General features: G+C 67.9%; 40 protein-coding genes. 24 read left to right on the forward strand and 16 right to left on the reverse strand.

The window, feature by feature from the left end:
• Positions 1-31: 31 nt before the first annotated feature.
• The 3 genes from iolE to VK92_RS07645 all read right to left on the reverse strand — a co-directional run bounded on the left by iolE (position 32) and on the right by VK92_RS07645 (position 4,910).
• Positions 32-961 carry a myo-inosose-2 dehydratase gene (gene iolE / locus VK92_RS07635; RefSeq protein ID WP_021162379.1) on the reverse strand — a complete coding sequence of 310 codons (930 nt, stop codon included), beginning with the start codon at positions 959-961 and terminating at the stop codon, positions 32-34.
• A 61-nt stretch (positions 962-1,022) separates the two neighbouring features.
• A complete protein-coding gene (gene iolD / locus VK92_RS07640; protein ID WP_048025554.1) occupies positions 1,023-2,906 on the reverse strand; it encodes a 3D-(3,5/4)-trihydroxycyclohexane-1,2-dione acylhydrolase (decyclizing) in 1,884 nt (627 codons plus the stop codon).
• A 45-nt stretch (positions 2,907-2,951) separates the two neighbouring features.
• Positions 2,952-4,910: a bifunctional 5-dehydro-2-deoxygluconokinase/5-dehydro-2-deoxyphosphogluconate aldolase gene (locus tag VK92_RS07645; RefSeq protein WP_048025555.1), complete on the reverse strand. Its 1,959-nt coding sequence runs from the start codon at positions 4,908-4,910 to the stop codon at positions 2,952-2,954.
• Between the two features lie 316 nt (positions 4,911-5,226).
• Between VK92_RS07645 and VK92_RS07650 the strand changes: the two genes are divergently transcribed.
• The 8 genes from VK92_RS07650 (at position 5,227) to VK92_RS07685 (ending at position 14,306) form a co-directional block, all read left to right on the forward strand.
• The gene (locus VK92_RS07650; RefSeq protein WP_048025556.1) at positions 5,227-6,153 is read left to right on the forward strand and encodes a sugar ABC transporter substrate-binding protein; all 927 of its coding nucleotides are present in this window, start codon (positions 5,227-5,229) and stop codon (positions 6,151-6,153) included.
• A gap of 68 nt (positions 6,154-6,221) precedes the next feature.
• Positions 6,222-7,805 carry a sugar ABC transporter ATP-binding protein gene (locus tag VK92_RS07655; protein WP_048025557.1) on the forward strand — a complete coding sequence of 528 codons (1,584 nt, stop codon included), beginning with the start codon at positions 6,222-6,224 and terminating at the stop codon, positions 7,803-7,805.
• Positions 7,806-7,831: 26 nt separating this feature from the next.
• The gene (locus VK92_RS07660; RefSeq protein ID WP_048025558.1) at positions 7,832-8,857 is read left to right on the forward strand and encodes an ABC transporter permease; all 1,026 of its coding nucleotides are present in this window, start codon (positions 7,832-7,834) and stop codon (positions 8,855-8,857) included.
• Positions 8,858-8,932: 75 nt separating this feature from the next.
• Complete coding sequence (locus tag VK92_RS07665) at positions 8,933-9,844, forward strand: sugar phosphate isomerase/epimerase family protein (protein WP_048025559.1); 912 nt, start codon at positions 8,933-8,935, stop codon at positions 9,842-9,844.
• Between the two features lie 59 nt (positions 9,845-9,903).
• Entirely contained in the window at positions 9,904-10,917 is a 1,014-nt protein-coding gene (locus VK92_RS07670; RefSeq protein ID WP_021162372.1) for a Gfo/Idh/MocA family oxidoreductase, read from the forward strand.
• A gap of 18 nt (positions 10,918-10,935) precedes the next feature.
• Positions 10,936-11,862, forward strand: coding sequence for a TIM barrel protein (locus tag VK92_RS07675; protein WP_048025560.1), 927 nt, complete (start codon positions 10,936-10,938; stop codon positions 11,860-11,862).
• A 56-nt stretch (positions 11,863-11,918) separates the two neighbouring features.
• Positions 11,919-13,091 (forward strand): Gfo/Idh/MocA family protein, encoded by a 1,173-nt coding sequence (locus tag VK92_RS07680; RefSeq protein WP_021162370.1) that lies wholly within the window; start codon positions 11,919-11,921, stop codon positions 13,089-13,091.
• A gap of 330 nt (positions 13,092-13,421) precedes the next feature.
• Entirely contained in the window at positions 13,422-14,306 is an 885-nt protein-coding gene (locus VK92_RS07685) for a MurR/RpiR family transcriptional regulator (RefSeq protein WP_021162369.1), read from the forward strand.
• Between the two features lie 73 nt (positions 14,307-14,379).
• On the opposite strand, the gene VK92_RS07690 is transcribed toward VK92_RS07685, so the two are convergent.
• On the reverse strand, positions 14,380-15,900 hold the full coding sequence (locus VK92_RS07690; RefSeq protein WP_027787736.1) for a CoA-acylating methylmalonate-semialdehyde dehydrogenase: 1,521 nt from the start codon (positions 15,898-15,900) through the stop codon (positions 14,380-14,382).
• Positions 15,901-16,013: 113 nt separating this feature from the next.
• Between VK92_RS07690 and VK92_RS07695 the strand changes: the two genes are divergently transcribed.
• The 7 genes from VK92_RS07695 (at position 16,014) to VK92_RS07725 (ending at position 23,299) form a co-directional block, all read left to right on the forward strand.
• Positions 16,014-16,949 carry a LysR family transcriptional regulator gene (locus VK92_RS07695; protein WP_048025561.1) on the forward strand — a complete coding sequence of 312 codons (936 nt, stop codon included), beginning with the start codon at positions 16,014-16,016 and terminating at the stop codon, positions 16,947-16,949.
• Between the two features lie 117 nt (positions 16,950-17,066).
• A complete protein-coding gene (locus VK92_RS07700) occupies positions 17,067-17,294 on the forward strand; it encodes a sulfurtransferase TusA family protein (RefSeq protein WP_006402122.1) in 228 nt (75 codons plus the stop codon).
• A gap of 200 nt (positions 17,295-17,494) precedes the next feature.
• Positions 17,495-17,917, forward strand: a complete 423-nt coding sequence (locus VK92_RS07705) for a hypothetical protein (RefSeq protein WP_021162366.1) — start codon at positions 17,495-17,497, stop codon at positions 17,915-17,917.
• A 269-nt stretch (positions 17,918-18,186) separates the two neighbouring features.
• Positions 18,187-18,891: a response regulator transcription factor gene (locus tag VK92_RS07710; RefSeq protein ID WP_006490421.1), complete on the forward strand. Its 705-nt coding sequence runs from the start codon at positions 18,187-18,189 to the stop codon at positions 18,889-18,891.
• On the forward strand, positions 18,888-20,249 hold the full coding sequence (locus VK92_RS07715) for a FecR family protein (protein WP_048025562.1): 1,362 nt from the start codon (positions 18,888-18,890) through the stop codon (positions 20,247-20,249). Before VK92_RS07710 ends, VK92_RS07715 begins: the two co-directional genes overlap by 4 nt.
• Positions 20,250-20,259: 10 nt before the next feature.
• Entirely contained in the window at positions 20,260-22,647 is a 2,388-nt protein-coding gene (locus tag VK92_RS07720) for a CHASE2 domain-containing protein (RefSeq protein ID WP_048025563.1), read from the forward strand.
• A gap of 37 nt (positions 22,648-22,684) precedes the next feature.
• Entirely contained in the window at positions 22,685-23,299 is a 615-nt protein-coding gene (locus VK92_RS07725) for a DUF4136 domain-containing protein (protein WP_048025564.1), read from the forward strand.
• 60 nt (positions 23,300-23,359) lie between these two features.
• Here VK92_RS07725 and galU read toward each other — a convergent pair whose 3' ends face one another.
• Together galU and VK92_RS07735 are read right to left on the reverse strand one after the other, a co-directional pair.
• A complete protein-coding gene (galU, locus tag VK92_RS07730; RefSeq protein WP_021162362.1) occupies positions 23,360-24,244 on the reverse strand; it encodes a UTP--glucose-1-phosphate uridylyltransferase GalU in 885 nt (294 codons plus the stop codon).
• Between the two features lie 87 nt (positions 24,245-24,331).
• Positions 24,332-27,199, reverse strand: a complete 2,868-nt coding sequence (locus tag VK92_RS07735; RefSeq protein ID WP_048025565.1) for a valine--tRNA ligase — start codon at positions 27,197-27,199, stop codon at positions 24,332-24,334.
• Between the two features lie 224 nt (positions 27,200-27,423).
• Here VK92_RS07735 and VK92_RS07740 point away from each other — a divergent pair, with 224 nt between their 5' ends.
• On the forward strand, positions 27,424-29,787 hold the full coding sequence (locus tag VK92_RS07740; RefSeq protein WP_048025566.1) for a UvrD-helicase domain-containing protein: 2,364 nt from the start codon (positions 27,424-27,426) through the stop codon (positions 29,785-29,787).
• Positions 29,784-30,581, forward strand: a complete 798-nt coding sequence (locus tag VK92_RS07745; protein ID WP_048025567.1) for a 5'-methylthioadenosine/adenosylhomocysteine nucleosidase — start codon at positions 29,784-29,786, stop codon at positions 30,579-30,581. Before VK92_RS07740 ends, VK92_RS07745 begins: the two co-directional genes overlap by 4 nt.
• 69 nt (positions 30,582-30,650) lie before the next feature.
• On the opposite strand, the gene VK92_RS07750 is transcribed toward VK92_RS07745, so the two are convergent.
• Positions 30,651-31,889: an MFS transporter gene (locus VK92_RS07750; RefSeq protein WP_048025568.1), complete on the reverse strand. Its 1,239-nt coding sequence runs from the start codon at positions 31,887-31,889 to the stop codon at positions 30,651-30,653.
• A 407-nt stretch (positions 31,890-32,296) separates the two neighbouring features.
• Between VK92_RS07750 and VK92_RS07755 the strand changes: the two genes are divergently transcribed.
• Entirely contained in the window at positions 32,297-33,970 is a 1,674-nt protein-coding gene (locus VK92_RS07755) for a methyl-accepting chemotaxis protein (protein ID WP_048025569.1), read from the forward strand.
• 21 nt (positions 33,971-33,991) lie between these two features.
• Here VK92_RS07755 and VK92_RS07760 read toward each other — a convergent pair whose 3' ends face one another.
• From VK92_RS07760 to VK92_RS07775, 4 genes are read right to left on the reverse strand one after another with little or no spacing between them, the layout of a single operon-like run.
• On the reverse strand, positions 33,992-34,867 hold the full coding sequence (locus VK92_RS07760; RefSeq protein ID WP_014897260.1) for an efflux RND transporter periplasmic adaptor subunit: 876 nt from the start codon (positions 34,865-34,867) through the stop codon (positions 33,992-33,994).
• A gap of 12 nt (positions 34,868-34,879) precedes the next feature.
• Positions 34,880-35,083, reverse strand: a complete 204-nt coding sequence (locus VK92_RS07765; protein ID WP_011351756.1) for a DUF1656 domain-containing protein — start codon at positions 35,081-35,083, stop codon at positions 34,880-34,882.
• Positions 35,080-37,281, reverse strand: a complete 2,202-nt coding sequence (locus VK92_RS07770) for an FUSC family protein (protein ID WP_048025570.1) — start codon at positions 37,279-37,281, stop codon at positions 35,080-35,082. Before VK92_RS07770 ends, VK92_RS07765 begins: the two co-directional genes overlap by 4 nt.
• Before the next feature lie 14 nt (positions 37,282-37,295).
• Positions 37,296-38,894 (reverse strand): efflux transporter outer membrane subunit, encoded by a 1,599-nt coding sequence (locus tag VK92_RS07775; protein WP_082160901.1) that lies wholly within the window; start codon positions 38,892-38,894, stop codon positions 37,296-37,298.
• Positions 38,895-39,051: 157 nt separating this feature from the next.
• Between VK92_RS07775 and VK92_RS07780 the strand changes: the two genes are divergently transcribed.
• Both VK92_RS07780 and VK92_RS42395 read left to right on the forward strand, forming a co-directional pair.
• Positions 39,052-39,993: a LysR family transcriptional regulator gene (locus VK92_RS07780; RefSeq protein WP_048025572.1), complete on the forward strand. Its 942-nt coding sequence runs from the start codon at positions 39,052-39,054 to the stop codon at positions 39,991-39,993.
• Positions 39,994-40,110: 117 nt separating this feature from the next.
• Positions 40,111-40,263, forward strand: a complete 153-nt coding sequence (locus VK92_RS42395) for a hypothetical protein (RefSeq protein ID WP_006476208.1) — start codon at positions 40,111-40,113, stop codon at positions 40,261-40,263.
• Positions 40,264-40,333: 70 nt separating this feature from the next.
• Here the strand turns inward: VK92_RS42395 and VK92_RS07785 are convergent, their stop codons facing one another.
• The 4 genes from VK92_RS07785 to wrbA are packed head-to-tail and all read right to left on the reverse strand — an operon-like array spanning position 40,334 to position 43,639.
• A complete protein-coding gene (locus VK92_RS07785; RefSeq protein WP_048025573.1) occupies positions 40,334-41,164 on the reverse strand; it encodes a metallophosphoesterase in 831 nt (276 codons plus the stop codon).
• Positions 41,165-41,189: 25 nt separating this feature from the next.
• Positions 41,190-42,611, reverse strand: coding sequence for an FAD-binding oxidoreductase (locus VK92_RS07790; RefSeq protein WP_027787719.1), 1,422 nt, complete (start codon positions 42,609-42,611; stop codon positions 41,190-41,192).
• A gap of 18 nt (positions 42,612-42,629) precedes the next feature.
• Positions 42,630-43,022 (reverse strand): DUF2069 domain-containing protein, encoded by a 393-nt coding sequence (locus VK92_RS07795; RefSeq protein ID WP_021160810.1) that lies wholly within the window; start codon positions 43,020-43,022, stop codon positions 42,630-42,632.
• A complete protein-coding gene (wrbA, locus tag VK92_RS07800) occupies positions 43,019-43,639 on the reverse strand; it encodes an NAD(P)H:quinone oxidoreductase (RefSeq protein ID WP_048025574.1) in 621 nt (206 codons plus the stop codon). Before wrbA ends, VK92_RS07795 begins: the two co-directional genes overlap by 4 nt.
• 145 nt (positions 43,640-43,784) lie before the next feature.
• Here wrbA and VK92_RS07805 point away from each other — a divergent pair, with 145 nt between their 5' ends.
• Entirely contained in the window at positions 43,785-45,116 is a 1,332-nt protein-coding gene (locus tag VK92_RS07805) for a YihY family inner membrane protein (RefSeq protein WP_021160808.1), read from the forward strand.
• A 16-nt stretch (positions 45,117-45,132) separates the two neighbouring features.
• Here the strand turns inward: VK92_RS07805 and VK92_RS07810 are convergent, their stop codons facing one another.
• Positions 45,133-45,450 carry an Mpo1-like protein gene (locus VK92_RS07810; RefSeq protein WP_021160807.1) on the reverse strand — a complete coding sequence of 106 codons (318 nt, stop codon included), beginning with the start codon at positions 45,448-45,450 and terminating at the stop codon, positions 45,133-45,135.
• A 159-nt stretch (positions 45,451-45,609) separates the two neighbouring features.
• Here VK92_RS07810 and VK92_RS07815 point away from each other — a divergent pair, with 159 nt between their 5' ends.
• The 3 genes from VK92_RS07815 (at position 45,610) to aroC (ending at position 49,476) form a co-directional block, all read left to right on the forward strand.
• Positions 45,610-46,065 carry a CBS domain-containing protein gene (locus tag VK92_RS07815; RefSeq protein ID WP_006755543.1) on the forward strand — a complete coding sequence of 152 codons (456 nt, stop codon included), beginning with the start codon at positions 45,610-45,612 and terminating at the stop codon, positions 46,063-46,065.
• Between the two features lie 139 nt (positions 46,066-46,204).
• A complete protein-coding gene (locus tag VK92_RS07820) occupies positions 46,205-48,139 on the forward strand; it encodes an MFS transporter (RefSeq protein ID WP_021160806.1) in 1,935 nt (644 codons plus the stop codon).
• Between the two features lie 236 nt (positions 48,140-48,375).
• Positions 48,376-49,476 carry a chorismate synthase gene (gene aroC / locus VK92_RS07825; protein ID WP_021160805.1) on the forward strand — a complete coding sequence of 367 codons (1,101 nt, stop codon included), beginning with the start codon at positions 48,376-48,378 and terminating at the stop codon, positions 49,474-49,476.
• The last annotated feature ends 152 nt before the right edge of the window (positions 49,477-49,628 follow it).

Below are 49,628 nucleotides of genomic sequence, written 5' to 3' on the forward strand. Positions count from 1 at the left end.
CGCAATGGGGGGACAGCGGGGGTGACGGGGCTCACGCGCTCAAGCGGTCGACGATCGCGCGCAGCGATTCGTAGCCCTTCTTCGCATACGCATAACTCGGCGCGACGGCCGGATCCTGCTCGGCCTCGACGACGAGCCAGCCTTCGTAGCCGGCATCCTTCAGCGTGCGCAGCGTCGCCTCGTAGTCGAGCGCGCCGTCGCCGGGCACCGTGAAGGTGCCGTTGATCACGCCGTTCAGGAAGCTCCAGCCGCTGTTGCGCGCCTGCGTGACGACCTGCGGCCGCACGTCCTTGCAATGCACGTGGACCACGCGCGATACGTGTTTCTTCAACAGCGTCACCGGGTCGGCCGCGCCGCCGAAATACGCGTGGCCGGTATCGAACAGCAGGAACACCTTCGCCGGATCGGTCAGCGCCATCAGCCGGTCGACGTCGTCGGGCGATTCGACATATGCGCCCATGTGGTGATGGTAGGCGAGCTTGATGCCGTACGTGTCGAGCAGATGCGCGCCGAATGCGTCGAGGCGGGCCGCGTAGCGCCGCCATGCGTCTTCGTCGACGAAGCGCGGCCGCTTCGCGACCGGCGTGTCGATGTTGCCCTGGATCGTGCCCGCGCATTCGCCGTACACGACCACGTTCACGTCGTTGTATTGCAGCTTCGTCATGTGCGCGCGGCAGCGCTCGATCTCCGCGGCGACCGCATCGGCGTCGCTCATGCCCGGCGCGACCTCCGCAAGGAAACCCGAATACCAGCCCGACACGCACACGAGCCCGAACCCGGCGAGTTTCGCCTTCAGCTCGGGGCCCGTCTTCGGAAACTTGTTGCCGAGCTCGAAGCCCGCATAGCCGATTTCGGCGCCTTCCTTCAGCGCCGTTTCGAGCGGCGTCTCGCCGCCGAGCGACGGCAGGTCGTCGTTCATCCACGACAGGGGATTGATACCGATGCGGACGTTCCAGCTCATGACGGGCTTCCTTGGTTCGAATGTGTTTTTAGCGGGGCGGGTTCGTGGGCAGCGCGCGCCATCAGCGCCGCTGCCGGCTCTTCGCGTCGAGATACGCGCGGTGCGCGTCTTCGACGCCGGTGCGTTCGGACACTTGCGGCACGGCGACTTCCCACCACGCGCCGCCGTCGTCGGTCGTGCGCCGGTGCGTGGTGTCGATCACGAGCACCTGGCTCGTCTTTGCCGCGCGGGCGCGTTTCATTTCGCTGCGCAACTCGGCGATGTCGCGCACGTGCACGGCGTCGGCGCCCATCGCGCGCGCATGCATCGCGAAATCGATCGTCGAGCGCTCGCCGCCCTCCGGCACGCAGTCGTCGAGCATGTTGTTGAAGCTCGCGCCGCCGCAATTCAGTTGCAGCCGCTCGATGCAGCCGTAACCCCGGTTGTCGAGGATCACGACGATGATCTTGCGGCCGAGCATCACGGACGTCGCGAGTTCTGCGTTGAGCATCATGTACGAGCCGTCGCCGACGATCACGATGACTTCGCGCTCGGGCCGCGCGAGCTTCGCGCCGAGGCCGCCCGCGACCTCGTAGCCCATGCACGAGTACGCGTAGTCCATGTGGTAGTTGCCGGGCACGCCGCTGCGCCACAGCTTGTGCAGTTCGGCCGGCAGCGTGCCGGCCGCGCACACGACGAGGTCGTCGCGCGCGCTGTCGCGCCCCGCGTCAGCCGCGGAGTCGCGCACCGCGCCGATCACTTCCGCGTCGTAGGGCAGCGTATCGTCAGGCACGTGCGTCGTGAGTTCGGTCACGCGCGCGTTCCAGGCGGCGGCCTGGTCGCGGTTGCCTGCCGTCCATGCCGGATCGGCGTGCCAGCCGGCCAGCGCGGCCGACAGCTGGCCGAGGCCCGTGCGCGCGTCGGCAACGAGTTGCCGGCCGCGTTTCTTGCCGGCGTCGAACGGCTGCACGTTCAGGCTCAGCAGCGTCGCGTTGCCGTAGAGGGCATGCGAGCCGGTCGTGAAGTCCTGCAGCCGCGTGCCGACCGCGAACACCACGTCGGCCTGCGCGGCCGCGCGGTTCGCGGCGGGCGAGCCCGTCACGCCGATCGACCCGAGGTTCAGCGGGTGATCCCACGCGAGGCTGCCCTTGCCGGCCTGCGATTCCGCGACCGGCACGCCATGCGTATCGGCGAACGCGCGCAGCGCGTCCCACGCCTGGCTGTACAGCACGCCGCCGCCCGCGACGATCAGCGGCTTCTTCGCGGCCTTCAGCACGTCGAGCGCATCGGCGAGCTCGAGCGCGTCGGCCGGCGGCCGGCGCATCCGGATCAGCGGCGGCGCGAAGAAATCCTCGGGCCAGTCGTACGCGAAGGTCTGTACGTCCTGCGGCAGCGCGAGACAGACGGGGCCGCACTGCGCGGGATCGGTCATCACCTGGATCGCGCGCGGCAGCGCGACGAGCAGTTGCTCGGGCGACGTGATCCGGTCGAAGTAGCGCGTCACCGGCCGGAAGCAGTCGTTCGCGCTGACGTCGCCCTGCTCGAAATCCTCGACCTGCTGCAGCACGGGGTCGGGCAGCCGCGACACGAACACGTCGCCGGGCAGCAGCAGCAGCGGCAGCCGGCCGACGTGCGCGAGCGCGGCGGAGGTCAGCATGTTGGTCGCGCCGGGGCCGATGCTCGACGTCGCCGCCATCATTCGCTGGCGGAAATTCGCTTTCGCGAACGCGACGGCCGCATTCGCCATCCCTTGCTCGTTGTGCGCGCGGAATGTCGGCAGCCGGTCTTTTTCGGCGTGCAGCGCCTCGCCGAGCCCGGCCACGTTGCCGTGGCCGAAGATCGCGAACACGCCGCCGCAGTACGGCAGGATCGCGGTGCGGCCGTCGGGCTGGACGACTTCGGCGCGCAGGGCGGCCAGGTAGCGCACGAGCGCCTGGCTGACGGTCAGTCTTACGGTAGAGGTCATGTCGGTCGGTGAAGAGGATTCGGGTGGATCGTCGCGGGCGTCGCGTCAGGCCGCGGCGGCGCGGGCGGCCGCGGCACGGCGGCCGAGCCACGCATCCACGAGCTGCGCGAAGTTGCCGGCGACTTCGTCGATCAGCACCTGGTCGTCGATCCGGCCGGCGAACCAGTTCAGCGACGCATCGGCCCACAGCGTGCGCCCGACCATGAAGCCCTTGACGATCGGGTTGGTCGCCGAGCGGAAGCTGTCGACCAGGTATTGCAGCGGCTGGTTCAGCCCGAGGATCACAGCGCCACGGCAGTGCGGGTCGCGCTCGGCGATCAGCGCGGCGAGCCGCGCCCAGCCGTCGGCGCTCAGCGGCGTGAGCTTCCACCATTCGGGTTTCACGCCGAGGTTGTAGAAGCGCGCGATCGTGCGCAGCACCGCATCGTCCTCGGTGCCGGCCGGCGTGACCGCGCGCGGCGGAATCATTTCCAGCAGCAGTTCGTTGCCGCTGGCGCGCGTGGCTTCCCACAGTTCCAGCACGCGCTGCTCCTGTTCGACGCGCAAGTCGACCGGGTCGTCGGGGTGATAGTGAACGAGGCACTTCACGACCTGTTCGGTCGGCCAGTGCGTGAGCGACGAGCCGACCGAGCGCGTTTCGTCGAAACGCAGCGGCCGCGAGCCCGGCAGCTCGACCGGGCGGCCGACCCACCAGCCGCGTCCGGTGGCCGACGCCAGCGCGTCGGTGCCGTAGCCGCCGCCGTCGATCAGCACGCCCACGTGGCCCGCGATATGACGATCGCGCTCGACCTGTTCGACCGCGCGCACGAGCAGGCGCTTCAGCGTCTTGATGCGCGCTTCGTCCGCGCCGGCCTGCACCGCGAGTTCGTAGAACTGGCTGCGATGGTCGAACGCCATCACGCACAGGTCGTCCCATTCGCGGCGCGGCACCGTCACGCGATGCAGGTGCGCGAGCGTGTGATCGGCATCGACCACCGGATTGCGGCTGCCGTCGAACCAGTGTGCAAGCTCGGCCGGCGTCGGCATCGCGGCGGAGCACGCGTGGCGCGAGACGACGATCGCGCCGCACGCGTTCGCGATGCGCGTCGACTCGGCCCAGTCGCGGCCGCGCAGCAGGCCCGACAGCAGGCCCGACAGGAACGCGTCGCCCGCGCCGAGCACGTTGAGCACCTCGACGCGTTCGCCGAGGAAGGTCGGGGCGTCGTCGATGCGGGCGGGAACGTCGCCCTCGATCACGCAGCAGCCGAGCGCGCCGCGCTTGACGACCAGCGTCGCATTCGTGATGGCGCGCACCGCCTGCAACGACCCGATCAGGTCGTGCGGCACGCCGCCCGCGATCAGGAATTCCTCCTCGGTGCCGACCAGCAGGTCGAATTCGCCGAGCACCTGCTGCAACTGTCGCGTCACCTGCGCGTCCGGCACGTAGCGGTTCTCGCCCGCGCCGCGCGCGGTCAGGCCCCACAGCACGGGCCGGTAGTCGATGTCGAGAATCCGCACGACGCCATGGCGGCGCGCATAACCGAGCGCGGTCAGCGACGCCTCGCGCGTGCCCGGCGTCGACAGATGCGTGCCGGTGATCGCGAGCGCGCGGCAGCCGGCGATGAAGTCCTCGCTGATCTCGTCGGCGCGCACGGCCATGTCCGCGCAGTTCTCGCGCACGAACAGCAGCGGGAACGTGTCGCGATCCTTCAGCCCGAGCAGCACCAGCGCGGTGAGGCGTTCGCGGTCGGTCTGCAGCTGGCTCGTGTCGCAGCCTTCGCGCTCGAGCGTCTCGCGCAGGAAGCGGCCCATCTGCTCGTCGCCGACGCGCGAGATCATCGCGGTCTTCAGCCCGAGCCGCGCCACGCCGAACGCGACGTTGCCGGACGAGCCGCCGAGATACATCTGGAAGCTGCGCGCGTCCTCCAGGCGGCTGCCGTACTGCTGCGCATAGAGATCCACGGCCACGCGGCCGAGGCAGGCGAGATCGATGGGGCGGTCACTCGGGAAGTTCAGCAGGCTCATATCACGTGTCACGCTCGCGGCCGGCGTTCGGCGATGCCGGCGGATTAGGGGACCGATCCGATCGCGACCGTCCGCAACGTGTCTTGCACGACGCGGGACTGCCTGCCGCAAGGAATCGGGCTACGGACGCAGTCTAGACTTTTTGGAAATCCAGTTCCCTAGGTGAAATCACGTAGAAATAAATTTCCAAATCGTAGAGGAACTGATCTACAGTTTCATCCGGATGCTTCAGTCCGTATCGGATTCGATCGGACTCGGCCCGGCGGCGCGCAACGCGCCGTCTTCCGCCCCCCGGAGATGAGGAGACAGATTGATCATGAAGACCAAGCTGATGGCCGTCGCGGCCGCCGCGATCCTGGCTGCGCCGCTCGCGCATGCCGAGAAGATCGGCGTGACGATGGCGTCGTTCGACGACACGTTCCTGACCATCCTGCGCAACAGCATCACCGACGCAGCGAAGAAGGACGGTGCGACGGTGCAGATCGAGGACGGCGGCAACGACGTCGGCAAGCAGTTGAGCCAGGTCCAGAACATGATTGCGCAGAAGGTCGACGCGATCATCGTGAACGCGGTCGATACCGACGCGACGCCGAAGATCACCAAGATGGTGACGGCCGCCAAGATCCCGCTCGTCTACGTGAACCGCAAGCCGGTCGATTTCGACAAGCTGCCGGCCGGCGTCGCGGTCGTCGCGTCCGACGAGAAGCAGTCGGGCACGCTGCAGGCGCGCCAGGTGTGCAAGCTGCTCGGCGGCAAGGGGGACCTCCTCGTGCTGATGGGCGAGTTGTCCAACGAATCGGCGCGCGCCCGCACGAAGGACATCGAGGACGTGATCGCGACGAAGGATTGCGCGGGGATGAAGATCGTCGACAAGCGCGAAGGCAAGTGGAGCCGTACGCAGGGCCAGGACATCACGATGAACTGGCTGAGCTCCGGCACGAAGTACGACGCGATCATCTCCAACAACGACGAGATGGCGATCGGCGCGATCAACGCGCTGAAGGCCGCGCGCAAGTGGACGCCGAAGACGATCGTCGCGGGCATCGACGCGACGCCGGACGGGCTCGCATCGATGAAGAGCGGCGAGCTGAAGGTGTCGGTGTACCAGAACGCGGCCGGGCAAGGGCAGCAGGCCGTCGCGGCCGCGCTCAAGCTCGCGAAGAAACAGCCCGTCGACCGTTACGTGAACGTGCCGTTCGAGCTCGTGACCCCCGAAAACATGAACCAGTACGCGAAGCACTGAGCGGTGATCCGTTGAACTGCGCGGGCCCGGCATGGCCGGGTTCGCGCACGACTTGTCGAGGAACGTCCATGTTTACAGCCAGGATCGCGCGCCCGATGGCCGGCGGCGACGCGCCGGCCGCTTCGTCCGGCTCGGCCGGCTCGTCGGCCCCGCCGGCTTCTTCCGCGGCCGACTGCGTGCTCGAGGTGCGCGGTGTCGGCAAGTCCTTTCCCGGCGTCGTCGCGCTCGACGGCGTGCAGTTCCGCGTGCGCCGCGGCACCGTTCATGCGCTGATGGGCGAGAACGGCGCGGGCAAGTCGACGCTGATGAAGATCATCGCGGGCGTCTACACGCCCGACCAGGGCGAAATCCTGATCAACGGCGAACCGGTCGTGCTGAACGGTCCGCTCGATGCGCTCGACCGCGGGATCGCGATGATCCACCAGGAACTCAACCTGATGCCGTACATGACGGTCGCGGAGAACATCTGGATCCGCCGCGAACCGAAGAACCGCTTCGGCCTGATCGATCACGCGGCGCTGCGCCGCCGGACGGCCGAGCTGTTCGAGCGGCTGTCGATCGACATCGATCCGGAAACCGACGTGCGCACGCTGACGGTGGCGAGCCGCCAGATGGTCGAGATCGCCAAGGCCGTGTCGTTCGACTCCGACGTGCTGATCATGGACGAGCCGACCTCCGCGCTGACCGACAAGGAAGTCACGCACCTGTTCCGGATCATTCGCCAGCTGCGCGAGCAGGGCAAGGGCATCGTCTACATCACGCACAAGATGAACGAGCTGTTCGAGATCGCCGACGAGTTCTCGGTGTTCCGCGACGGCAAGTACATCGGCACGCATGCGTCGAGCGACGTCACGCGCGACGACATCATCCGCATGATGGTCGGGCGCGAGATCACGCAGATGTTTCCGAAGGAGGAGGTGCCGATCGGCGACGTCGTGCTGTCGGTGAAGAACCTCGGCGTCGAAGGCGTGTTCCGCGACGTGAGCTTCGAGCTGCGCGCGGGCGAGATCCTCGGCGTGGCCGGCCTCGTCGGCTCGGGGCGCTCGAACGTCGCGGAGGCGCTGTTCGGCGTCGTGCCGGCCACGTCGGGCGAGATCCGGATCGACGGCAAGCCGGTGCGGATCGCGACGCCCGCGCACGCGATGAAACTCGGGATGGCCTTCCTCACCGAGGATCGCAAGGACACCGGCTGCTTCCTGAATCTCGACCTGCTCGCGAACATGGAAGCGGCGGTGCTCAGCAACCGCTACGTGAAGTTCAATTTCGTGCAGCAGGCGCAGCTGAAGCGCGACTGCGAGGAAATGAGCCGGATGCTGCGCGTGAAGTCGCCCGGGCTGCACGAGGAGATCCAGAACCTGTCGGGCGGCAACCAGCAGAAGGTGCTGATCGGCCGGTGGCTGCTCACGCAGCCGCGCATCCTGATCCTCGACGAACCGACGCGCGGCATCGACGTCGGCGCGAAGGCCGAGATTCACCGGCTCGTCAGCGCGCTCGCCGGCAAGGGCGTCGCGGTGCTGATGATCTCGTCGGAGATGCCGGAAGTGCTGGGAATGAGCGATCGCGTGATGGTGATGCACGAAGGGCGCATGACCGGCATCGTCGATCGCAAGGACGCCGACCAGGTCCGCATCATGGATCTCGCGTCGCGCTGAGCCGAAACAAGATTGGAGACAAAGAAATGGGCAACCTGAACCCGGTCGCGGATGCGCAGACCATGACGATCAAGGCGCGGCACACGAAGTGGCCGCCCGAACTGAGCATCTTCCTCGTGCTCGTCGGCATCAGCCTGTTCTTCGAGATCGTCGGCTGGATCGTCGTCGGCCAGAGCTTCCTGTTCAACGCCGAGCGGCTCGAGATCATCGTGCTGCAGATGGCCGTGATCGGCATCATCGCGGTCGGCGTGAACCTCGTGATCATCACCAGCGGGATCGACCTGTCGTCAGGCTCGGTCGTGGCCGCCGCGGCGGTCGTATCGGCCAGTCTCGCGCAGGTGTCCGACTTCCCGCGCGCGGTGTTTCCGCACCTGACCGACCTGCCGATCATCTGGCCCGTGCTGGCCGGCGTGTGCGTCGGGCTGCTGGTCGGCCTGCTGAACGGCTCGCTGATCGCGATGACGGGCATCCCGCCGTTCATCGCGACGCTCGGCACGATGGTGGCCGCGCGCGGGTTCGCGAAGTGGTTCACCAACGGGATGCCCGTGTCGATGCTGACCGACCCGTTCGCGGCCATCGGAGCAGGCGCCAATCCGGTGATCATCTTTCTCGTGATCGCCGCGATCTTCCACGTCGTGCTGCGCTACACGCGCTTCGGCAAGTACACCTACGCGATCGGCGCGAACCGTCACGCGGCCGTCGTGTCGGGCATCAACGTCACGCGCCACCTGATCTTCGTCTACGCGATCGCGGGCCTGCTGAGCGGGATCGCCGGCACCGTGACCGCGGCGCGCGCGATCTCGGGCCAGTCGGGCATGGGCGTGATGTACGAGCTCGACGCGATCGCGGCCGTCGTGATCGGCGGCACGTCGCTGTCGGGCGGGCTCGGCCGCGTGACGGGCACCGTGATCGGCGTGCTGATCCTCGGCGTGATGACGTCGGGCTTCACGTTCATCCGCATCGACGCGTATTACCAGGAGATGGTCAAGGGCGCGATCATCGTCGCGGCCGTGATCGCCGACCAGTACCGCAACAAGAAGAAGCGCCGCTGACCGTCATGCATCGCCGGACGCGGGCCGCACGTGCCGCCGTCTGCGTCCGGAACCCGCCACCGCCGAGGACATTCGATGAAGATCGCGCTGGACCCCTACATGATTCGCCACCTGCCGCTCGACCGCCTGCCGCACGCAGTGGCCGAGCTCGGCTACGACCAGATCGAGCTGTCGCCGCGCAGCGACTTTCTCGACTGGTGGGTGATGCCGCGCGCGACGCGCGAGCGGATGGCCGCTTTCCGGCAGGCGATGCGCGCGAGCGGCGTCGGCCTCGCGTCGCTGCAGCCGATGTACCGCTGGGCGAGCCCGTTCGAGGACGAGCGGTTATGGGCCGTGCGCTGCTGGAAGAAGGCGATCGAGGTGGCGGTCGAGATGGAGTGCGCGCTGATGGTGTCGGAGTTCGGGCGCGGCGCGTCGCCCGAGCGCTCGGTCGGCGAACGGCCGGGCGCGAACCCGAAGGAGCTGTGCGAAGCCGCGTGGTTCCGTTCGATGGACGAGCTGCTGCCGATCCTCGAGCGCGAACGCATCGTGCTGTCGGTCGAGCCGCATCCGGAGGACTGGATCGAGCAGCTGCAGCCGGCGATCGACATCGTCACGAACATCGGCTCGCCGTCGCTGAAGCTGTCGTACATCGCGCCGCACACGTTCTACTACGGCGACGACATGGCCGCGATGATCGCGCAGGCCGCGCCGATCCTCGCGCACGTGCGCGTGGCCGACACCTTCGACCACCGCAAGAGCAGCCAGCTGCGCTACATCGTGAACCCGCCCGGTTCGAACCAGATCCGCGTGCACCAGCATCTCGACATCGGGCAGGGCGAGATCGACTGGGACGTGTTCTTTCGCGCCCTCGGCACGGCAGGCTTCGACGGCGTGATGTCGTCGTGCGTGTTCGCGTGGGAGGACCGCGCGGAAGCGTCGTCGCGCTACATGCGCGAGACGATCCAGCGCTACGTCGATCGTTTTTTCGATCGCACCGCGCGCTGACCTATTGCCGACCGGTGCGGCGGGTGTCGCACCGCAGATGAACGACTGGAGACTGTTAGATGACCTTGCAAATCGGCGTGATCGGCTGCGGCGCGATCGGCCAGGACCACATCCGCAGACTGACCCGCACGCTGTCCGGCGCGCGTGTCGTGGCCGTCAACGACATCGATCCGCAGCAGGCGCGCGACGCGGTGACGAAGTACGGGCTCGATGCCGAGATCTACGCCGACGGCCACGAGGTGGTCGCGGCCGCGGACGTGCAGGCCGTGCTCGTCACGTCGTGGGGCCCGACGCACGAAGCGTTCGTGCTCGACGCGATCGCGCATGGCAAGCCCGTGTTCTGCGAGAAGCCGCTCGCCGTCACGGCGGAAGGCTGCATGCGGATCGTCGAAGCGGAAGTCGCGCACGGCAAGCGGCTGGTGCAGGTCGGCTTCATGCGTCCGTACGACGAAGGTTATCGCGCGCTCAAGCGCGTGATCGACAGCGGCGAGATCGGCGCGCCCTTGATGCTGCATTGCGCGCACCGCAACCAGTCGGTCGGCGAGCGCTACACGACCGACATGGCGATCACCGACACGCTGATTCACGAACTCGACGTGCTGCGCTGGCTGCTCGGCGAGGACTACGTGAGCACGCAGGTCGTCTATCCGAAGAAGACGCGCCATGCATCGTCGCATCTCGCCGATCCGCAGATCGTGTTGCTGGAAACCGCGAGCGGCGTGCGCATCGACGTCGAGATCTTCGTGAACTGCCAGTACGGCTACGACATCCAGTGCGAGGTGGTCGGCGAGCAGGGCATCGCGAAGCTGCCCGATCCGCCGGCGGTGGGGCTCAAGCATGCGGCGCGGCAGTCGGTCGAGATCATGACCGACTGGAAGGAGCGTTTCATCGCATCGTACGACGTCGAGCTGCAGGCGTTCATCGACGGCGTGCGCGCGCACGCGCTCACCGGGCCGTCGGCCTGGGACGGCTACGCGGCGGCGGTCGCGGCCGACGCATGCGTGCGGGCGCAAAAGAGCGGGGCGGTCGAATCGATCGCGATGGCCGAACGCCCCGCGTTCTATCGCGGCTGACCCGCCGGAGAGACCGACATGACGATGAAGATTGGCTGCGCGCCCTGCTGCTGGGGTGTCGACGACGTGAAGAACCCGCACCTGCCGCCGTGGCGGCAGGTGCTCGCCGAAGCCGCGCAGGCCGGCTACTCGGGCATCGAGCTCGGGCCGTACGGCTACATCCCGCTCGAACTCGACGTGGTGAGCGCCGAGCTCGAGCGGCAACGCCTGAGCATCACCGCCGGTACGATCTTCGACGATCTCGTGGCGCCGGAGAACCTGCCGAACCTGCTGCGCCAGACGCGCGACATCTGCGCACTGATCACGCGGCTGCCGAAACTGCCGACGCAGGACGGCCAGCGCTACGCGGCGCCGTACCTGGTCGTGATCGACTGGGGGCATGAAGAACGCGACTACGCGGCCGGCCACGGCGATCGCGCGCCGCGGCTGTCCGGCGAGCACTGGGCGCGGATGGTCGACCATATCCGGCAGATCGCGACGATCGCGCGCGACGAATTCGGCGTGCGCGCGGTGATCCATCCGCATGCGGGCGGCTACATCGAATTCGCGGACGAGATCGACTGGATCGTCGCCGACATTCCGGCCGACACGGCCGGCCTTTGTCTGGATACCGGCCACCTGCATTACTCGGGCATGGACCCGGAAACCTGGCTGCGCCGCCATGCGGCGCGCCTCGACTATGTGCACTTCAAGGACATCGACGCGGCCGTGTACGACGCGGTGATGGGCGAGCACATCGCGTTCTTCGCCGCGTGCGCGCGCGGCGTGATGTGCCCGATCGGCACCGGCGTGCTCGACTACCGGTCGATCCGCCACGCGCTCGACGACATCGGCTACGCCGGGTACATCACGATCGAACAGGAGCGCGACCCGCGCAATGCCGGCACGAGCCTGCGCGACGTCGCCGCGAGCCGCGCGTTTCTCGCGTCGGCCGGCTTCGCATGATGCATCGCGCGTTGCACCCCCGAACCCCCTGAACACGGACCAGGAACACCACCATCATGATTGACGGACAGATTCTGCTTGGACATTCGATTCGCTGGGGCATGGTCGGCGGCGGGCTCGGCAGCCAGATCGGCTACAGCCACCGGTCGGCCGCGTTGCGCGACGGCAGCTTCCAGCTGGTCGCCGGCGCGTTCGACATCGATCCCGAACGCGGCCGCCAGTTCGGCGTGAAACTCGGCGTCGCCGCCGAGCGTTGTTATCCCGACTACGCGACGATGTTCGACGCCGAGGCGCGCCGCCCGGACGGCATCCGCGCGGTGTCGATCGCGACGCCGAACAACACGCACTTCGAGATCTGCCGCGCCGCGCTGAACGCGGGGCTGCACGTGGTCTGCGAGAAGCCGCTGTGCTTCACGACCGAGGAGGCCGAGGCGCTGCAGCGGCTGTCGGTCGAGAAGAACCGGATCGTCGGTGTCGCGTACGGTTATTCCGGACACCAGATGATCGAACAGGCGCGCGAGATGATCGCGCGCGGCGATCTCGGCGAGATCCGCATCGTGCAGATGCAGTTCGCACACGGGTTCCACAGCGAGGGCGTCGAGGCTGCGAGCGCGGCCGCGCGCTGGCGCGTCGACCCGAAGTTCGCGGGCCCGAGCTACGTGCTCGGCGACATCGGCACGCATCCGCTGTACATCTCCGAAGTGATGGCGCCCGAGCTGAAGATCCGGCGGCTGATGTGCTCGCGGCAGAGCTTCGTGAAGAGCCGCGCGCCGCTCGAGGACAACGCGTTCACGATCATGGAGTACGACACGGGCGCGGTCGGTTACGTGTGGTCGAGCGCGGTGAACGCGGGCTCGATGCACGGCCAGAAGGTGAGGGTGATCGGCGCGAAGGCGAGCGTCGAATGGTGGGACGAGCATCCGAACCAGTTGCGCTACGAAGTGCAGGGGCAGCCCGCCCAGGTGCTCGATCGCGGGATGGGTTATCTGCATCCGCACGCATTGCGCGAAGATCGCATCGGTGCCGGGCATCCGGAGGGGCTGTTCGAGGCCTGGTCGAACCTCTATGCGCGCTTCGCGCTTGCGATGGATGCGGCCGATCGCGGCGACGCCGCGGCGCTGAAGAACATTCGTTTTCCGGATGTCCATGCGGGCGTGGAAGGCGTGCGCTGGGTGGAGAACTGCGTGCGCTCCGCCGATGCGGGCGGCGTGTGGATCGACTATCGCTGAACCGGCGGCGCGGGCAGGCTGCTTGCCGCATGTCTGCGCTTCTGCTGCTTCTGCCGCCTTTGCCGCTTTTTCCGTTGCTCGCCGCTTCACCCCGATGGCGGCTTGGTAGACGCCCTAATCTTTACGACGCCGCGAGAGCGTTGGACAATCGCTTCCAGTATCGCCGTGGAGCGTAGGCAAGTGATGATCGAGCGCGTGGGAGCGAGCACGTGGCGCGGGCCGCGCCGCAAACGTGATTAAATTCGCCCTTCATGCATGTGTTCAGGTGAGCCCCGGGCCGCGTCCGTCAGTGTCGCGCGCGCATCGGGGCCGTCAACTTCGCGCTATCCGATGAGTTCATCCGAGAAACCTCCCGCCACCGTCGAGCAGTTCCTGCAGCACCTGACGCAGGAGTACGACGGCCTCAGCAATCGCCTGAAGGTGATTGCGCGCCACGTGGAAACGCATCGGGACCAGCTTGGCCTGGAGGGCATCCAGTCGCTCGCGGAGGCGTGCGGCGTCCAGCCGTCGGCCGTCGTGCGCTTCGCGAAGCATTTCGGCTTTTCCGGCTTCTCCGAGATGCAGCGGCTGTTCCGCGAAGGGCTCGCGCAGCAGATCGCGCCGGGGCGCGCGTACAACCTGCGGCTGCGCGACGTGATCGAGTCGGGCTCGTCGAGCCTGCAGCCCGAACAGATTGCCGACGAGTTCATCAAGGGCAGCATTGCCGGCATGCAGCAGCTGCGGCAGACGCTCGATTCGCAGGCGCTCGCGCAGGCCGTCGACCTGCTCGCCGAAACCCAGGCGATCTGGATCGCGGGCTCGCGGCGCGCGTTTCCGATCGCCGTGTACCTCGACTACGCGCTGCAGCACACCGACAAGCGCATCGGGCTGTTCAGCGCGCTGGGCAGCATGCATCTCGGGCAGATCCGGTCGGTGCGCGAGGGCGACGTGATGATCGTCATCTCGTTCATGCCGTATGCGGAGGAAACCGTGCAGGTCGCACAGCAGGCCGTGCAACGCGGCGCGCGGCTGATCGCGATCACCGACAGCCGGATGAGCCCGCTTGCACGGGAGGCCGAGGTGACGCTGATGGTGCAGGACAGCGAGACGTTCGGCTTCCGCGCGCTGACGGCCACGATGGGCCTCGCGCAGAGCCTGTTCGTCGCGCTCGCGTATCGGCTCGAACTGTCGTACCTGCCGACCGCCGACGGCGCGCACGGCACGAAGGCCGGCTGACGCCGCCTGCCGGCGTACCGGCCGCGAGCGCGGCCGGCACCCGGCAACCGGCACCCGGTGTGCCTTCAGGCAATTACTTCGCGGTCGGCATCGCGAATTCGGCACCCTTGCCGATGCTCGACGACCAGCGCTGCATCACCGACTTCTGGCGCGTGTAGAAGCGCACGCCTTCCTCGCCGTACGCGTGCATGTCGCCGAACAGGCTCTTCTTCCAGCCGCCGAAGCCATGCCACGCCATCGGCACCGGAATCGGCACGTTGATGCCGACCATCCCGACCTGGATGCGCCGCGCGAATTCGCGCGCGATGCCGCCGTCGCTCGTGAAGCACGACACACCGTTGCCGAACTCGTGTGCGTTGATCAGGTCGACCGCCTCGCCGAAGTCCTTCACGCGCACGCAGCCGAGCACGGGCCCGAAGATTTCTTCCTTGTAGATGCGCATGTCGGGGGTCACGTGGTCGAACAGCGTGCCGCCGGTGAAGAAGCCTGCCTCGCGGCCCGGCACGCGCAGCCCGCGGCCGTCGACCACCAGTTGCGCGCCTTCGTTCACGCCTTGCTCGATATAGCCCTCGATGCGCTTGAGTGCATCGCCGGTGACGATCGGGCCCATCTCGACTTCCGGCGACATCCCGTCGCCGATCACGAGCTTGCGGGCGCGCTCGGCCACCAGCGGCACGATCTTGTCCGCGACGTCGCCGACCAGCACCGCGACGCTGATTGCCATGCAGCGTTCGCCGGCCGAGCCGTACGCGGCGCCGATCAGCGCGTCGACGGCCTGTTCGAGGTTCGCATCGGGCATCACCACCAGATGGTTCTTCGCGCCGCCGAGGGCCTGCACGCGCTTGCCCGACTGCACCGCGCGTTGCTGCACGTAGGCCGCGATCGGGGTCGAGCCGACGAAGCTGACGGCCTGCACGTCCGGATGGTCGAGCAGCGCGTCGACCGCCCCCTTGTCGCCCTGGACGACGTTGAACACGCCGGCCGGCAACCCGGCCTGCGTGAGCAGGTCGGCGATGAACAAGGCCGCCGACGGGTCGCGCTCGCTCGGCTTCAGCACGAACGTGTTGCCCGTCGCGATCGCGACCGGGAACATCCAGCACGGCACCATGCACGGGAAGTTGAACGGCGTGATGCCCGCGACGACGCCGAGCGGCTGGCGCATCGTCCAGTTGTCGATGCCGGTGCTGACCTGGTCGGTGAAGTCGCCTTTCAGGAGCTGCGGCACCCCGCACGCGAATTCGATGATGTCGATGCCGCGGGCGACTTCGCCCTGCGCGTCGGAGAACACCTTGCCGTGCTCGGCCGTGATGATCGCCGCGAGTGCGTCGCGGTGCTCGTTCATCAGTTGCAGGAAGCGATGCAGGACGCGCGCGCGGCGGATCGGCGGCGTCGCCGCCCACTCGGGGAACGCGGCATGGGCCGACGCGACGGCCTGCTGCACTTCGCTGTCGTCGGCGAGCGCGACGCGGCGCACCGCGCGGCCGAGCGCCGGATTGAGCACGTCCTGGAAGCGGCCGCTGCGGCCGGAGACGGGCGCGCCGTCGACATAGTGGCCGACGTCGGCGTCGGAGGTGTACGCGGGAACCGGATTCATCGTGTCTCCTGAGGGATCGGGTAGGGTGGACGGCACCCAGTCTAGGCAAACGCGCCGGGCGGGAGAAGGCCGCGCAGCTTGATTCACTGTTCAGAATTCTGAATAATTGGCGGATGAATCAGCAAAATGTCCAGGCGCTCTGGCCGCATATCCATTCGCTGACGGTGCTGGCCGCGGCCGGCAGTTTCACGGCCGCCGCGCAGCGGCTCGGCATCAGCAAGGCCGCGATGAGCCAGCGCATCGCCGATCTCGAAAAAGCGGCCGGCGTGCCGCTCGTGCGGCGCACGACGCGCAGCGTGCGGCTCACCGACGCGGGCCAGACGCTCGTCGACAGCACGCGCGACGCGTTCGAGTCGATCGGGCAGCACTTCGCGCGCGTGAAGGACCTGGCCGGGGAGCCGCGCGGCCTGCTGCGCGTGACGGTGCCGGTCGCGCTCGGGCGCCAGCAGGTCGTGCCGCACCTGCCCGATTTCCTGCGGCGGCATCCGGGCGTGCATATCGAGCTCGACCTGTCGGACCGGCTGCATTCGCTGACGCAGGAGGGTTTCGACCTCGCGATCCGCCATACGACCACCGCGCCGCAGACCCACGTCGCGTGGAAGCTGTGCGACACGCGTTCGCTGCTCGTCGCGAGCCGCGACTACCTCGACGCGCGCGGCGCGCCGAGGCACCCGAGCGAACTCGTCGAGCACAGCTGCCTGTGCTACCTGCGCGAGCACGAGCCGGCCGCGTGGAGCTTCGAGCCGGACGGCCGGCGGCGCGAGCGCGTGAGCGTGCCGGTGCGCGGCAGTTTCGCGGCGAACAACAGCGAGGCGATGCGCGAAGCTGCGCTCGGCGGGCTCGGCATCGCGCTGCTGCCGGACTTCAGCGCGCAGCGCGATCTCGACGCCGGCCGGCTCGTCGCGCTGCTCGACGGCTGGCGGCCGTCAGGCGCGTTCGGCGACCACATCTTCGCGATCCGCCCGTACAGCCCGGTCGTGCCGAGCGCGGTGCGCGCGCTCGTGCGGCACCTGCGGGAACGGCTCGCGGGCGGCTTCTCCGGCGCGTGAACCCGGTGCCCGCGAGGGCCGGGCCCTGGCCTGCCCGGGCAGGCGCGGCGGCGCTGCGGTAAAATCGCGGCTTCTTCCCGCGCCGCGTGTGGCGCGACATTCGAAGGTCGACAGCCGATGCAGATTCACAAGGAAGTGGACGCGCGCGGGCTCAATTGCCCGTTGCCGATCCTGCGTGCCAAGAAAGCGCTCGCCGATATGGAAAGCGGGCAAATCCTCAAGGTGCTCGCGACCGATCCGGGTTCGCAGCGCGATTTCGCCGCGTTCGCCAAGCAGACGGGCAACGAGATCGTCGAATCGACGACGCAGGACAAGACCTTCGTGTTCCTGATGCGCCGCCGCTGAAGGCCGGCGTCATGCTGCCGGCCGCGCCTGGCGCCAGCCAGGCCGCGCTTTTCTGACAATTCTTAAACCTCGCTTCGTGACCGGCTGCGTATACTGACCCGGCCGGTCGTCCGCTCCCAGCGGATGCGCCGGCCACGGTACGTCTTACGGCGGGCACGGGGGCCATGCCTGACGCTACCGTCGTACAACGGGGAGAGGACATGTCCTTCAGACCAGGGACCATTCGAAGTCCGTCCGGAGCGGAACGCAGCGTATCGGGACTGAGCCGTATCGAGCTCGATCCGCAGCAGGATCGTCACGCGCGTGCGGCGCTGGAAGCCTACGCGGATTCGGCCGCGGCCGAGATGCCGTGGCTGGCCGAGTGGCTCGACGAACGGCTGCGCGACGCCGCGCTGGACGACGGCTCGGGCCTGACCTACTGCGGTGCGACGATCGAGCGCGTGTTCGATCTGGCGCAGGCGTGGGCGGCGAGCCAGCCGGATTACGCGGCCGCCGCGTGGGAGCGCGTGCGCGGCCAGCTGCAGCGGATGCTTGTACAACCGGCGCATTCGGAACCGCTGCCGCCGCACGTGCCGGCCGACGATGTTGCCGAGCCGGTGGCCGGCATCGCAGGCGTCGACTAGGCGCCCGATTGCGCGACGGGAAGCATTATTCGAAGAAAAGACGGTAGTCCGCGCAATTTATTGGCGAATTTCATACTACTATGATGAAATCGCCGGTTCGTCCGTGCCCCGTTTTTGAGATATTTAGCCGGGGTCGCCGGTTTGCGCAGGTGGCGCGAGCGGCGAACGACGGCTCGCCGGCCGGTATCCGGAAGCCGCGCACATGCTGCGCGGCCGGGGTTGGGGCGGGGAGCTGAACTGGACGAATCGATTTCGATTTGCGGGGTGCTATGAGAATTGCTGTACTGGATGACGATCCGGCCCAGACGGATTTCGTCAGTCAAACGCTGACGGCCGTCGGCCATACGTGCTATGCGTTCAAGGAAGGCAAGGCCCTGAAGAAGCGCCTGCAGCGCGAGACCTTCGATCTGCTGGTGCTCGACTGGAACGTGCCCGACATGTCCGGCGAGGAAGTGCTGAAGTGGGTGCGTGCGAATCAGACCGAGCACAGCCTGCCGATCATCTTCATGACGAGCCGTGACGACGAGGCGGGGATCACGCAGATCCTCAACGCCGGCGCCGACGATTACGTGGTCAAGCCCGTGTCGGGCCCGATCCTGCGTGCGCGCATCGGCTCGTTGCTGCGCCGCGCGTATCCGGTCAACGCCGAGGCAACCGTTCGCGAATTCGATCAATTCCGTTTCGACGTGAACCTGAAGCAGGCTTACGTCGGCGACAAGGCCGTGAGTCTCACGCAGAAGGAATTCGAGCTCGCGCTGCTGCTGTTCCAGCACCTCGACCGGCCGCTGTCGCGCGCGCACATTCTCGATCTCGTGTGGAAGCAGGCGACCGACATCCCGTCGCGCACGATGGATACGCACATCTCGATGCTGCGCACCAAGCTCGGCCTGCGGCCCGAAAACGGCTATCGCCTCGCGCCGATCTACGGCTACGGCTACCGGCTCGAGCGGGTCGGCCAGGGAGAACCGGAGTGACCACGGGAATCACGCAGCACACGGCGAACCTGCGGACGGCGGCGCTGCGTGTGTCCTGCGCGGTCGCGTTTGCGTTCGCCGCGCAGCATGCGGCCGCGCAGCCGCCAGCCGCGGCGGGCAAGATGGTCGTCTACCGCACGCAGGCGGGCGACACGCTGTACGACGTCGCCGCGCGCTACCTGCAGGGCGCGGACGACTGGCAACTGCTTCAGCAGATCAACGGCGTACCCGCGCCGAAACACCTGCAGCCCGGCATCGCGCTGAAACTGCCGGTGGCGCGCCTGCGCAAGGAAAAACTGACCGCGCGCGTCATCGCGGTACAGGGGACGGCCGAACGCGCGTCCGGCGACGCTTACGCGCCGCTCGCGAACGATGCGACGCTTGCCGAGGGCGATCGCGTGCGCACGGGCCCGAACGGCTTCGTGACGCTCGAGCTTGCCGACGGCACGCACATGAGCCTGCCGCCCGACAGCCAGCTCGACCTGAAGGCGCTGCGCCGCACGGTGCTGACCGGCACGCTCGATCGTGAGTTCGAACTCACGCGCGGCTCGGTCGACAGCGAGGTCACCCATCTGAAGAAACGCGACGACCGCTTCCAGATCCGTTCGCCGTCGGTCGTGGCCGGCGTGCGCGGTACGCACTTTCGCGTGAATTACGACGCGGCCGGTAGCGCGTCGACGCGCGTCGAAGTGCTCGACGGTACCGTCGGTGTCGCGGGCGATCGGCAGCCGGCCGGTCCGACGCTCGTGCATGCGAATTTCGGCAGCGTCGCGACATCGTCCGGCGCGGTCGGCACGCCCGTCGAGCTGCTGCCCGCACCGGCGCTCGCGCACCCCGACAAGGTGCAGGACGAGCCCGACGTCACATTCGACGTCGCGCCGCTGGCCGACGCGCATGCCTACCGCTTGCAGCTCGCGCACGACGCCGGGCTGCTCGACCTGTTCCGCGAAACGCGCACCGATTCTCCGCGGGCGGTCTTTCACGACGTGCCGAACGGAAACTACTTCGTGCGGGTCGCCGCGATCGACGCGAACGGCCTCGAGGGCCGGCCGCGCACGTATGCGTTCGAGCGCCGCGTGATGGGGCTCGACGCGAGCGCGTCGCCCGGCGCCGGCGGCTACGAGTTCCGCTGGTCGCCGAACGGTTCGGGCAAGGATGCGCGTTACCGGTTCGTGCTGTCGCGCTCGAAGGACCTGAGCGCACCGGTCGTCGACCAGGTCGGCCTGCATGCGCGCCAGATCACCGTCGCGCACCTGCCGCCGGGCGACTATTTCTGGGCCGTGACGGTCGAGGAATTCGAAGGCGGCAAGTTCTACGAGAAGACCAGTCCGGTCAGCGCGTTCACGCTGTCGCGCTGATCCGCGGCGCATGAAACCCGACTCCGTTTCCCCGCGGCGGCGCCTCGGCCGCCGCTTCCTGATCGAATGGATCGCGATCGGCTGCCTCGGGATCGCGGTGATCCTCGCGTGCGCGCTCGGCCGCCTGTCGACGAGCGTCGATGGCCTGATCTACGACCGGCTGCTGATGCTGCGCAGCCTGCCGCTGTCGCCCGACGTGGTGGTCGTCGACATCGACAACCAGAGCGTGTCCGCGCTCGGCCGCTGGCCGTGGTCGCGCGACGTGCACGCGCGGCTGCTCGACACGCTGGCGCGCGCGCAGCCGGCTGCCGTCGTCTACGACGTGCTGTTTACCGAACCGTCCGCGGAGGATCGCGCGTTCGCGGACGCGATGAGCCGCGTGCCGACCTTCCTGCCCGTGCTGCTGAGCCCTGAACAGGCGGACGGCACGCGCGCGGTCGATCCGCCCGTGGCCGCGCTCGCGGCGCGCGCGGTCGGGCTCGGCCACATCAACCTCGAAGTCGACCGCGACGGTATCGTTCGCAGCGTCGCACTGTTCGAAAGCGACGGCCGCGTGCGCTGGCCGCAACTGATGGTGCCCGTGTATCGCGCGATCCAGGGCGGCCGGCTGCATCCGGTCGGCGGCGTGCCGGGCGAGAACGCGCACGACCTGTCGCGCGACGCGGCGGGCGAGGGCCGCTACCTGATCCCGTTCAGCCGCAACACGCCCGCGTATCCGACGCTGTCGTTCGACGACGTGCTCGAAGGGCGCGTGAAACCCGACGCGCTGCGCGGCAAGATCGTCGTCGTCGGCGTGACGGCGTCGGGGCTGTACGACCGCTTCGCGACGCCCGTGTCCGGCGAATTCGGGCCGCTCGCCGGTGTGTACATCCATGCCAACGTGCTCGACATGCTGGCGACCGGCAGCGCGATCTCGCCCGCGTCGCGCATCGGGCTGTTCGCCGCGTCGCTGCTGCCGCTCGCCGTGCTGCTGGGCGGCTTCCTGATGCTGTCGCCGTGGCGCGCGCTGCTGCTCACGCTGAGCCTTGCCGGGCTCGCCGTCGTCGCGAGCATGGCGCTGCTGTTCGAGGCGCGCATCTGGCTGTCGCCGGCGCCCGCGATCTTCGGGCTGGTCGCCGTCTACCCGATCTGGAACTGGCGGCGCCTGGAAATGACGATGTCGTACCTGCGCCGCGAACTGCAGCGGCTCGCCGACGAGCCGCACCTGCTGCCCGAGGCGCCGCGCACGCGCAGCGTCGGCGGCGACGTGCTCGAGCGGCAGATGGCGCTGATGGCGCAAGCCGCGCAGCGCGTGCAGGACATGAAGCGCTTCGTGTGGGACAGCCTCGACAGCATGCCCGAGCCGATCTTCGTGACCGACCTGGCCGGCACCGTGCTGATTGCGAACCATGCGGCCAAGCGCTACGGGTCGCGCCTGTCGCTGCCGCTGCCGGAAGGGCGGCCGCTGCGCACCGCGCTCGGCGAGCTGACGTTCATGAAGACCGTCGACGGTAACGCCGAACACGACGCGGCGATCCGCGAGCACTGGCCGGCCGTGCTCGACCCGACGCTCGAGGCCGAGCACGACGCGATGGCGCGCGGCATCGAGGTGCGCGATCGCGACGGGCTTGACCATCTGCTACGCTACGCGGCCTGCACGAACGCGCAGGGCCGCGTGACGGGCTGGATCGCCGGTCTCGTTGACGTGACCGAACTGCATGCGGCCGAGCGGCAGCGCGAGGAAGCGCTGCACCTGCTGTCGCACGACATGCGCTCGCCGCAGTCGTCGATTCTCGCGCTCGTCGAAATCGAGCGCGACCGCGCCGAAACCGATGCGATGCGCGGGCTGCTCGCGCGGATCGAACGTTATGCGCACCGCGCGCTGTCGCTGGCCGACGAGTTCGTGCAACTGGCGCGTGCGGAGTCGCAGGTGTACCAGCTCGAAGTGACGAGCCTCGTCGACGTGCTGATCGATGCGAGCGACGAGGTGTGGCCGCAGGCGCAGGCAAAGCACATCCGCGTCGATACCGACGTCGGCACCGACATGTGCTGGGTGCGCGCGGACCGCTCGCTGATCACGCGCGCGTTCGTGAACCTGCTGAACAATGCGGTCAAATACAGTCCGTCCGATACCGTGATCACGTGTACGCTGGCGGTCGAGCACGCGTCGAAGCGGATGTTCTGTACGATTCGCGATCAGGGGTACGGCATTGCGCCGGAAGACCAGCGGCATCTGTTCGAGCGTTTCAAGCGGTTCCATGCCGGCGAGCGGCCCGAAATCTCGGGCTCCGGGCTCGGCATGGCATTCGTGAAGACGGTCGTCACGCGCCATGGGGGCAGCGTGTCGGTCGACAGCGAGGTGGGTGTCGGCACCGCGGTGACGGTGTCGCTGCCCGCGATCGACGAGCCGTCCGCCTGACAGGGCCGGGCACGACGGCAGGCATTTGGGGAAAGCCATGAGAAAGGAATGGGCAGCGGCCGCGCTGGCGGCGTCGCTGTTGACGGGTTGCGCCGGCGTGACGAGCGGCGTGAGTGCGGTCGGGCAGCCGAACGCGTTCGCATCCGATGCACACGGCTACGATTTCGTGCGGACGGCCGCGCAGGCCAACGATGCCGAATACCGGCAGATCGAGACGCTCGTGCGCGACGAACTCGCGCACCGCGGCTTCGATGCGAAACCGCTCAAGGACGCGCGCTACCGGCTGTCGGTCGCCTACGCGACGCAGCCGACGGCGGTCGCGGCCGTCGCCGACCAGTGCGGTGCGGCGAGCAGCGCATGCGTGACCGTCGACGGGCCGTCGCCGCTCGCGCTGCCGTTCGCCGGGAAGGTATACCGCCACGTGCTGACGCTGCAGTTCGTCGACGCGAAGTCGGGGGCCGACGTCTATCGCGTGACGGCGTCGCTGCGCGATCGCGAGCCGGGCACGCAGCAGGCCGCGCCGGCGCTCGTGAAGAGCGCGCTCGCGAAGATGCCGTTCGGCGCGGGCAACGGCTGGCTCGTCAAGACGAAAAAAGACGACGCGGGCGGGATGCCGGGCGTCGTCTCGGTGAAGCCGGCCGAAGCGCGCTGAGCGCCGGCCGGCGAGGTGAGGGCGGGCTCGCCGGAGTGAGCCCTTGTGCCCTTGCCGCGTTCAGTCGGCCGGGTGTGCGCCGTCGCGCGAGCGCAGGTACGCGTCGAACTCCGCGCCGACTTCCGCGTGGCGCAGCGCGAATTCGACCGTCGCCTTCAGGTAGCCGAGCTTGCTGCCGCAGTCGTAGCGCGTGCCCTGGTACTTGTAGGCCAGCACCTGTTCATCGGCGAGCAGTGCCTGGATCGCGTCCGTGAGCTGCAGTTCGCCGCCCGCGCCGGGCTTCAGCGCGCGCAGATGCTCGAAGATCCTCGGCTTCAGGATGTAGCGGCCGACCACGCCGAGGTTCGACGGCGCGACTTCCGGCGCCGGCTTTTCGATGATCGCCGACATCTTGACGATCGACTCCTCCCACTCCTTGCCGTCGACGATCCCGTACGACTTCGTCTCCGACGGCGGGATCTCTTCGACGCCGATCACCGAGCTGTGATAGTGGTCGAACACGTCGACCATCTGTTTCATCACGGGCGGGTTGCCGTCGAGCAGGTCGTCGGCGAGGATCACCGCGAACGGGTTGTCCGCCACGAGCTTTTCCGCGCACAGCACCGCATGGCCGAGGCCGAGCGCTTCCGGCTGGCGCACATAGAAGCAGTCGACATGGCTCGGCTTGATGCTGCGCACGAGTTCGAGCAGCTTCTCCTTGCCGCGCGCCTCGAGTTCGGCCTCGATTTCGTACGACTTGTCGAAATGGTCCTCGATCGCGCGCTTGCTGCGCCCGGTGACGAAGATCATCTCGGTAATGCCGGCGGCGATCGCTTCCTCGACCGCGTACTGGATCAGCGGCTTGTCGACGACCGGCAGCATTTCCTTCGGGCTTGCCTTCGTTGCCGGCAGGAAGCGCGTGCCGAGGCCGGCAACAGGGAATACCGCCTTGGTGACTTTCAACATGATCGAACCTTTATTTCTGTAATCGACTTGTCAGACGGTTTATGTTCACGCCCGCATTATAGTGAACGCAAACAACCTTACCCTTTGTTACGCAGGCAACCGATCGAGCTGCGCACGCAGTTTTTCGAGCGTGCTCTGGAATTCCGCGACGCGCTTCTGCTCCTGTTCGACCACCGCCGGCGGCGCTTTCGCGACGAAAGCCTCGTTGCCGAGCTTCGCATTGCACTTCGCGATTTCGCCCGTCAGGCGCGCGATTTCCTTCGACAGGCGCTCGCGTTCGGCCGCGACGTCGATTTCCACCTTCAGCACCAGCTTGTTCGGCCCGACGATCGCGATCGGCGCGCCGTGCGCTTCCTTGTCGAGCGCCGCTTCGTCCGCGAGGATCTGCACTTCCGACAGGCGCGCGAGGGCCTGGACGTACGGCGCGAACGAGCGCAGGCGCTCGGCATCGCCGGCGGCAAGCAGCGGCACCTTGGTTGCCGGCGACAGGTTCATCTCGCCGCGCAGGTTGCGGCACGCGTCGACGATCGCCTTCAGGTCGGCCGCCCACTGTTCGGACACCTCGTCGATCTTCTGCAGGTTCGCGACCGGGTACGCCTGCACCATCAGCGACGCTTCTCCGTCGGCCTTGCCTTGCGGATAGCGGCCCGCGAGCGGCGCGACCTTCTGCCAGAGCGCTTCGGTAATGAACGGGATGATCGGGTGTGCGAGGCGCAGCACCGTTTCGAGCACGCGCAGCAGCGTGCGGCGCGTGGCGCGCTGCTGTTCCGGCGTGCCGTTCTGGATCTGCACCTTCGCGAGTTCGAGATACCAGTCGCAGTATTCGTCCCACACGAACTTGTAGATGCTGCTTGCGATGTTGTCGAAGCGGTAATCGGCGAAGCCCTTCGCGATGTCGGCCTCGGTGCGCTGCAGCAGCGACACGATCCAGCGGTCGGCCGCCGAGAAGTCGAGGTAGCCGCCCGGGCCGCAATCGCCCGCGCCGCAGACTTCCGGCTTGTCGCTGCCGCAGTCGTGGCCTTCGCAGTTCATCAGCACGAAGCGCGTCGCGTTCCACAGCTTGTTGCAGAAGTTGCGATAGCCCTCGCAGCGCGCGAGGTCGAAGTTCACGTTGCGACCGAGCGTTGCCATCGACGCCATCGTGAAGCGCAGCGCGTCGGTGCCGAACGCGGCGATGCCGTCCGGGAATTCCTTGCGCGTCTTCTTCTCGATCGTCGCGGCCTGTTTCGGGTTCATCAGGCCCGTCGTGCGCTTCGCGACCAGCGTGTCGAGGTCGATGCCGTCGACGATGTCGATCGGGTCGAGCGTGTTGCCCTTGCTCTTCGACATCTTCTGGCCTTCCGCGTCGCGCACGAGGCCGTGCACGTAGACGGTGTGGAACGGCACCTGGCCCGTGAAGTGCGTGGTCATCATCACCATCCGGGCGACCCAGAAGAAGATGATGTCGAAGCCCGTGACGAGCACCGACGACGGCAGGAAGTGCTTCAGCTCAGGCGTTTCGTTCGGCCAGCCGAGCGACGAGAACGGCACGAGCGCCGACGAGAACCACGTGTCGAGCACGTCCTCGTCGCGCTTCAGCGCGCCCGCGTAACCCTTCGCGGCAGCCTGCGCGCGCGCTTCTTCCTCGTTGCGCGCGACGAACACCTCGCCGTTCTCGCCGTACCACGCGGGAATCTGGTGGCCCCACCACAGCTGGCGTGAGATGCACCAGTCCTGGATGTTCTCGAGCCACTGGTAATAGGTGGTCGTCCAGTTTTCCGGCACGAACTTGATCTGGCCGTTGCGCACGACGTCGAGCGACGTTTCCGTGATCGACTTGCCGGGATTGAACGTGCCTTCCGGCGCCGGCTTCGTCATCGCGACGAACCACTGGTCGGTCAGCATCGGCTCGATCACGACGCCCGTGCGGTCGCCGCGCGGCACCATCAGCTTGTGCGGTTTCACCGAGTCGAGGAAGCCTTGCGCGTCGAGGTCGGCGACGATCGCCTTGCGCGCGTCGAAGCGGTCGAGGCCTCGATACTGCTCGGGGCCGTTGTCGTTGATCTTCGCGTCGAGCGTCAGGATCTCGATCGGCGCGAGGTTGTGGCGCAGGCCGACCTGGTAGTCGTTGAAGTCGTGCGCGGGCGTGACCTTCACGACGCCCGTGCCGAACTCGCGGTCGACGTAATCGTCGGCGATCACCGGGATCTCGCGGCCCGTCAGCGGCAGCGTGACGAGCTTGCCGATCAGGTGCGCGTAGCGCTCGTCTTCCGGATGGACCATCAGCGCGACGTCGCCGAGCATCGTTTCCGGGCGCGTCGTGGCAACGGTCAGCGAGCCCGAGCCGTCGACGAGCGGGTAGCGGATGTGCCACAGGTGGCCGTTTTCCTCTTCGCTCACGACTTCGAGATCCGACACGGCGGTCAACAGCACCGGATCCCAGTTGACGAGGCGCTTGCCGCGGTAGATCAGGCCCTGTTCATAAAGCGTGACGAACACGTCGCGCACGGCGGCCGACATCTTGTCGTCCATCGTGAAGTACTCGCGCGACCAGTCGGTGGACGCGCCGATGCGACGCACCTGGCCGGTGATCGTCGAACCGGATTTTTCCTTCCATACCCACACGCGCTCCACGAACTTCTCGCGGCCGAGGTCGTGGCGCGACACGCCCTGCGCGTCGAGCTGGCGCTCGACGACGATCTGGGTCGCGATCCCCGCGTGGTCGGTGCCGGGCACCCACAGCGTGTTCTCGCCGAGCATCCGGTGGTAGCGGGCGAGGCCGTCCATGATCGTCTGGTTGAACGCGTGGCCCATGTGCAGCGTGCCCGTCACGTTCGGCGGCGGCAACTGGATCGAGAAATCGGGGCGGGCCGGATCGAATGCCGGGGCCGCGTAACCGCGCTTTTCCCACTCCGGCCCCCAATGGGACTCGATGGTGTGGGGCTCGAAACTCTTCGCAAGCGTGTTGTCGCTCATGTTGGAAATCTGCCGAAAAATGCGTGAATTGGATGCCGAATCCGACAATTATAAATGGATGCACATCGACCAGCCATCGCCTTGCCGGCGCGGGCCCGTCGCGACGCGGCCGCCACGTGCCGGCAACGTACCCGCGACGGGCGGTCGAACGGATCGGGAACGGCATCGTCCGGCCGACTTATAATGTCGGGTCCGCATTTTTCTCGCCCGTTCGCTGCCGCTCCATGCCCGACCTGCTCGCCAATCTGAACCCCGAACAACTCGCCGCCGTCACGTTGCCGAACGAACCGGCGCTGATCCTCGCAGGGGCGGGCAGCGGCAAGACCCGCGTACTGATCACGCGCATCGCGTGGCTGATCCAGCAGGGCTACGCATCGCCGCCCACCGTGCTCGCCGTGACCTTCACGAACAAGGCCGCGCGCGAGATGATGGCGCGCCTGTCGGCGATGATGCCGATCGACACGCGCGGGATGTGGATCGGCACGTTCCACGGCCTGTGCAACCGGATGCTGCGCACGCACTGGCGCGACGCCGGCCTGCCGCAGACCTTCCAGATCCTCGACACGGCCGACCAGCTGTCCGCGATCAAGCGGCTGATGAAGGCGGCGAACGTCGACGACGAGAAGTACCCGCCGAAGAACGTCCAGTACTTCATCAACAATGCGAAGGAGCAGGGGCTGCGTCCCGACAAGGTCGACGCGACCGACAACTTCAACCGCAAGTTCGTCGAGCTGTACCAGGCATACGACCAGCAGTGCCAGCGCGAGGGCGTCGTCGATTTCCCCGAGCTGCTGCTGCGCTGCTATGAATTGCTCGCGTACAACGCGCCGCTGCGCGCGCACTACCAGGCGCGCTTCCGGCACATCCTCGTCGACGAGTTCCAGGACACCAACAAGCTGCAGTACGCGTGGCTCAAGATGCTCGCGGGCGGCCAGAACGCGATCTTCGCGGTCGGCGACGACGATCAGTCGATCTACGCGTTCCGCGGCGCGAACGTCGGCAACATGCGCGACTTCGAAGACGAATTCCGTGTGCGCAACCTGATCAAGCTCGAGCAGAACTACCGGTCGCACGGCAACATCCTCGACGCGGCGAACCAGCTGATCTCGAACAACACGCACCGCCTCGGCAAGAACCTGCGCACCGACGCGGGCCACGGCGAGCCCGTGCGCGTGTACGAGGCGAGCACCGATTCGCAGGAAGCCGGCTGGATCGTCGAGGAGATCCGCTCGCTGATCAACACCGGGATGGCGCGCAGCGAAGTGGCCGTCCTGTACCGCAGCAACGCGCAGTCGCGCTCGATCGAGCATACGCTGATGTCGTCGGGCATTCCGTACCGCGTGTACGGCGGCCTGCGCTTCTTCGAACGCCAGGAAGTGAAGCACGCGCTCGCGTACCTGCGCCTGATCGACAACCCGAACGACGACACGGCGTTCGTGCGCGTCGTGAACTTCCCGACCCGCGGAATCGGCGCGCGCTCGATCGAGCAGCTCGCCGACGCCGCGCGCCTGTACGGCTGCTCGATGGCCGCCGCGATTCCGTACGTGACGGGCAAGGCCGGCACGAGCCTCGGCGGGTTCGCGAACCTGGTCGCGAAGATGCGCGCCGACACGCAGCACATGAACCTGCCCGACACCGTCGAGCACATCGTGCGCGCCAGCGGTCTCGCCGATTTCTACCAGGGCGAGCGCGAAGGCCAGGACCGTCTCGAGAACTTGCAGGAACTCGTGAACGCGGCCACCGCGTTCATCGCCGAGGAGGGCTACGGGCTCGACACGCCGGCCCGTTCGATTCCGCTGCGCGCGGGCGCGATCGCGGCCCCGGAGCTCGGCACCGCGACGGACGACCAGGCGGTCGACGTGCTCGACCCGGTATCGCCTGCCGACCCGGCACAGAACCCCGACACGATGACGCCGCTCGCCGGTTTCCTGTCGCATGCGTCGCTGGAGGCCGGCGACAACCAGGCGCAGGCCGGCCAGGACGCCGTGCAGCTGATGACGGTGCACGCGGCGAAGGGGCTCGAATTCTCGGCCGTGTTCATCACGGGCCTCGAGGAAGGGCTGTTCCCGCATGAGAACAGCGTGCTCGAATCGGACGGCCTCGAGGAAGAGCGCCGGCTGATGTACGTCGCGATCACGCGCGCGAAGGAGCGTCTCTACCTGTCGTTCGCGCAGAGCCGGATGCTGCATGGCCAGACCCGCTACAACGTGCGCTCGCGCTTCTTCGACGAGTTGCCCGAACACGTGCTCAAGTGGCTGACGCCGAAGGTCGAGGCCGGTTCGCGCTGGGGTGGCCGGTCGGACAACGCCGGATACGGGCGCGACTGGTTCGCGCGGCCGGGCGGCGGCAGTCGCGAGCAGATCGTCGATGCGGCCGTGTCCGCGCCGCTGCCGGCGTTCGCGAACAAGCAGCGTGCCGCCGATACCGGTTTCCGCGTCGGCCAGCAGGTGTTCCATACCAAGTTCGGCGAAGGCACGGTCACCGCGCTCGAAGGCAACGGCACCGATGCGAAGGCACAGGTGAAATTCAAGCGGCACGGCGAGAAGTGGCTCGCGCTCGCGGTCGCGAAACTGCAGGCGGTGGAATGACGGGCATCGACAGGGTGGGTACCGCTTCGATTCGACCGCTCGGCATCCTGGCCGCGTTGCCCGAGGAACTCGGCGACCTGATCGCCGCGATGCGCGCCGACGGCGCGATGAAGACGGTCACGCTCGGCCGCCGCGATTATCACGTCGGTACCGTGCACGGCGCGGCCTGTGTGGTGACGCTCGCGCGGGTCGGCAAGGTCGCGGCCGCCGCGACGGTCAGCGCGCTGATCCACGTGTTCGGCGTGTCGGGCATCGTGTTCACCGGCGTCGCGGGCGGTGTGTCGCGCACGGTGCGCGTCGGCGATGTCGTCGTGGCCGATACGCTGCTGCAGCACGATCTCGACGCGTCGCCGCTGTTTCCCCGCTATGAGGTGCCTTTGCTCGGCATCACGCGTTTCGCGACCGACGCCGCACTGACCGCGCGCCTGCGGGCCGCGTGCACGCAATTCGTCGCGGAAGAGGGCGCGCAGTTCGCCGCTCGCTTCAGCCTGGCCGGCGCGACGCTGCATGCGGGGCTCGTCATCAGCGGCGACCGCTTCGTGTCGAGCGAGCGCGAGGTCGTCGCGCTGCGCGATGCGCTGCCGGATGCGCTCGCGGTCGAAATGGAAGGGGCCGCGATCGCGCAGGTGTGCGCGGAGCACGACGTGCCGTTCGCGCTCGTGCGCACGATCTCCGATACGGCCGACGACCACGCGACGCAGTCGTTCTCGCACTTCCTGTCGGCGATTGCGAGCAGCTATTCGTCCGGCATCCTCAAGCGTTTCCTGACGCTGCACGCGACGACGGCGGCCTGAAGCCGCCGTCGATCCCGTCGATCGGAGCATCACGGCCGCGGCGCCGGCAGGCGCGCCGCGGCCGTTTTTTCACGCCTTCTTGCGCCGGCTGCTTTCGAGGTTCGGCAGGAACACCGTCAGCACGCCGATCAGCGGCAGGAACGAGCACACCTTGTAGACGAACGTGATGCTCGTTGCGTCGGCGAGCTGGCCGAGCACGGCCGCGCCGACACCGCCGAGGCCGAACGCGAAGCCGAAGAACAGGCCCGCGACCATCCCGACCTTGCCGGGCATCAGCTCCGTCGCGTAGACCAGGATCGCGGCGAACGCCGACGCGAGCACGATGCCGATGATCACGGTCAGCACGCTGGTCCAGAACAGGTTCGCGTACGGCAGCAGCAGCGTGAACGGCGCGACGCCGAGGATCGATACCCAGATCACGTACTTGCGGCCGATCCGGTCGCCCACCGGCCCGCCGATCAGCGTGCCCGCCGCCACGGCCGCGAGGAACACGAACAGGTGGATCTGCGCGGCCTGCACCGACAGGTGGAACTTGTCGATCAGGTAGAACGTGAAATAGCTGTTGATGCTCGCGAGGTAGAAATACTTCGAGAACACGAGCAGCACCAGCACGCCGATCGCGCTCATCACGCGGCCGCGCGACAGCGTCGGATGGCCGGCCGCCGCGGCCTTCTTCTTCATCGACGGATGCTTCTTGTACCAGTGGCCGATCTGCGTGAGCACGATCATCGCGACGAGCGCGGCTGCCGAGAACCACGCGATGCTGTGCTGGCCGTGCGGAATGATCACGAGCGCGGCGAGCAGCGGCCCGAGCGCGGAACCCGCGTTGCCGCCGACCTGGAACACCGACTGCGCGAGCCCGTGCTGACCGCCCGACGCCATCCGCGCGACGCGCGACGATTCGGGATGGAACACCGACGAGCCGCAGCCGACGAGCGCCGCGGCCACCAGCAGCATCGGGAAATTCGGCGCGACCGACATCAGCAGCAGCCCGGCGAGCGTGAAACCCATGCCGACCGGCAGCGAATACGGTTTCGGCCGCTTGTCCGTATAGAGGCCGACGAGCGGCTGCAGCAGCGACGCGGTGATCTGGTAGGTGAGCGTGATCAGGCCGATCTGCGCGAACGACAGCGCGAACTGGCTCTTGAGCATCGGGTAGATCGCGAGGATCAACGACTGGATCATGTCGTTGAGCATGTGCGAGAAGCTGATCGCGCCGAGCACCGGGTAGACGGTGCGGGCGACGGGTGGCGCGGAAGGCTGGGTGGCGGCTGCGCCGGCGGAGCCGGTGTCGAGGCTGGTTTCCATGTGAGAGCTGAACGAGTTGAGGTGGCGGGCGCGCTCTGCTGGGGATCGGCGCGTCTTGAATCGTTGCTGCGTCAAAGAAGTGTAATGTGGCGTATCGGGAATGTCCGGACAAGTTTTATCGTGAATCGGACATTCATCCGACGGATCGCCCGATGCCCGCTTTTTTGGCCGGGTATAACGCAGGCGGCACGCCCGCCCGCAAGCGGGGCGGGCGCCCGGGGCCGGTGCGTGGTTTACCGGACTCAAGAAACGGCGGTGGCGGCCGTAGAACGACCCAATGACAACTGGCGCGCCGCGCCCGGCACCGGCTATCCGCCGTGCGGGCGCAGGACGCGCGGCATGGCCAGCCATCGCGGGTACGCCGGGACCGACCTTTCCGGCCGCGTGATCAATACGGGGATATATCGATGAAAGCAGCATCTTTGCGTCCACAGCCCGGTGCGGTCGCCGCCGCACCCGACGTCGCCGCCGGTCGCGCCGCCCGGCGCCCGCGGGCGGCGCGTCGCGAGCGCCGGCCGTGGACCGTCAAGGCGACGTTGCGCGCCGCATTCGCGATCCTGCTCGCCGGCACGCTGGCGATCGGCATGTTTTCGCTCTGGCAGATCAGCCGGCTGAATGCGTCGATCGCGTCCGTCTACGAGCAGGGTCACGTCGCGAGCCGCGCGGCCGAGGAGGTTCGGGCCGAAGTGCTGCGCGCGAGCCGGGCCCAGAAGATGCTGCTGACCGCGACCACCGCGAAGGAACGCGACGAGCTGGGCGCCGAGGTGAGCGCGGGGCTCGCGTCGATCGGCCAGGCGCTCGGCACGCTGCAGCGCTACGCGGATCCGGCCGACGTCGACGATTCGGCGCGGCTGCGCGCGTTCTCGACGGCGGTCGGCGCGTGGAGCGCGCATCTGCGCGATTTCGTCGCGCTCGTGCGGGCACAGCCGCTCGACCTGTCGCAGATGAGCTGGCAGGTCGGCACGCAGGACGTGTCGCTGCTGGTCGAAACCGGCAAGCTCGAAAAACTGGTCGCCGAACTCGTGAAGACACGCGGCGCGAAGTCGAAGGCGACGCTCGATGCGTCCGCCACCATTTTCTCGTCGTCGTTCGCGATGATCGCGGCGATGACGGTTGCGCTGATCGTGCTCGCGATCGTCATCGCGGAGCGCGTCGTGCGCCGTCTCGCGTCGCAGCTCGGGGGCGAGCCCGCGCATGCGAAGGCGATTGCCGCGGACATCGCGCGCGGCGACCTGACGCGACCAATTACGCTGGGCCGGCACGACCGCGACAGCATGGTGCGTGCGCTGGCCGAGATGCAGACGGGGCTCGCGGCGACCGTCGGCGAGATTGCCGTCAGCGCCGAGGCGATCGCGGCCGCGTCGGGCGAGATTTCCACCGGCAATCTCGATCTGTCCAGGCGTACCGAGCAGCAGGCCGTCGCGCTCGAGCGCACCGCGGCCAGCATGGAGCAGCTCACGTCGACCGTACGGCAGAACGCCGAGAACGCGCGGCAGGCGAGCGCGCTCGCGGCCAATGCTTCGGCCGTTGCGGAGACGGGCGGGGAAGTCGTCGGGCGCGTCGTCGCGACGATGAGCGAGATCGACGACAGCGCGAAGAACATCCGCGAGATCATCGGCACGATCGAGGGGATCGCGTTCCAGACCAACATTCTCGCGTTGAACGCGGCGGTCGAGGCCGCCCGCGCGGGCGAGCAGGGGCGTGGCTTCTCGGTGGTCGCGGGTGAAGTCCGCCTGCTCGCGCAGCGCGCGGCGACCGCGGCGAAGGAGATCCGCGCGCTGATCGGCGCGTCGGTCGAGCGAGTCGCGAACGGTGCGGCGCTCGCGCACGATGCGGGCCGCACGATGGACGACGTCGTTCGGGCGGTCAAGCGCGTGACCGACATCATCGGTGAAATTTCCGCCGCATCGGACGAGCAGAGCGCGGGCATCGACGAGATCGGCCGCGCGGTCACGCAGATGGACGCCGGCACCCAGCAGAACGCGGCACTCGTCGAGCAGGCGGCCGCCGCGGCGAATGCGCTCGACGAGCAGGCGCAGGCCTTGAAGTCGCTGGTCGGGCGCTTTCGTATCGCGGCCTGAGCGCTGCCGACCGTTCAGACGTTACGACTTCTTCTGCTTGTCCGGATCGATGATGACCGTGCAGGTCGTACCCGCCGACAGCACCACGTCGGCCGGCACTTCGTCGATCCTGATGCGCACCGGCACGCGCTGCGCGAGGCGCACCCAGTTGAAGGTCGGGTTCACGTCCGCGACGAGGTCGCGGCTTTGCGGGTTGTCGCGATCGTAGATGCCGCGCGAGATGCTTTCGACGTGGCCCTTCATCACGCCGCCGCTCATCAGCCGCATTTCGGCCGGCGCGCCGATCTTCACGCGCGGCAGCTTGGTTTCCTCGAAGTAGCCGTAGACCCAGAACGAGTGGCTGTCGACGATCGCGAGCTTCGCCTGGCCGGCCACCGCGTAGTTGCCCTTGAACGTCTGCAGGTTCGTGATGTAGCCGTCGACCGGCGCGACGACGCGCGTGCGCTCGAGGTTGAGCTTCGCGGCATCGAGCGCGGCGATTGCCTGCTGGTACTGCGCATCGGCGCTCGACGCACTGTGCGCGGCGTTCTCGCGGTTTTCCTTCGACACGACGAGCGCATCGAGATCCGCGCGGCGCGCCGCGTCGTCGCGGCGCATCTGCAGTTCCGCGCGGCGGGCGGCGACGGCCGCCTGCGCCTGCTCGACCGCGATCTGGTAGTGCGAAGGGTCGATCTGCATGATCAGGTCGCCCTTTTTCACGAGCTGGTTGTCATGCACGGGCAGTTCGACGATCGCGCCCGACACGTCCGGCGCGACGTTGACGATCTCGGCGCGCACGCGCCCGTCGCGCGTCCACGGATCGTCCATGTAGTGCACCCACAGCGAGCGCCCGATCAGGATCGCGACGAGAAGGATGACGGCGGTCGCGACGAAGCCGAAGAGTTTTCTGAGAATCATGATGGTTCGGAATCAACGGTAAACGGCAAGACTCAGTCCGCCGCAAATGCAGACGAGGAGGCAGGCCCGGAACAGCGACGGGTGCCAGACGAGACGGTAGAGGCCCGTATAGGCGAGCAGGCGGTCGACGGCCCAGGTCGCGAGCGCGCCGAGGACGAACATCAGCACCACCGTGGGCATGTAGGCATCGAGAATGGCGATTTCACGCGGCATCATGACGAGGCTCCTGGTTGGGGACGCACGGGGCGGTTGCGGTTGAGCGCGGCGAGCGGCGATTCGGGATCGAGCAGTGCCGTGCGCACGAAATGCAGATGGCTCAGGATGCGCTGCAGCCGGTGACGTTCGTCGCGCGTCGGCGTGAACGCGTCGAGCGTCTGCCGGGTCGCGTCGATCGCATCGTTCACCGCGGCGAGCGTTGCATCGAAACGTTCGGCGTCCGGTCGCGCGAACAGCGACGACAGCGCGGCGCGCATCGTCTCGATCGCGCGGCGCCACGGCGTCGTCGGCGCGTAGCGCGGGTCGGACGGCAGCGTGGCCAGTTCGTGGCGCAGATCGATGGCCGCATTCCCGGTTTCGAGCACCGCGAACATCCAGCGCAGCGCGTCGCGCTGCACGTCGGGCTGGTCGGCCGACAGCGTGTGCGCCTGGTACATCAGGTCGCGCGCGCCGCTCTCGAAGCGCGTGCGCAGTCCGGCGAGCCGCGCGTGGCAGGCCGCGACGGCCTGGTGACGCAGGTCGGCGAACAGGCGTTTCTTGAGCCACGGCGCGGTCGGCGGGAACAGCACGGCGAACGCGATCGCCGAGACGAGCATCGACAACAGGAGCGCGAGCGCGTCGTTCATGAAGCTCGTGGGATCGTAGTGCGTGATGCTGTCGGGGCCGGCGAGGAAGCAGAAGAAGATCAGATAGCCCGCGCCGTAGCCCGCGAGCTTCGGCTTCAGCGTCATGTAGATGCCGATCGCGAGCAACGGCGCGAGCGCCGCGCACAGCAGGACGAAGCCGTCGATCCGCGGGTAGATGCCGAACGTCAGCAGGAAGCCGGTGCAAACGGCCAGCGCCGTGCCCATCCCCATCTGCGCGGCCATCGCGGTCGGGCGCGGCGCCGACGACGCGAGCGCGCAGGTCGCCGCGGCGTTCAGCACCAGCATCACGCCGCTCGGCCACGCGGTCTCGATCCAGAACCACCCGAGCGCGAGAATCACCGTCGCGGTGCGGATCCCCGCGATCGTGGCGGCCGTTCTGTTGGTGCGCGGCTCGTAGCGTTCGATCCAGCGTTCGCGCTCGTGCGTCGCGGTCGCGAGCGACGCATAGGTCGCCGCGTATTCCTGCAGGTCGGTGATGAAGCGGTACAGCAGTTCGGCGGCGGTATCGAAGTCGAGCAGCGGGAAGTCGGGCTGCGTTTCGAGTTCCGCGCGCGTCGCGCGGATCCGGCGCGGCAGCGCGTCGCGCCACGCGAGCAGTTGCTCGGCCGAGTGCGCGGCGTCGATCGACGTGCGCACGGGTTCGCCATCGCGCGTGAGCAGCGGCGCGATCTCGCGGAAATACGGCTCGATCGCGTCGATCGCCGCCTGCGCGCCGGCCGCGTGCAGCCGGTTCATCAGCTGGTGCAGCGCGTGAAAGCGGCTCGACGCGCTCATGAACTCGCTGTTCAGCCGCGCGAGGCGGCCGCTGCGCATGCGCGTGTCCGGATCCTCGAACACGGCCATGCTGCGCGCGGCCTCGAAGCCGACCACGTCGGCGACGAAGCGCGTATGGATGGTCTCGATGTGCGCGCGGTCGAGCTGGCCCGACAGCGCCGACGCGACGTAGTCGACGAAGCTGCCGAAGCGCTTGCGCACCGTAGTGCGCATCTGCTCGCCCGTATACCGCGGAAACACGAGCGCACTGACGACGCCGGCCGACACGATCCCGATGATGACTTCGGAGACCCGCGTCATCGCGCTCATGAATGCGCCATCCGGGTGTTGCGACGCAGGCAGGCCGATCAGCGCGGTCGTATAACCGGCGAGCAGGAAGCCGTAACTGCGGAAGTTGCGGTTGCGCGCGGCGCCGGCGGTGCACAGCGCGATCCACAGGGCGATCGCCAGCAGGAAAAGCTGCGGCTGCTGCGGGAACAGCCCGACGAACGTGAGCGTCGCGATGAGCCCGAAAATCGTGCCGGCGACCCGGTAGAAGCTTTTCGCGAGCACGGCGCCGCTTTGCGGCTGCATCACGATGAAGACGGTCGTCATTGCCGTTTTCGGCGCCGGCAGGTCGAGCCGCATCGACACGCCGAGCGCGATGAAGGCCGCGAGCAGCGCCTTGAACAGGTAGAGCCACGCGGCGCCGTCGGTGCGGGCCCAGTCGCCTAACGCGGCATACCAGGCCGCGAACGGACCGCCGGCGGTCGGGGAGAGGGGGGAGGAGGCTGACATGGCGTCGCTCCGGGTTACCGTGCGGCCGGCACGCCAGCCGCACCGGCGGCCGCGACCTGCGCGGGCCGGGCGGCGGCTGCCACGGGTTTCGCACCCGACGCGGCGGCCGGCGCGGCTGCGCCCGCGGCGGATTCGCCATGCGACGGATGGCTGCCCGACGGAGGCACGTCCGTGCCCGTCTCGACGCCGCCACCAAGCGCGGCCATCAACTGAGCGTGCGCGGCGAGGCGTTCCGCATCGATGCGGGCGGCCGTTTCCTGCGCGCGCAACAATTGCTGTTGCGCGACCAGCACGTTGACGTAGTCGGTCAGCCCGCGGCGGAAGCCTTCGCGCGACAGCTGATAGCTGCGGTCGTTGGCGGCCACCGAGCGCGCGGCGTCCTTCTTCTGCGTATCGAGCGAACGGATCCGCACGACCTGGTCGGCGATGTCCTTGAGCGCGCCGACGATCGTCTGGTTGTATTGCTCGACCGCCTGGTCGTAGCCGGCATTCGCCGCGCCGAGCTGCGCGCGCAGCCGGCCGCCTTCGAAGATCGGCAGCGACAGCGCGGGGCCGGCCGTCCAGCCGCCGTTCATCGCGCGCAGGAAGTCGGCGAACGGCGCGGTCACGCCGAAGCCGCCGACCGTCGCGAGCAGGTCGATGTTCGGGTAGAACGAAGCCTTCGCGACGTCGATGCCGCGCGCCTGCGCGTCGACCGTCCAGCGTGCCGCGACCACGTCGGGGCGGCGGCCGAGCAGGTCGGCCGGCATCGCCGACGGCAAGCCGGCCGGTGCGTCGAGCGACAGCCGGGGCCGCTGGATCGCATCGCCGGCGCCCGGGCCCTTGCCGGCCAGTGCGGCGAGCTGATGCCGCGCGAGCTGGATCGCTTCCTCGTAGCTGTCGATCTGGCGCTCATAGTCGGGCAGCGTCGATTCCGCCTGGCTCACCTCGAGCTGCGTGCCGAGGCCAGCCTGCAGCCGCTTGCGCGCGAGATCGGCGAGCGAGCGCTGGCGTTCGAACGTTTCGTGCGCGAGGTCGAGCAGCGCGTAGTTCATCGACATGCCGACGTACGCGCGCACGACGTTGACTTCGAGTTCGAGCTTCGCCGCGCGTGCGTCGGCGGCGGTCGCGTGCGCGGTGTCGAGCGCGCGCTCGGTCGCATTCTTGTCCTTGCCCCACAGGTCGAGGTGGTAGGACAGGCCGAGCGTGCCGGTGTTGTTCCAGGTATCGGTGTTCGCGAGCGGGCCGGGGCCGTAATAGACGTTGTCCGGCCAGTGCTGGCGCATCAGCGATAGGTTGCCGTTGATCTGCGGCAACTCGGCCGAGCGGGCCACGCGCGCCATCGCCTGCGCTTCGCGCACGCGGGCCTCGGCGGCCGCGAGCGTCGGGTTGCCGGCCTGTGCGGCAGCAATCCACGTGTCGAGCTGCGGATCGCGGTAGGCACGCCACCAGTCGGCCGCGGGCCAGCCCGCGTCACGGTCGGCCGCGCGGATCGCCGCGCCGGCATCGAGCGCGTTCGCTTCGATGCGGGCCGACTGCGGCTTGTTGTCGCCCATGCTCGCGCACCCGGCCATTATTAATGAGACTGCAAGAACCGCCAGTGCGAGCGTCCCTTTTGTCGCCGGAGACTGCACGATTTTCTCCCTTTCGGATATAGATGAGTCGGATGCGATTATATTTTTCAGCGATTCCTGAATATACGGACAAGGGTGCAAGTCATTTTTACGAATCCTGAGACAATACTTGTTCGCCTCTGTGCAACAATCCGTCCGGATTCAAACGGGTAATGGGATGGATACGTTACAAAACATGCGGGTATTCGTCCGCGTGGTCGACGCGGGAAGCTTTACCGCGGCCGCCCAGCAGATGAATTCGACCACTGCCTACGCGTCGCGCGCGGTCTCGGATCTCGAGGCGCACCTGCGCACGCGCCTTCTGAACCGCACGACGCGCCGGATCGCACTGACCGAAGCCGGCGAGCGCTACCTGCAGCGCTGCGAGCAGATCCTCGCGTATGTCGACCAGGCCGAAGCCGAGGCGGGCGACGCGCATGCGCGCCCGTCGGGCAAGCTGAAGGTGCACTGCTTCACGAGCCTCGGCCAGCACTACCTGGTGCCGGCCATCGCGCGTTATCGCGAGCGCTACCCGGACGTGCACGTCGAGCTGACGCTCGCGCAGCGGATGCCCGACCTGCTCGACGAGGGCTACGACGTCGCGATCGTCGTCGGCCGCGACCTGCCGGATTCGGGGCTCGTGTCGCAGCGGCTCGGCGAGAGCTACAGCGTGGTGTGCGCGTCGCGCGGCTACGTCGAGGCGAACGGCGTGCCGCAGCGGCCCGCGGATCTCGCGCAGCACGTATGCCTCGGGATGGTCGCGCCGGGCTTTCAGTTCGACGAATGGGCGCTGGCGGGGCCGAACGGCGACGAAGTCGTCCCGATCACGGCGCCGCCGTTTCGCGTGAACGTCGCCGAGGCGCTCGCCGTGGCCGTGCGCGAAGGGATGGGGATCGGCGGCCTGCCGCTCTATTCGGCGATCGGCTGGTTGCGCAGCGGGCACATCGTGCGCGTGATGCCCGAATACCGGTCGCACGTGATGAACATCTACGCGCTGTATCCGTCGCGTCAGTACCTCGACGCGAAAATCCGTACCTGGGTCGATTTCCTGCGCGACGAGCTGCCGGCCACGCTGGCAGCCGACGAAGCCGCGCTCGAACCGTACACGCGTGCGACATGACCGCGCGGTTGGCCGCGATCTGACGAGATTTGTCCTTCACGCAACATTTTTTTACGAACGCGTGTCAGACAGTTTGATACTGTGGGAATTAACGAGATACGCAACCCCGGAGTAGCGATGGATACGCACCTGATGATCGGCCTTGGAGTCCTGCTGGGCGCGGCCGCGGCCGCCGCGGCGACCCGCGACCTGCTGCGCGCGATGAAGGCGAAGGCGCAGATGAAGCCGGTGCCGGTACGGGTGCGCGAGCCGCGCCGCCCCGGCCGCTGATCCGCGGTCACGCTCCGGGGCGAAAAGGTCGCGCAAAAAGGCCGCGCAATGCGGCCGGGCGGGCCGGCGCTCAGCCGAGCTCGACGACCTTGTCCCACGTGAACGCGGTGTTTTCCCGTTCGCCGGTGCGCCGGTGGATGTAGCCGCGCGGATTGCATACCACGCGTGTGCCACCGTCCGCCACATAGTCGAATGACGTATGCGTGTGGCCGTGGAGCCACAGATCCACCGGCGGCTGCACGAGTTCCGCCATGTCCGTGACGAATCCCGCCGATGCAAGATCGTCCGCGTAGCGCTGCGCCAGCGAGCGCCGGTGCGGCGCATGATGGGTCACGACAATGGTCCGGCCCGCGAACGGCGCCGCGAGTTGCGTTTCCAGCCATGCGCGGCTGCGTCGATGCAGCGCGATCGCGTCGGCCGGCGAGAAATCCCGTTCCGGCGTGCCCGGCGCCGCATGCAGCGCCGCGTCATGCGGCCAGGTCACCTGGATCAAGCCCTTGAAATCGAGCATCACGCGCAGCCCGGCGTCGATTGCACCCGCGAGGCTGGCTTCGTCGGTACCGAACAGCGAAAAATCGGCCCAGAGCGTCGTGCCGAGCACGCGGAACCGCTGCCCGGGATCGACGTAGACGTCGTTGTTCAGGTAATGCACGTTGTCGAGCGCCTGCGCCGCGTCGCGCATCGTCGTCTCCAGCGCGCCGAATTCCCCGTCGTAGTACTCGTGGTTACCTGGCACGTAGATCACCGGTACCGCGGGATCGAACGTTTCGGCCGCCCAGCGCAGGCCTTCCGCGTGATTGTGGATGTCGCCGGCCAGCACGACGAGATCCGCGTCGGCATGCGCGATCGCGTCGGGCTGGTTGCTTTCGAGGTGCAGGTCGGACAGGACGCGGATTTTCACGGGCGGGGCTCCGGAGTGGGCGGCTTCAGCGCAGGACCTTGCCGGGATTCATCAGGCCGCGCGGGTCGAGCGCGGTCTTCAGCGTGCGCATCAGCGTCGTTTCGACCGGGGACTTGTAGCGCTGCGCGTCGTCGATCTTCAGCTGGCCGATCCCGTGCTCCGCGCTGATCGTGCCGTGGTGGCGGTGCACGTTGTCGTAGACGATCCGGTTGATCGGCGCCTGGAACGCGGCGAGGAACGCCTTCGGATCGCCGCCTTCGGGCATCTGCACGTTGTAGTGGAGGTTGCCGTCGCCGAGATGGCCGAACGTGACCATCCGCGCGCCCGGCGCGGCCTGCTGGATCGCTGCGTCGGTTTCGTCGATGAAGCGCGCGATCGACGAAATCGGCACCGCGATGTCGTGCTTGATGTTGAGCCCCTCGTCGGCCTGTGCGAGCGGGATGTGCTCGCGCAGATCCCAGAACGCGCGCGATTGCGCGAGATTCTCCGCGACCACCGCGTCGACCACGAGCCCGGCCTCGAACGCTTCCTCCATCAGTTTCTCGAACAGCGCGCGCGCATGCGCCTCGCTTTCGTTGTCGGACAGTTCGAGCAGCACCGTTTGCGCGTGCGTCTGCGCGAACGGGTAGCGCAGTTGCGGGTAGTGCTTGCCGACCAGCTGCATGCAGAAATCCGACATCAGCTCGAAGCCGGTCAGGAGCGGCCCGGCCGCGCGCTGCGCGAGCGCGAGGAAATCGAGCGCCGCGTGCGGCGATTCGAGCGCGGCGAGTGCCGTGACCTGCGCGGCCGGCAGCGGATGCAGCTTCATCACGGCCGCCGTGATGATCCCGAGCGTGCCTTCCGCGCCGATGAACAGGTCGCGCAGGTCGTAGCCCGTGTTGTCCTTGCGCAGTCCGCGCAGTCCGTCCCAGATCTCGCCCTGCGGCGTCACCACCTCGAGCCCGAGGCACAGCTCGCGCGCGTTCCCGTAGCGCAGCACCGCGGTGCCGCCGGCATTGGTCGACAGGTTGCCGCCGATCGTGCAGCTGCCTTCCGCCGCGAGGCTCAGCGCGAACAGGCGGCCGCCTTCGCGGGCACGTGCCTGCACGTCGGCGAGAATCACGCCGGCTTCGACGGTGATCGTGTTGTTGTGCGGATCGAGCGCGCGCACGCGGTTCAGGCGCGCGACGCTCAGCACGGCCTGGCTGCCGCTCGCGTCGGGCGTGGCGCCGCCGGCAAGGCCGGTGTTGCCGCCTTGCGGCACGAGTGCGATGCCGTGTGCGTTGGCCAGCTTGACGAGGGCTGCGACCTCGGCCGTGTTCGCGGGTTTCAGCACCGCGCACGCGGCACCCTTGTAGCGGCGGCGCCAGTCGGTCAGGAACGGTTCGGTATCGTGCGGGTCGGTCAGCACATGATCGGCGCCGATCGCATCGCGGCACGCGGAAACGAAAGCTTCGGAGGACATCATCACCTTGTCGCGTAAGGTTCAGGACGCGGCGCGCGACTTTTTCGCCGCGCGCTTGAACGGCGCGACGTATGCCAGCGCCGTCACGAAGAAACCGACGGCGAGCGCGGTTTCGCACCAGCCGAGCGTCGCGGACAGCCCGCGATCGGACATGCCCCGTACGACGCCTTCGGCGAAATAGACGAGGATCAGCATGCTCGCCCACTGCATCGTATAGATGTTACGCCGCCAGACGCCGGGCAGCGCGAGCGCGAGCGGTATCGCCTTGAGCATCAGCGCGGAGCCGCCCGGGCGCAGCGGCGCGAGCCGCAGCTCCCACGCGAGCGACAGCGCGATCAGCGCGACGAGGCATGCGGCGGCAATCAGCGCGTAGCGCGGCCGGGCAGTGACGGCGGGACGGGCGGGGGCGTTCATGCGGCCTCGGCGGCCCGGGCGCTGGAGAGGGCCGCCGCCGCGCGGGCGAGCCGCACGCCGAGCGCGGCCGCAAGCGCCTTTTCGTCCGCCGACAGGCCGCCGGCGGCCGAGCGGTCGTGCTGCGCGACGTGAGAGGCGCCGTACGGCGTGCCGCCGGTACGCGTCGTGCTGAGTGCGGATTCCGTGTACGGGATCCCGACGATCATCATGCCGTGATGAAGCAGCGGCAGCATCATCGACAGCAACGTCGATTCCTGGCCGCCGTGCAGGCTGCCCGTCGACGTGAACACGCTGGCCGGCTTGCCGGTCAGCGCACCCGACAACCATTGCGGCGTGGTGCCGTCGAGGAAATACTTGAGCGACGCGGCCATGTTGCCGAAGCGGGTCGGCGAGCCGAGCGCGAGGCCCGCGCATTCCTCGAGATCGCGCAGTTCCGCATACGGCGGGCCGTCGGCGGGGATGTCGGGGGCGGTGGCTTCGCAGACGGTCGACACGGGCGGCACGGTGCGGATGCGGGCCTGCATGCCCGGCACGCTGTCGATGCCGTTCGCGATCGCGAGCGCCAGATCGCGCGTGGCGCCGTGACGGCTGTAATAGAGAACGAGGATGTCTTTCATGGACGACGGAACCGCGTGCGGCCGCGCGCGTGCCCGGTGCAGTCGGCCCCTGCTGGAATCGAGCGGCTATTATAGGGGCTGAAGCCGTCGCGCAGCGCGGCGGCGGCGCGCCACCGGGCGCGCGGTATCAAGAAGGAGAAGCCGTTTGCCGAAGTTGAGCGTCGATCTCGACACCCTCAAGCGCCTGGCGCAGTTCGCGGCCCGGCGCAGCGCCGAGGATCGCATCCCGCAAGTGGCGGGCAGCCTGACGTTCACGACGATGCTGGCCCTCGTGCCGCTCGTGACGGTCGCGTTCGCGCTGTTCACCGCGTTCCCGATGTTCGCGTCGTTCCAGATCTCGCTGCAGGGATTCCTCGCGGATCACCTGATGCCCGCGCAGTTCAACGTCCAGATATTCAAGTACCTGAACCAGTTCGCGTCGAAGGCCAAGGGGCTGACGACGGCCGGCCTGATCGTGCTCGTCGTCACATCGGTGATGACGATGATGACGATCGAGTCGGCGTTCAACCTGATCTGGCGGGTACGCAAGCCGCGACCGTTCGCGCAGCGCGTGCTCGCGTACTGGGCGCTGATCACGCTGGGCCCGCTGTTGTTCGGTGTGAGCCTGTCGATCTCGTCGTACCTGTTCACGCAGTCGCTCGCGTTTACCGGCGCCGGGTCGTCCACGTCGATCGTCGAATGGCTGCTGGCGCTCGTGTCGCTGCCGCTGGCGGTGCTCGCGTTCACGCTGCTGTACGTGTACCTGCCGAACTGCACGGTCGCGTGGCGCGATGCGGTGATCGGCGGGCTGTTCGCGGCAATTGCGTTCGAGCTCGCGAAGCGCGGTTTCGGCTACTACGTGCGGCGCATTCCGACCTATACGGCCGTATACGGTGCGTTCGCGGCGTTGCCCGTGTTCCTGTTGTGGGTGTACCTGAGCTGGTTCATCGCGCTGCTCGGCGCGATGGTGGCCTCCGCGCTGCCGGCGATCCGCGTCGGCCAGTTCCACCGCATCCACTATCCGGGCAGCGACCTGCTCGACGCACTGGAAATGCTCGCGCGCCTGGCCGAAGCGCGCACGGCCGGCAAGCGCGGCTACACGGCGATGCGGCTCGCGACCATGCTGCGCTGCGACATGGAAACCGCGCAGCGCCTGCTGACGACGATGGAGGAGCGGGAATGGATCGCGCGGCTGGACGGCGGCGGCGAGACCACGCCGCGCTACATCCTGCTCGCGAACCCGGAGCAGCTGACGCTCGCGCAGTTGTTCGACGTGCTGGTGATCGACCGCACGGAGCTGACCTACCAGTTGCAGCGACGCCGCAGCCATGTCGATGGCGCGGCGCTGCTCGCGGTGCTGTCGAGCGATCGCTTCGACGTGTCGCTCGCGTCGCTGATCGCCGCGCACCGGCCGGCCGGCGCACAAGCGGCGGGTGTCCCGGGGCCGGCGCCGGGCGGCGTGCCCGACCCGCACGCGCGGCCGCCGCGGCCCGCGTGAGCGCGGTGCCTGGCCGTTACAGCGGGATCTTGCCGGTGCAGATGTCCTTGAACATCACCCAGTCGCCCATCAGGCTGTAGATCGGGTGCCGGAACGTGGCCGGGCGGTTCTTCTCGAAGAAGAAGTGTCCGACCCACGCGAACCCGTAGCCGCAGACGATCGCCGCCGGCAGCCACAGCCAGTCGCCGGTCGCGATCGCCATCGCGACGCAGCCGATCACGCCGAGCGAGCCGACGAAGTGCAGCCGCCGCGACGTCAGGTTCTGGTGTTCGTTCAGGTAATACGGGTAGAAATCAGCGAAGCTGGCGAATTGCTCCGTATGCGTATGCGCCATGGCCGTCTCCTCGGGCCGCTGTTCATGGGGCCATTGTGCTGCCGGCGGCCGGCTTCCGCAAGCGGGGCGGCGGCCCGCCGCACGGGCCCGCGCTTTCCTTTTGACAGGCTTTCCGATAGGATCGAAAGAGGTTTTGCATTCAAGCATGAGGGGACTACGATGCGCGTCAGCGATATTCTGAAAGTAAAGGGCAACACGCTGTTTACGGTGACGCCCGACAAGCCGCTGCGCGAAGCGGTCGACACGATGGCCGAGCACGACATCGGCTCGCTCGTCGTGATGGAGTACGGCGATCTCGTCGGGATGCTGACGTTCCGCGAGATCATCCTGCGCCTGCACGTGAACGGCGGTGCGATTGGCGACGTGCAGGTGCGCAAGGTGATGGACGAGCCGCTCACGTGCACGCCGGAAACGGACGTCAACGAAGTGCGCCGGATGATGCTCGAGCGCCATGCGCGCTATATGCCGGTGCTCGACAAGAAGGTGCTGATGGGCGTCATTTCGTTCTACGACGTCGCGAAGACGGTTGTCGAGGCGCAGAGCTTCGAGAACCGCATGCTGAAGGCGTACATCCGCGACTGGCCGGAATCGGAAGCCGAAGCGCACAAGTCGTGAACCACGCCGCGCCCGTCGCCGTCATGCGCGGGCGCCGCCACCCGGCACGCGGCGGCGCAGGCTTGTCCTGCGCCGCCGTTTTTCCAATGACCACACAAGGCCCGCGCAGCGTCGCCCAGACGGCGCGCGCGTATTCCGCATGAGCGATCAAACGCAAGCCACTTCCAGGCGGCGCGACGAACGGCACGCGCACGCGTCGCAGTTCGACCTGCTGCGCGAGCGCCGTTTCGCGCCGTTCTTCACGACCCAGTTCCTCGGTGCGCTGAACGACAACGTCTTCAAGATCGGCTTCACGTCGCTCGTCACCTATCACACCGCGCGGTTCGCCGGTGTCGATGCGAAGACGGCGGCCTTCCTGATTTCCGCGATCTTCATCCTGCCGTTCGTGCTGTTCTCGGCGACGTCCGGCCAGATCGCCGACAAGTACGACAAGGCGACCCTCACGCGTTTCGTGAAGACCTTCGAGATCGTGCTGATGCTGGTCGGCGCGGCGGGCTTCGTCATGCACAGCGCGCCGCTGCTGTATCTGTGCACGTTCATGATGGGGATGCACTCGACGCTGTTCGGGCCCGTCAAGTATTCGTACCTGCCGCAGCATCTCGGCGAGCATGAGCTGGTCGGCGGCAACGGCCTCGTCGAGATGGGCACGTTCATCGCGATCCTGATCGGCACGATCATCGGCGGCGCGGCCGCGGGCATCGAAGGTGCCGGCGAGCGCGTGCTCGCGGTGAGCGTGCTCGTCATCGCGATCGCGGGGCGTCTCGTCGCGCAGCGCGTGCCTTCCACGCCGGCGCCGCAGCCCGATCTCGTGATCAACTGGAATCCGGTCAGCGAGACCTGGCGCAATCTCGGGCTCGCACGGCAGAACCGCACCGTGTTCCTGAGCCTGCTCGGCATCTCGTGGCTGTGGTTCGTCGGCGCGACGTTCCTCACGTCGTTCTTCAATTTCGCGAAGGACGTGCTGTCGGCGAGCCCTGACGTCGTCACGGTCCTGCTCGCGACGTTCTCGGTCGGTATCGGCCTCGGATCGCTGCTGTGCGAACGGCTGTCGCAGCGGCGCGTCGAGATCGGCCTCGTGCCGCTCGGCTCGATCGGCATCAGCGTGTTCGCGATCGAGCTGTATTTCGCGAGCCGCGCGCTGCCGTCGCCCGGCCATCTGCTGTCGGTCGGCGAATTCCTGGCCGGCGCGCGCCACTGGCGCATCCTGGCGGACCTGTTCCTGCTCGCGATGTTCGGCGGCTTCTACAGCGTGCCGCTGTACGCGCTGATCCAGAGCCGCAGCGCGCCGACGCACCGCGCGCGGATCATCGCCGCGAACAACATCCTGAACGCGCTGTTCATGATCCTGTCGGCCGTGATGGCGATGGGGCTGACCAAGGCCGGCGTCGACATCCCGGGGCTGTTCCTCGTCACCGCGCTGTTGAACGTGATCGTCGCGGCCTATATCTATCTGCTCGTGCCGGAGTTCCTGCTCCGCTTCGTCGCGTGGGTCCTCGTCCACACGTTCTACCGGATTCGTCTCGTGCACGCGGAGCGGATTCCGGCGGAAGGCGCGGCCGTGCTCGTGTGCAACCACGTCAGCTACGTCGATGCGCTCGTGCTGGCCGCCGCGAGCCCGCGCCCGATCCGTTTCGTGATGGATCACCGGATCTTCAAGACGCGCTTCGCGAGCTGGGTATTCCGGCATGCGAAGGCGATCCCGATCGCGCCGCGCCACGAGGATCCCGCGATGCTCGCGCGCGCGTACGACGCATGTGAGGCCGCGCTGAAGGACGGCGAACTCGTGTGCATCTTCCCCGAGGGCAAGCTGACCAAGACGGGTGACATCAACACGTTCCACCACGGCATCACCGAGATCCTGGGCCGCACGCCGGCACCCGTGATTCCGATGGCGCTGCGCGGGCTGTGGGGCAGTTATTTTTCACGGCATTCCGATGCGCGGATGCCGCGACCCATCAAGCGCGGCGTGATGAGCCGGCTGACGCTGGCGGTCGGCGAGCCGGTCCCGGCATCGGTCGCGACGCCCGAGTCGCTGCAGGCCGCGGTAACCGAACTGCGCGGCGCGCGGAAGTAGGCGGGCGCCCGTCCGGATGCGTCCGGCTGCAACCGGGCCGGACGGGCTTGTGCCGCACAAGCCGGGCCGCGCGCACGTTCCGTGCGTCCGGGCTGCCTTTCATGCGGCCTGCGGCCCGCGGGCGCGGGACGGCTGGCATAATAGCGGCTTACCTCTTTTCTCGACCGGCAAACGATCGATCTGCCCGCGCCCGGGCAGCGCATCGGTTTGCCCATTTCTCTTTGGGCGGTTCCATCATGTCCGGCAATACCCTCGGCACGCTTTTCACTGTCACGACCTTCGGCGAATCGCACGGTCCCGCGATCGGTTGCGTGATCGACGGCTGCCCGCCGGGAATGGGGCTGACCGAAGCCGACATCCAGGTCGAACTCGATCGCCGCAAGCCGGGCACGTCGCGTCACGTGACGCAACGGCAGGAGGCTGACCAGGTCGAGATCCTGTCGGGCGTGTTCGAAGGCGTGACGACCGGTACGCCGATCGCACTGCTGATCCGCAACACCGACCAGCGCAGCAAGGACTACGGCAACATCGTCGAGACGTTCCGTCCCGGCCACGCCGACTACACCTACTGGCAGAAATACGGCATCCGCGACTACCGCGGCGGCGGCCGTTCGTCCGCGCGCCTGACCGCACCGATCGTCGGCGCTGGTGCGGTCGCGAAGAAGTGGCTGCGCGAGCGCTTCGGCGTCGAGGTGCGCGGCTACATGAGCGGCCTTGGCGAAATCGACGTGCCGTTCGTCGACTGGTCGCACGTGCACGAGAATCCGTTCTTCTCGCCGAATGCGGCGGTCGTGCCGGAGCTCGAGGCGTACATGGATGCGCTGCGCAAGGATGGCGATTCGATCGGCGCGCGCATCGACGTCGTCGCGTCGGGCGTGCCGGTCGGCTGGGGCGAGCCGGTGTTCGACCGTCTCGATGCGGACATCGCGAAGGCGATGATGAGCATCAACGCGGTGAAGGGCGTCGAGATCGGTGCGGGTTTCGACAGCGTCGCGCAGCGCGGCTCGATGCACGGCGACGAGCTGACACCGGGCGGTTTCGTCGGCAACCATGCGGGCGGCGTACTCGGCGGGATTTCGACGGGGCAGGACATCACCGTGTCGATCGCGATCAAGCCGACGTCGAGCATCCGTACGCCGCGCCGTTCGATCACGAAGGCGGGCGACGAGGCGACGGTGGAAACGTTCGGCCGCCACGATCCGTGCGTCGGCATCCGTGCGACGCCGATCGCCGAGTCGATGCTCGCACTGGTGCTGATCGATCACGCGCTGCGCCATCGCGCGCAGTGCGGGGACGTCGAGACGTCGACGCCGAAGATCGCCGGTAGCGCGACCTGACGCAAACGGGCGGGCGCGGCACGTCTCGCCATTGGGAATGCAAAACGGGGCGCTGCTTCAGGCAGCGCCCCGTTTCGTTTGTGGCGACCGGCAAAAACGCGCCGCTCGCGGCGGCGCGTCGTGGCGGATTACATGTTCGGGTAATTCGGCCC

The organism is Burkholderia sp. LK4 (genome assembly GCF_001043615.1).
Lineage (GTDB): Bacteria > Pseudomonadota > Gammaproteobacteria > Burkholderiales > Burkholderiaceae > Burkholderia > Burkholderia cepacia.

What these genes read in the sequence shown, in the direction of transcription:
- iolD (WP_048025554.1), bottom strand. Translation starts at nt 2,906, where the DNA reads ATGACCTCTACCGTAAGACTGACCGTCAGCCAGGCGCTCGTGCGCTAC.
- VK92_RS07725 (WP_048025564.1), top strand. Translation starts at nt 22,685, where the DNA reads ATGAGAAAGGAATGGGCAGCGGCCGCGCTGGCGGCGTCGCTGTTGACG.
- VK92_RS07755 (WP_048025569.1), top strand. Translation starts at nt 32,297, where the DNA reads ATGAAAGCAGCATCTTTGCGTCCACAGCCCGGTGCGGTCGCCGCCGCA.
- galU (WP_021162362.1), bottom strand. Translation starts at nt 24,244, where the DNA reads ATGTTGAAAGTCACCAAGGCGGTATTCCCTGTTGCCGGCCTCGGCACG.
- VK92_RS07765 (WP_011351756.1), bottom strand. Translation starts at nt 35,083, where the DNA reads ATGATGCCGCGTGAAATCGCCATTCTCGATGCCTACATGCCCACGGTG.
- VK92_RS42395 (WP_006476208.1), top strand. Translation starts at nt 40,111, where the DNA reads ATGGATACGCACCTGATGATCGGCCTTGGAGTCCTGCTGGGCGCGGCC.
- iolE (WP_021162379.1), bottom strand. Translation starts at nt 961, where the DNA reads ATGAGCTGGAACGTCCGCATCGGTATCAATCCCCTGTCGTGGATGAAC.
- VK92_RS07675 (WP_048025560.1), top strand. Translation starts at nt 10,936, where the DNA reads ATGACGATGAAGATTGGCTGCGCGCCCTGCTGCTGGGGTGTCGACGAC.
- VK92_RS07815 (WP_006755543.1), top strand. Translation starts at nt 45,610, where the DNA reads ATGCGCGTCAGCGATATTCTGAAAGTAAAGGGCAACACGCTGTTTACG.
- aroC (WP_021160805.1), top strand. Translation starts at nt 48,376, where the DNA reads ATGTCCGGCAATACCCTCGGCACGCTTTTCACTGTCACGACCTTCGGC.
- VK92_RS07760 (WP_014897260.1), bottom strand. Translation starts at nt 34,867, where the DNA reads ATGATTCTCAGAAAACTCTTCGGCTTCGTCGCGACCGCCGTCATCCTT.
- VK92_RS07820 (WP_021160806.1), top strand. Translation starts at nt 46,205, where the DNA reads ATGAGCGATCAAACGCAAGCCACTTCCAGGCGGCGCGACGAACGGCAC.
- VK92_RS07705 (WP_021162366.1), top strand. Translation starts at nt 17,495, where the DNA reads ATGTCCTTCAGACCAGGGACCATTCGAAGTCCGTCCGGAGCGGAACGC.
- VK92_RS07740 (WP_048025566.1), top strand. Translation starts at nt 27,424, where the DNA reads ATGCCCGACCTGCTCGCCAATCTGAACCCCGAACAACTCGCCGCCGTC.
- VK92_RS07710 (WP_006490421.1), top strand. Translation starts at nt 18,187, where the DNA reads ATGAGAATTGCTGTACTGGATGACGATCCGGCCCAGACGGATTTCGTC.
- VK92_RS07700 (WP_006402122.1), top strand. Translation starts at nt 17,067, where the DNA reads ATGCAGATTCACAAGGAAGTGGACGCGCGCGGGCTCAATTGCCCGTTG.
- VK92_RS07690 (WP_027787736.1), bottom strand. Translation starts at nt 15,900, where the DNA reads ATGAATCCGGTTCCCGCGTACACCTCCGACGCCGACGTCGGCCACTAT.
- VK92_RS07650 (WP_048025556.1), top strand. Translation starts at nt 5,227, where the DNA reads ATGAAGACCAAGCTGATGGCCGTCGCGGCCGCCGCGATCCTGGCTGCG.
- VK92_RS07660 (WP_048025558.1), top strand. Translation starts at nt 7,832, where the DNA reads ATGGGCAACCTGAACCCGGTCGCGGATGCGCAGACCATGACGATCAAG.
- VK92_RS07720 (WP_048025563.1), top strand. Translation starts at nt 20,260, where the DNA reads ATGAAACCCGACTCCGTTTCCCCGCGGCGGCGCCTCGGCCGCCGCTTC.
- VK92_RS07665 (WP_048025559.1), top strand. Translation starts at nt 8,933, where the DNA reads ATGAAGATCGCGCTGGACCCCTACATGATTCGCCACCTGCCGCTCGAC.
- VK92_RS07770 (WP_048025570.1), bottom strand. Translation starts at nt 37,281, where the DNA reads ATGTCAGCCTCCTCCCCCCTCTCCCCGACCGCCGGCGGTCCGTTCGCG.
- VK92_RS07810 (WP_021160807.1), bottom strand. Translation starts at nt 45,450, where the DNA reads ATGGCGCATACGCATACGGAGCAATTCGCCAGCTTCGCTGATTTCTAC.
- VK92_RS07735 (WP_048025565.1), bottom strand. Translation starts at nt 27,199, where the DNA reads ATGAGCGACAACACGCTTGCGAAGAGTTTCGAGCCCCACACCATCGAG.
- VK92_RS07750 (WP_048025568.1), bottom strand. Translation starts at nt 31,889, where the DNA reads ATGGAAACCAGCCTCGACACCGGCTCCGCCGGCGCAGCCGCCACCCAG.
- VK92_RS07655 (WP_048025557.1), top strand. Translation starts at nt 6,222, where the DNA reads ATGTTTACAGCCAGGATCGCGCGCCCGATGGCCGGCGGCGACGCGCCG.
- VK92_RS07685 (WP_021162369.1), top strand. Translation starts at nt 13,422, where the DNA reads ATGAGTTCATCCGAGAAACCTCCCGCCACCGTCGAGCAGTTCCTGCAG.
- VK92_RS07780 (WP_048025572.1), top strand. Translation starts at nt 39,052, where the DNA reads ATGGATACGTTACAAAACATGCGGGTATTCGTCCGCGTGGTCGACGCG.
- VK92_RS07645 (WP_048025555.1), bottom strand. Translation starts at nt 4,910, where the DNA reads ATGAGCCTGCTGAACTTCCCGAGTGACCGCCCCATCGATCTCGCCTGC.
- VK92_RS07790 (WP_027787719.1), bottom strand. Translation starts at nt 42,611, where the DNA reads ATGATGTCCTCCGAAGCTTTCGTTTCCGCGTGCCGCGATGCGATCGGC.
- VK92_RS07795 (WP_021160810.1), bottom strand. Translation starts at nt 43,022, where the DNA reads ATGAACGCCCCCGCCCGTCCCGCCGTCACTGCCCGGCCGCGCTACGCG.
- VK92_RS07745 (WP_048025567.1), top strand. Translation starts at nt 29,784, where the DNA reads ATGACGGGCATCGACAGGGTGGGTACCGCTTCGATTCGACCGCTCGGC.
- VK92_RS07695 (WP_048025561.1), top strand. Translation starts at nt 16,014, where the DNA reads ATGAATCAGCAAAATGTCCAGGCGCTCTGGCCGCATATCCATTCGCTG.
- VK92_RS07670 (WP_021162372.1), top strand. Translation starts at nt 9,904, where the DNA reads ATGACCTTGCAAATCGGCGTGATCGGCTGCGGCGCGATCGGCCAGGAC.
- wrbA (WP_048025574.1), bottom strand. Translation starts at nt 43,639, where the DNA reads ATGAAAGACATCCTCGTTCTCTATTACAGCCGTCACGGCGCCACGCGC.
- VK92_RS07680 (WP_021162370.1), top strand. Translation starts at nt 11,919, where the DNA reads ATGATTGACGGACAGATTCTGCTTGGACATTCGATTCGCTGGGGCATG.